The following is a 57,671-nucleotide window of genomic DNA, read 5'->3' on the forward strand; positions in this document are numbered from 1 at the left end:
TATTTGCACGAGCATACATTGGGCGGTCCGCGTCCAGAAAAGAACGTGTGGGATACCCATGGGGATCATCAGGTTTGGTACTCAACCGAACATGAAAATATCAAAAGCCGCATCCCGCAATACGTGGCGGAACAGCTGCAAAAGATGAAGCTCAAACCGCTGCTGCATACCGGGGAACATGGCTATGGTGGTGTGTATGCGATGTTCCCGACCACGTTGGTTGTTACTTCGCCTTACTCATTTTCCTTGTCCATCATGTATCCCATTGCGCCAGGGAAAACTCGGCTTGAGGTGCACAGTTGGATGCCCAAGGGGCGTCTCAAGGCGATGGGCGGGCTGAAATATGTGCCGGGCTATGACAAAACCACGGGAACGGTAAAGTCGTCGCACTGGAAAAAACACCCCTTGGAAACCGGGGATTTCCAAACCGAAGATGTCTATGTCGTGGAAAAAATGCAGCGCGCGCTGATGTCGCCCAGATATTCGGTTGGGCAGTTGGCCAGCGGGGCAGGCGCCGAGTCTCCTTTGACTTATTTTCAACAGCGCGTGCGAAATTTTGTGCCAAAGGCTTAATCTACGCAGCGGCGTTGATATGATGTGCATAACCACCCCGTTCGGCGGGGTGGTTTTAGGCAACACTACGCCCCTAAATAATAAGAGACGCAAGTTGAGGGTGTCTGGTGCGCGCGATGGTGGGGAACACCACCGCGCACTAGAGAGGCGTCAGTGAGAGTGTGGCGCCGCCTCTCGTTGTTTGCAGATCTCGATAATCTCGCGTTTCTGGATTTTTCCAGTTGGCCCCTTGGGGAGGGTGTCCCAGATCTCGATCTCTTTGGGGATTTTGAAATTGGCGATCCGCCCACGACAGAATTCACGCAGTTCTTCTCCGGTCAGGTCTGAACCGTCGCTAAGCGTCACAGTGGCGTGGATCCGATCTCCCCATTTCGGATCAGGCAGGCCAAACACGCTGACCTCGTCCACTGCGTTGTGCTCTGCCAAACAGTTTTCGATCTCGACAGGGAAGATGTTGTATCCGCCTGATTTGATGCGAAATTTCGCACGATCCATCAGATAAATGAACCCTTGGGAATCGCGCGTGGCGATGTCGCCTGTGTACAACCAACCATCGCGCACTGTTTCCGAATACTTGACGTCCTGATTCCAATAACCGGGGATGACATAGGGTGTTTTGATCAACAATTCACCGGCTTCACCATCTGGTAATACGTTGCCCGCGTCATCGACAATTTTGACATCAACGAAATACAGCGGGCGTCCAGCACTGGAAAGACAATCATGGCCCCCGTTCAAAGCGAGATTGTGATCGGTTGCTGTCATCATCATAGACATGCCCATCAATTCAGTCGTGCCGTACATTTGTAAGAACGAACAGCCGAACGCTTGTACGGCGTCGCGAATGGTGGCAGGCGGAATGGGGGCAGATCCATATCCCAACTGACGCATAGATGAGACATTGTACTTTTCGATGAGACCTGAATTGAGCAGGCTATTCAGCATTGTCGGAACCAAGACGCAGATCGAGCATTGCTCTGCTTCGATCATCTGCAAGGCTCGTTCAGCGTCCCACTCTCCAATGATGGCGCATTTGGATCCGTGGAAAATGTTTCGCATTAAATGCATGATCGGAACGCCTGAGGCAGGCATGGCATGCAGGAATACATCGTCAGGGGTGGCGCCTTCGGCCAATGCGATCGCTGCCATCGACTCCATCATCAACTGATGAGGGTAGATGGCCCCTTTGGGCAGCCCGGTTGACCCGGTCGTGTAACAGATCATCAACCGTTCGTGCCGGGTTTGCTTGAACAATGTGTCAGTCGCCCCCTTGGCGATCATTGTTTCATAATCGCGCTCGAGTGAATGACCGGCCCCAATGCCAATTAGCCTGGGCTGGCGATCACTGTGCTGCAACGCACTGGTGGCAATCTCTGCCATTTCCGTCTGTACGAACAATTGATCGATACCGCTGTCATCTATCAGTGCCCCCAGCTCTGGTGGGGCAAGGCGGTAGTTTAACCCAACACGAACGGCCCCGACCTTGGCGCAAGCGCCGATGGTTTCAACCACCTCGATACAGTCTTTGAGGATGACGCCAATTCGGTCGCCTGGCTTAACACCAGAACGGCGCAACTCATGTGCAAGTGCGTCTGTCCGCTCATCCAGTGCACGCCAAGACACTCGACGGCTCATATCTACATAAGCTTCTCGGTCACCGTGGGTGCGGGCATTGCGGTTGATCAATTCACCAAGCGTTAGCATGGGCTTCATTCTCCTCCATCGCGGAACGAATATTAGTGAACGTTCGTTAATATGTCATCTCTTGGATACCCGCCTTTTGTCAATCCTCTTTTTAGGTCGGTCACTTAATCGGCGTCTGGTGGGGCTGGTTCTGACCCGCTGGACCGCTATGGTGACCGAGCACATAATGACAATCCCAGCCCGAGGTCCAAAGTGATCGAAATACGTGATTTGCAATTGCTAAGCGCCTTGGCGCGGCATCGCCATTTTGCCAAGGCCGCCGAAGAATGTGGTATCTCACAACCAGCATTTTCGATGCGCATCCGAAACCTTGAGGATCGTTTGGGCGTCTCTATTGTGCGTCGCGCCAATCGGTTTCAGGGGTTGACCGAAGAGGGCGAGATGATTGTCCGCCGTGCGCGCCGGATCTTGGATGATGCCAAAGCGTTGGAACAAGAGCTGTTGGCGACACGCGGCGAAATCTCAGGGACGTTGATCCTTGGTGTCATCCCAACAGCGCTGGCTTTTACTGGGCGCTTGATAAAGCGATTGCATGCCGCGCATCCCAAAATTGTAACGCGCATTGAGACCTTGTCGGCTTCAAGCATCCAGCAGAAATTAGACGAGGGTACGATTGATGCAGGCGTGACCTATGGAGATAGTATCGGCACTGATTTGCGCATGGTTCAACCACTTTACGAAGAGACCTATGTGTTGTTGGTGCCAGAACATATGACACCCGAAACGGGGCCAATCCCGTGGGCCCGGGTGGCAGACTTTCCGCTGTCTCTCTTGGAACCTCAAATGCAGAATCGCCGCATTTTGGACCGGATTTTTGCTGATCAGGGGCTGCACCCACAGGTGGTCGCAGAAACTAGTGGGTTTACTGCATCCATGGTCATGGCGCGCGAGGGGCTTGCTGCTGCGGTCGTACCGCGTGTTTTAGTGCGTGCGCTTGGTCATTTAGAGGGGACAAAGACCCTGCCATTGGTGGATCCTGTTGTAAGCAAACCGATTTGTTTGGCGACTTTGAACAGAGACCCGGAATTGCCTACAATAGACGCGTTAAGGCGCGTGGTGACGGCTTTGCGGTGATAAGTTGTCGTTATCGTGCAATTGCAAATAGCAATTTGACGATATGCAGCGCTGATGAGACATGGAGCGTCTCAATTCGGAGGGCACGATGGCACCATTGGATACCAAACCTTCAGGCGCAGACAAAGGCGTTTGGAAGTCAGGCAAAGGCAAGGGACGGCGCACGCCAAAAGGGCGTCAGTTTACAGATGAGGCGATGGCCGAGATCCACCGTTTGTTGGGCGATCGTCCCCGACGACGGGATCTGCTGATCGAATTCCTGCATCTCATTCAGGATGAGCACGGTCATCTGAGCGCGGATCACATCGCTGCTCTGGCCGTCGAGATGCGTGTCGGTCAGGCTGAAATCTATGAGGTTGCCACCTTCTATGCCCATTTCGACGTGGTGAAAGAGGAAGAGACCCCTCCACCCGCGTTGACCATCCGGGTTTGCGACTCTCTATCGTGTGAAATGGCCGGAGCCCAACAGCTGAAAGCCGCGTTGGAAGATGGTCTTGATGCCTCGCAGGTTCGTGTCCTGCGCGCCCCTTGCATGGGCCGTTGCGATACTGCACCGGTTCTGGAAATCGGCCATAATCATATCGACCATGCCACGCCAGAAAAGGTGCAGGCTGCCATAGCTGCCGATGACACCCATGCGCATGTGCCCGCGTATGAAGGGTTTGCCGCCTATTGCGACAACGGCGGATACGCCAAGTTGAAAGACTTGCGCGCTGATGGCGATTGGGAACAGGTTCAGGACGATATCCTGTCCTCGGGTCTGCGTGGTCTGGGTGGCGCTGGTTTCCCATCTGGCAAGAAATGGGGCTTTGTTCGTATGAACGAAGGACCGCGTTATCTGGCTGTGAACGGGGACGAAGGCGAACCCGGCACGTTCAAGGATCGCTACTATCTGGAACGCACCCCGCATGTCTTCCTCGAAGGGATGCTGATCGCCGCTTGGGCGGTTGAGGCGGAAACTTGCTTTATCTACATGCGCGACGAGTATCCTGCTGTGCTGGAAATTCTGCGGACCGAGATTGCCGCGCTGGAAACCGCTGGCATCGTAGAATCGGGTTATATTGATCTGCGTCGGGGGGCTGGTGCCTATATCTGCGGTGAAGAATCCGCGATGATCGAATCCATTGAGGGCAAAAAAGGTCTGCCGCGTCACCGTCCGCCCTTTGTGGCGCAGGTGGGTGTCTTCAATCGACCAACCCTCGTTCACAATGTGGAAACTCTCTACTGGGTCTCTAAGATTTGCCGCGAAGGTGGTGAGATCCTGAGCTCTGTTGAAAAGAATGGCCGTAAAGGTCTGCGCAGCTATTCGATTTCGGGGCGCGTTGCGAGCCCGGGTGTGTATTTGCTGGCCGCCGGTTCGACCATTCTTGACGTGATTGATGCGGCTGGGGGCATGGCTGAGGGTCATACCTTTAAGGCGTATCAACCGGGCGGGCCATCGTCGGGCCTTCTCCCCTCTAGCATCGATGATGTCCCGCTCGACTTTGACACTTTGCAGCCCTTGGGCACCTTTATCGGGTCTGCTGCGGTTGTTGTTCTGTCAGATCAGGACACTGCCCGGGATGCGGCGCTGAACATGCTGCGGTTTTTTGAGGACGAAAGCTGCGGCCAGTGTACGCCCTGCCGGACTGGGTGTGAAAAGGCGGTTAAGCTGATGCAGGCCGACAAATGGGATACCGATCTGCTTGAGGATCTGTGTCAGGTGATGGGCGATGCGTCCATCTGTGGTCTGGGGCAGGCGGCGCCAAACCCGATCCGCCTGGTCATGAAACACTTTGCTGACGAAATCTGAGGGAGACAGCCATGCTTGATGCGAGCGAAACCAAAACAGTCACCTTCAGCCTGAATGGCGAAGATGTCACCGTGTCCGAGGGCACGACAATCTGGGAAGCGGCCAATGGCCGTGGCCTGATCATCCCGCACTTGTGCCACAAGCCCCAACCAGGCTATCGCCCCGATGGCAACTGCCGCGCCTGTATGGTCGAGGTTGAAGGCGAGCGCACATTGGTCGCGTCCTGTGTGCGTCCCGCTGCCGAAGGAATGGTGGTCAAATCCGACTCTGAGCGGGCCGAGAAATCGCGCGCTATGGTGATGGAACTGCTGGTGGCCGACCAGCCGGAAGAGGCGCACGACAAATCCGCCCACTTCTGGGATATGGCTGAACTGAGCAACGTCTCTGAGAGCCGGTTTCCTGCCAAAGAAGTCGAACAGATCCCTCTGCTGGATGACAGCCACGTGGCGATGCGCGTCAATCTTGATGCATGCATCAACTGCAACTTGTGTGTTCGTGCTTGTCGCGAAGTACAGGTGAATGATGTGATCGGCATGTCCGGTCGTGGCCACACCGCGCAGGTAACATTTGACTTGGCCGACCCCATGGGGGCTTCGACCTGTGTGGCCTGTGGTGAATGTGTGCAGGCCTGTCCAACCGGCGCGCTGATGCCCGCCACTGTGTTGGATGACCGGCAACAGGGCGACAGCAAGGATTTCGATTCTGAGACAGAAAGCGTCTGCCCATTCTGCGGCGTGGGCTGCAAGGTCAGCCTCAAAGTCAAAGACGGTAAGGTCAAATACGTCGAGGGCATCAATGGCCCCGCCAATGAAGGCCGCTTGTGCGTTAAGGGCCGGTTTGGGTTCGACTATATTCACCACCCACACCGCCTGACCAAACCGCTGATCCGTCGCGACGATGCCCCTGCCAAAGGGCTGAACGTGGATCCTGGTAACATCGGCACCCATTTCCGCGAAGCTTCGTGGGAAGAGGCGATGGATCTGGCCGCGACCAAGTTGAAATCGCTGCGCGCTGGCGATCCGCGCTCGGTCGCTGGCTTTGGGTCTGCCAAATGTACCAATGAAGAGGCGTATCTGTTCCAGAAGTTCATCCGCCAAGGCTTCAAACACAACAACGTCGACCACTGCACCCGTTTGTGCCATGCGTCCTCGGTTGCGGCGCTGATTGAAAACGTTGGCTCGGGTGCGGTAACTGCAACTTTTAACGAGATTGAAAACGCAGATGTGGCGATCATCATCGGGTCCAACCCGATCGAAAACCACCCCGTTGCAGCGACCTATTTCAAGCAGTTCACCAAACGCGGTGGCAAGCTGATCGTGATGGACCCGCGTGGCGTTGGCATGCGCAAATTCGCGACAGAAATGCTGCAATTTCGCCCCGGCGCGGATGTTTCGATGCTGAATGCGATCATGCATGTGATCGTTGAAGAGGAACTGTACGACAGTCAATACATCCACCGCTGGACCGAAAACTGGGAAGCGGAAAAAGAACATTTGCGTGACTTCAGTCCCGAGAAAATGTCCAAAATCTGCGGCATTGAACCGGATCAGCTGCGCCGTGTTGCGCGTCTGTTTGCCGGTGCAAATGCGGGTCTGATTTTCTGGGGCATGGGCGTCAGCCAGCACATCCACGGCACGGATAACTCGCGTTGCCTGATCAGCCTTGCCTTGATGACCGGCAACGTTGGTAAACCTGGTGCGGGTCTGCACCCGCTGCGCGGTCAGAACAACGTGCAAGGCGCATCTGATGCAGGTCTGATTCCGATGTTCTTGCCCGATTATCAGTCGGTTATGGATGACGGAATTCGGGCCAAGTTCAATGACGTCTGGCAATCTGATGATTTCTCAAACGAGAAGGGTCTGACGGTTACCGAGATCATCGACCAAGCCTATGCGGGCAACATCAAGGGGATGTACATTCAGGGCGAAAACCCTGCGATGTCCGACCCGGATGCGGATCATGCGCGTGCTGCCTTGGCCAATCTCGATCTGATGATTGTTCAGGATATCTTCCTGACCGAAACAGCAAACTATGCTGACATTATCCTGCCCGCCTCGGCGCTGTACGAAAAGAATGGTACCGTCAGCAACACCAACCGTCAGGTGCAGCGTGTGCGTCCCGCCGTGACACCTCCGGGTGAGGCGCGCGAGGATTGGAAGATTACGGTCGAGCTGGCGCAGCGCATCGGTCTGAACTGGGATTACACGGATGTGAGCCAGGTCTTTAACGAGATGAAGCAGACGATGAAGTCGTTAGACAACATCACCTGGGATCGTCTGAAGACTGAAACCATCACCTATCCGTCCCTTAGCGAAACCGATCCCGGTCAGGCGATTGTGTTTGGCGATGGCTTCCCCCGTTCTGAGGGGCGCGCCCGGTTCACCCCGGCCAGCGTCATTCCGCCAGACGAAGCACCAGATGCCGAATACCCGATGATCGCCACCACTGGCCGTCAGCTGGAGCACTGGCATACGGGGTCGATGACACGCCGTTCACTGGTTCTGGATGCTGTTGAACCCGAGGCGAACTGCTCGCTAAACCCGCGCACTCTGAAATTGATGGGTGTCGAACCTGGCGATATGGTTCGTCTGACCACGCGGCGCGGTTCGATCGATATCATGGCGCGTGCCGACCGGGCCATTGCCGAAGACATGGTGTTCATCCCGTTCGCCTATGTTGAGGCCGCAGCGAACATTCTGACCAACTCGGCCATTGACCCCTATGGTAAGATCCCCGAGTTCAAATTCTCGGCGATCCGGGTTGATAAGATCACTGACGCTGTCGCAGCAGAATAATCTGAAAAACGGGCGGCCTTTTGGGTCGCCCGTTTCACTTTTGCACCAAACCGTTTGACGAAACGGCGCATATCTGATCCAAGCGCGCGCATCTGCCATGCTGCCTTGAGAACCGGGACATACACACCATGACCACCAACAACCGTATTGCGCTGTCCAGCGATCACGCTGCTATCGAACTCCGTCAGGCCGTTGCCGCACATGTTGCGTCGCTGGGTTGGGAAGTGGTCGATATCGGACCCACGAGCCTAGAAAGCACGCATTACCCCAAACACGGCGCAGCCGCAGCACAGTTGGTGGCCTCGGGCGATTGCCGTCTGGGTATTGTCCTGTGTGGCACCGGGCAGGGGATCATGATGGCCGCCAACAAGATCAAAGGCATTCGTTGCGGTGTATGTTCCGAGACGTTTTCCGCCAAAATGATCCGCCAGCATAACAACGCCAATATGCTGTCCATTGGCGCGCGTGTGGTTGGCGAAGGATTGGCGTTGGAAATCGCCGAGGCCTTTGTCAGCACCGAGTTTGAAGGTGGCCGTCACGCCACCCGCGTTGACATGATCGACGCGCTCGAAAACTGAACTAACACAGAGCAAGACAGCGGCGTGAAACCTGTTAGGCTGTGTGAAAACAGCCTTTTACGGAGTGTTCGATGCCGCGTCGTTTTGTTGATCTTTCTGTTCCGCTTGAGATGGGGATCGTCTCAGATCCGCCGATCATGCTGCCCGAGATCGAATATCTGAGCCACGACCAAACTGCCGAGCAGGTGATGTCGTTCTTTCCGGGGCTGAAACGCGAGGATCTGCCAGGGGGCGAAGGTTGGGCGGTTGAACGCCTGTCGATTGCGACTCACAACGGTACGCATCTGGACGCGCCCTATCACCACCATTCGACGATGAACAACGGTGAGCGTGCGATCACGATTGATGAGGTTCCACTGGAATGGTGCATGAACCCCGGTGTGAAACTGGATTTTCGCCATTTTGAAGATGGGTATGTGGTTACCGCAGCAGATGTCGAGGCCGAACTGGCGCGGATCGGGCATACCTTGCGACCATTGGATATTGTCGTGGTCAACACATCGGCGGGGGTCTGTTACGGACACCCCAATTACTTGATCAAAGGTTGCGGAATGGGGCGCGAGGCGACGCTCTATCTGACGGAACGCGGAGTTCGGGTCACCGGCACAGACGCGTGGAGCTGGGATGCGCCATTTCCATTGACCGCGCAAGCATACGCCGAAACGGGCGATGCCTCGATTATCTGGGAAGGGCACCGGGCGTCGATGGATATTGGCTACTGCCACATGGAAAAGCTCACAAACCTAGAAGATTTACCTGCGACAGGGTTCGAGATTTCCTGCTTCCCCTTCAAAATCAAAGGTGCATCAGCCGGGTTCACTCGCGCGGTCGCGATTTTTGAAGAGGAGTGATGTCACTCGGCCAGATGACGAGACATAAACCGCCCTACGTCGCCTTCGCTGGGACGTTGGCCGGTAAACACCTCGACATAATCGGGAATCCGGGCCAGGCGCTTAAATCGACTTTCCTGAAATTCCATTGATGAATGCCCGGTCTGGGCAAACAAAAGCGCACGGGTGCGCACTTCGGCTTCGGTTTCCGAATACCCAAAGTGGGTAAAAATGCCTTCGATGGCGATGCGACGCTGGGCATCGGCCTGATCCAAACGTTGTTGCAGCGAGGTATCTGTGCGGGCCCAATTGCGGATCGCCAGATCCAGACGGGAATCGAACAGATCGTCGTTCAACCAACAATCAAACAGATTGAATATCGCTTCGCAGATATTCTCGGCATATGCATCTATTCGCGTGATCAGGCCGTCGGTATTCTTGGCCTCCCACCGTTGGACCATGGCATCCAGCAGGGCTTCGCGATCCTTGAAGTGCCAATAAAAGCTGGGGCGCGACAAGCCAACCCGCTTTGCCAAGGGCATGATTTTTACGGCGTCGATACCTGCTTCGCACAAAAGATCGGATGCTGCATCCAGCCAGAGCGTTTCGGAACCACGTAATCGGGAAGGGGGGTGTTGCGTCATTCCAACGATTTAACAGGGCTCTGCGTCAGTCGCAAGAAAGGGGCAGGATGGATGGCGGGATCGCTCTGGTGACTCTGAAACCACGACATACTGCAATTCGACCTAGCGTCATCAACGGGTTGGGCTGGATTTGCGTCAGGGATCGGCCTTTGATTGAACTCGGGATCAGATGGAGGCTCCATGTTTATCAAGCTGCTTATCGCCAATCGGGGTGAAATTGGAATTCGGATCGCCCGAACGGCCGAGGCAATGGGGCTTGAGACAGTTGCGATCTTTGCTCCGGACGATGCCAAATCCTTGCATGTGAAACACGCAGACCAAGCCGTTGAGTTGCCGCAGATGGGCGTCGCGGGATATCTCGATATCGACGCTATCCTGAAAATCGCGCAAGAAACCGGATGCGATGCTATCCATCCCGGATACGGCTTTCTAAGCGAACGCGCCGACTTTGCGCGTGCCTGTGTGTCTGTTGGATTGACTTTTGTTGGACCAACTCCTGAAACACTTGAGACACAAGGGGATAAATGGGCGGCGCGGGCTTTGGCCGCGCAAGCCGGTGTACCAGTCCCTGCCGGGCAAGGGCCTTTGGGCTCGGTTGCTGAGGCTGAGCGGGTATTCCAAGAAATCGATGGGCCAGTTCTGCTAAAAGCACTGCAAGGTGGGGGCGGACGCGGCATGCGCATTGTGCGGGAAATTGATGACATCCCTGCCGCGTTTAGCCAATGTCAGGCCGAAGCTTTGGCTGCCTTTGGATCGGATGAGATTTACGCAGAACAATTGCTGCGCAATGTCCGGCATGTCGAAGTTCAAATACTCGGGGACGGTCAGTCAGTCACACACCTGTGGGAGCGGGATTGCTCGTTGCAACGACGCCACCAAAAAGTCATCGAAATTGCCCCGGCCCCGAACCTGCCTTCGGAAACGCGCGATCGACTTATATCATCGGCTCTCAAGATTGGCCGTGCCAGTCAGTTGCAAGGGCTTGCGACTGTTGAGTTCTTGGTGTCCGCAGATGGGCAGTATGTTTTTATCGAAACCAACCCGCGCATTCAGGTTGAACATACCGTGACCGAAGAGATCACCGGATTTGATCTGGTTGAGCTTCAGTTGCGTCTGGCCGCGGGTGAGACACTGGATCAGATCGACTCTGGCTTATGTGACCCTGCAGAACCGCGTGGGGTCAGCTTGCAAACGCGGGTGATTACCGACCGTCTCACCCCAGAGGGGATCATGCCCACCAGTGGCCAGATCAATGGGTTTCAAATGCCGTTTGGTCAGGGCGTGCGCGTCGAAACGCAGGGCTACGCGGGCTATACCACTCATCCGGGGTTTGATCCGCTATTGGTCAAAGTCGTTGTTCATGCGGCGCGGGGTGGCCTTCCTGCTGTTGTGCGCAAGGCAGAACGCGCTTTGTCCGAAATCGTGGTCACTGGCGTCGACACCAACCTCGATCTGATGCGTGGGCTTTTGCAGCGTCCTGAAATCGCTGTGTGGGATGTGTCGACCCGAACCTTGGACATGCTATTGCCCGACTTATCCGCCCCGGCTGACAGCAGGGCGTTTATTGAAACCGAAACAATCACGCACGCACCATCGATGCGTTCGATCCCAAAGGGACAGTGCTCAGTCGATGCACCAATGCAGGGAATCGTTAGAGAGATAGCCATCAAGGTCGGGGACCAATTTCAAGCAGGGCAAGAGCTTGCGATCATCGAAGCGATGAAAATGCAGCATGCTGTTGTCGCGACCGAGTCTGGTCAGGTCGAAGAGGTTTTTGATGCCGTGGGAGATCTAACCGCACAGGACCGTCCCATTCTGTCTTATTCTCCCAGACATGACAGTGGGACTGACGAAACTAAAGCTGTGATAAAGAACCCTGAATTTATTCGCCCAGACTTAGCCACGCTGCATGATCGTCTAGCGCTTACCTTGGATGCAGAGCGTCCAAAGGCTGTCGCGCGCCGCCAATCACGGGGGCAAGAGACGACGCGAGATAGCGTTTCCGCTTTGTGTGAGGGGGGGACGTTTCATGAATACGGCCAATTGGTTATAGCCGCTCAACGCCGCAAGCTTGGCGTTGAAGCCTTGCGCGAGATAAGCCCCGCAGATGGGATTGTAACTGGGTTGGGAAGTGTAAACGCCAAATCCTTTGGCGAAGCGTGTTCACAAGTCGCGATCTTGGCCTATGATTCAACGGTGATGGCGGGGACCCAAGGCGTGTTCGGACATCGAAAAACGGACCGCTTGTTGGACAAAGCTACTGAATTAAAGCTGGCCACCGTCTTTTTGACCGAAGGGGGCGGAGGGCGGCCCAATGATGATGATTTTGCTGGAACAATGCATTGCGCTCTGGACGTCAAAACCTTTTCTGACTTTGCCAAACTGCGGGGATGGGGGCCTAAGATCACAGTGAATTCGGGGTTTTGCTTTGCAGGCAACGCCGCCCTGTTTGGGGCGGGGGATATCCGCATTGCGACTCGCAACAGTTGGATCGGTCTCGGGGGCCCTGTCATGATCGAAGCCGGTGGCCTTGGAACGCATCATCCGCGAGAGGTTGGGCCGGCGCCCATGCAGGCGGAAATAGGGTTGGTTGATGTGCTGGTCGAGAGTGACGCCGATGCGATCGCAATCACGCGCAAGGTGCTGTCCTATTTTCAAGGCCGCGACAAAGAGTGGAGCGCCGAAGACGCGCGCATTTTGCGTCACCTGATCCCGGAAAATAGGCAACGCGCTTACGATGTCTGTCAGGTGATTACAGCCATGGCAGACAACGGCTCCTTTCTGGAGTTAGGGGAACAACATGCGCCAGGGCTCATCACTGGGTTTATGCGAATCCAAGGGTATCCGATGGCAGTGATGGCGAACAATTCCCTTCATCTCGGGGGCGCGCTAGACGCGCCCGCTTCGGCAAAAGGCGCGCGCTTCTTACGCTTGGCGGGGCGGTTTAACCTACCGGTGGTGTCTTTGTGTGACACGCCCGGATTTATGGTTGGGCCCGAAAGCGAAACCCAAGGGGCTGTTGGCGCTGCCTGTGAATTCATCGAGGCAGGCGCAACGCTGCGCAGCCCGATTTTGTTTGTCTGTTTGCGCAAAGGCTACGGTATTGGGGCGCAAGCCATGGCCGGGGGCAGTTTTGCTAACCCCAGTTTTACAATTTCTTGGCCAACCGGTGAATTCGGGGCCATGGGCCTCGAAGGAGGGGTGCGTTTGGGCTACAAACACGAGCTTGAGGCCCAACCCGATGACGAGGCGCGCGAGGCTTTGTTTAACAAACTGGTAAATCGCGCCTATGCCGAGGGTGGAGCGTTGAACGTAGCATCCTTCAATGAAATCGACGCCGTGATTGATCCTGCGGACACGCGCGACTGGATCGTCAAAGGGGTCGCCCTGCACCAGACACCGTAACGCAGTGCGTTTGCTTGTAATTTTCAGCCGCTGTAGTGCAGGATAAACCCGTTCAAACACAAACAAAGGTGACAGTGATGAGCGAGACGGCCCAGAGCGGACATGATGGTCCTTATGCCGCCCCGATTGAAGTCCGCGGACACGCGGTGAAACCGGAATGGATCGACTATAATGGCCATATGAATGTGGGATATTATGGCGTTGCCTTTGATCTCGCGCTCGAGGAAATGGTTGGCGATCATCTGGGTATTGGCGAAGTCTATGTAAATTCCGCTGGGGCAGGTCCCTACATGATCCAGTCTCATATTCAGTTCCAGCGCGAGCTGTTGGATGGGGATCGGTTCTATTTTCACTTTCGCCTTTTGGATCATGATCACAAGCGGTTGCACTATTTTGGACAGATGTTTGCAGAAAAGGACGATGTTCTTTGTGCGACCCAAGAAGGGATGATCATGAATGTCAGCCAGGCCACGGGACGTGGGGCAGATTACCCGGATTGGGTGGTGGCGCGCCTGGCTCAGATGTTGGCAGATCATAAGGCGTTGGACCCCGCCCCCCAAGTGGCGAATCCAATTGGCATTCGTCGTAAGATTTAAATTACGGCGTGCCGGCACCCTACGCATAAGGGGCGAACAAAAAGAAAGACGCCGACCCGGCGCTGATGCAGGGTCGGCGTTTTGTTATTTTGGACTTCGGTTTGGAGTGGCTTTGGGGTGCAAGTCGGTTGACTACCGAAGGGTGCACCCCAATGCCGGGGTTTAGGCTACGAACCCTGGGTCTTCTTCTTCTTCCCAGTCGTCGTCTTCCTGCTGCTGAGGGTCATCCTCTGGAACCGGTTGGTTCATCAGGCCCATGATGTCATTCAGTGTTGGTTTGCTTCCGCCACTAGACCCTTTTGTTCCACCCCCTTTGGTGCCCCCGCTGGCGTAAACGACGGTGTCTTCATCGTTCCAATCGTCTTTGGGGTCTCCATCATACGCAGGCAGTTCATAGACCTTTCCGGAATTGCCGCCAGTTCCGCCCGAACCCTTGGTTCCACCAGATCCTTTGGTTCCACCAGATCCTTTGGTTCCGCCAGATCCTTTGGTTCCGCCCGAGCCTTTGGTTCCACCAGAGCCTTTGGTTCCGCCCGAGCCTTTGGTTCCGCCCGAGCCTTTGGTTCCACCAGATCCTTTGGTTCCACCAGATCCCTTGGTTCCGCCAGAGCCTTTGGTTCCACCAGAGCCTTTGGTTCCACCAGATCCTTTGGTTCCACCAGATCCTTTGGTTCCGCCAGAGCCTTTGGTTCCGCCAGATCCCTTGGTTCCGCCAGATCCCTTGGTTCCGCCAGATCCTTTGGTTCCACCAGACCCTTTGGTCCCACCAGATCCATTCGCCTCGTCGTATTCGTCAGCTATCGTTTTCTGGTACCATTCATCGAACTTGTCGCCTTCGACGCCACCATTGTGATAAGAGTCTGTGCTGCTCGCTTTGGCATTCAATGCATCATCTTGCGTCAAAAGTTCTGGCGTTGCCCCGCTTGTGTTAACGGCAACTCCCATGCTTTCTAGATCGATGTCATCCAAGGAAAGTGGCCCAGCATTTGACCAGATAGTGAAGTTGATGTGTGGGGTTTCACCATCTGTTGAATCTGGTGACGTTCCAAACTGAAGCGCGCCATCAAATGGTTGATCGGTCATGAACCCATTAGAAAGGGTGGTTACACCATTGGGGTCGGCTTGTTGTCCGGTCACTCCGAATTCGTTTAAGGGCGGATCAAAGACAAGATCTTCGACGGCGGAATCCTGCGCCATATTGAAAAAGAAGCCGTCAATATCAGCGGGTGTTCCGGCCCCTTCAGTCGGTGCAAGCTGAATAAACAGACCACCGTTTTCGATGTCGATTACTTCAACGGTGACCTGAGACTCGCTGCCAACTTCAAAAACCGCCTTGGTCTTATCGTCGCCGCCGCCAGATCCATTGGTGCCGCCTGAACCCTTAGTGCCACCCGAGCCTTTGGTTCCGCCCGAGCCTTTGGTTCCACCCGAGCCTTTGGTTCCACCCGAGCCTTTGGTTCCACCCGAGCCTTTGGTTCCACCCGAGCCTTTGGTTCCACCCGAGCCTTTGGTTCCACCCGAGCCTTTGGTTCCGCCCGAGCCTTTGGTTCCACCCGAGCCTTTGGTTCCACCAGAACCCTTGGTTCCACCCGAACCGTGAGATGTATCATACCATTCCGAAAGGACTTGATCGTACCAGTCGGCTAAATCGGAGCCGTCTACTCCACCGTTATAATAGGAGCCGCCTCCCCAATTCCAATTTCCGTAACCCATAAAATCATTCCCCTCTGCTGGTGCGATGTTCCGCCTGAACCGCAAAACGGCATATGCCCCCACAATGCGCGTAGCTGCAGCAGAACTTTGAATGGGGCTCAAATTATGGGCCGACACGAACTTGGGCAATTTTGTGTCAACTTTCAGGTGGTTTTTATACAATTCGCCCCAATTTTCGGACACAATCTGGTGAAAGTCGGGGGGATTGTTTTGACGTTGTGCAAAAACCGGAAGCGCCTCAGAGCGTTAACTTTAGGAATCAACGCTGCTGCTGTTCTCGTCTTAGCTTTCTAAATTCCTCAAATTCGCCAAATTTGGGCTGTACCACTCGCTTGCATAGTCAGCGTCCCGTGGGCGCAAGAGTAACGAAACAAGAGGTGGTAGTGTGGCCAAGGGTAAAAAAAGCAACCGTATGACACGGATTGTCGACGCAGCTGAAGAGCACTTTGGCCGCCCTGTAATGAAAGTCACGGCTCCGGGGGGCGAAGGACGCTCCAGCTTTCGACTGCATTTTGAAAACATGGATGTCATTGCCACCTTGCGCCCAAATTTTCGACGGACCCATCTCGAGGCGTTTGTTCTGGAACGGTTGCGCACCTATTGTGATGACGTACCGGAATGTCTGGGCGTTGTTGGCGAGGTGATGTTCCAAGCGGATGTAGGTCGCCGCCGCCTGAATCAGGAAATCGTACAACACGATGCCGCAAAACAGATGGACCTTGCGGCAGAAGCTGTTGCAACGATTTTCAGGTTCCAAAGCGCTGCACGTAAGACCGATCTGAATAAAATGATGCCACATTTGGGCGCCAACCAAGGCTGGGTCAACGGTCTGGTTGATGGGATCGAAACCTTGGAGCTCTACGGCTCGGGGGTGCCAAAACAGTTTGACCGGGTTGCGGCCTGTGAACGTCTGACCCAACCCGGCCGACAGTTCGTCAAATGGGACTGCCGCTCAGGCAATGCCGCGATTGGCCGGGATGAAAAGATGCGCTGGTTTGATTTTGAATACTCGGGCATGCGCCACGGTGCCGAGGATTTTGCCTGGCTCATCGGCGATGAAGCATGGCCAATTTCACCTGAAAAGATGGTGGACGTCATTATCGAACAGTTTGACCCTGAGTGTGGATATGAGATCGCGGATTATTTGGACTACCTGTCCGTTTACCTGACCTTCCACAGCACGCAGCGTCTAAAGCTGATCCTGAACGAGGCGCAAAAACGAGGGTGGCTCTCGAAAGAGCGGGTGCGCAAGTATGATGACGCGGGAGTACACCCGGAGTTCGCCGCACAAATTTGCGACGTTGGGCGCTATTTCTCGGCGCAGTCCAAAATTACTGCACCTCTGACACAGGGTTTTGAGGCTGCAAAAAGCAGTTTTCAGGAGATCCTCAAAGAGGGTCGTTCGTTAAAGAGCGCCTGAGGCATGGATGGCGTGGTGGAGTTCCCCGCTGAACGCAACAGAGCAGACCCGGGCGGGTTTCGCGTCGACAGTATCGAAACGTTCGATGGATTGCTTGCGCTTAAATCCGAGTGGCAGCGCCTAGAGCGCTTGGATCCGGAGAACACGGTTTTTCTGTCCTGGGACTGGTTGGCACAAGCCTTTCGCCAAACCGTTGGGCGATGGCGTGTTTTGGCGGTTTACCACAATGCCAGATTGGTTTGCGTGTTGCCTCTGAAATACCGGGTTCATTGGAGTACCACGACCGAAGCGTTTCAATCTGAAATCGAAGCGGGCGGGCGCTTGTTATGGAGCGAATACACGGGTTTTTTGTGCGATCCTGCTGTTGAAACAGACGCCATTCCGATGCTGAGCAGCTATTTGCGGGGCTTGCCTTGGTCCCGATTGAACTTGCGATATGTAGGGTCCGAAGATCGATCTGCGTTGTTCATGGGGGGATTTTCGCAAGCTGAATATTCCAAGCGCTGGGAAGAATATCGGATAAACAAGGGCGCTGTGGACAACCTGTCGTGTCCTCAGATTGCGCTGCCGAGTGATTTCGATACTTACCTGAACCAAGGCCCAAGCAAAAACACCCGTCAAAAAATACGCAGGTTCACACGAAAATACATTGAAAGCGGAGAGCTGACCTTTGCTGCAGCAACCGACGAAACGGTCAAGGAAGACTTGGGTGTTTTACTTCGGTTCTGGATGTTGAAATGGTCGAAAACCAAAGGAGCGGAAGGCGCGCGTTTGGTGGCCTCAAACTATCTGCGGATGCTGAGCACCGCGCATCGGCTGGGATTGCTCTATCTTCCTGTGCTACGCAGGGGCCAGCAACCGATTGCGGCATTGGGGCACATATTAGATCCTAAGATGAAGCGGGTGCATTTTATCGCGGCAGGGCGAGATGAAACAGAGCAGGGCGCATATATCGGTCTGCTGATGCATTCCCAAAGTATCAGATGGGCCATTGACCAAGGGTATGCGGTCTACGACTTCTGCCATGGGGATGAGCCCTACAAATTCAGTTTTGGGTCAAACGCAATCAAGCTCAAGTCGATCCTCATCCGGCGTCGGGAACTGCCCCGTGGTGGCCGGTCACTTGACCCTCTTAATCACCGTGAAGCTTTGGCGCGCGTGCTAGAGTTTGTAGAGGCGGGTAAAAACAAACGCGCCGCACTGGGATGTCGGCAGTTGCTCTCTTTGACCCGCCCAACCGTGCCCCCAAAATAGATCTGCGGGGGCAGAGCACTTTATCTGTGTGCTAGGTTTTGCACGAGGTAGTCAATGAACGCGCGCACTTTGGGCTGTGTAAACCGGCCCTCTGGATAAACCGCGTAGACGGTTTGCGTCTGCGGATACAAATTAGGCATGGCATTTTGTAGCCGACCCTCTGCGATCGCATCCGCGTAAAGGAAGTCAGGTAAAAAGGCGATACCAAGCCCGGCTTCGGCGGCATGAAGACGGGACTGGCCATCGTTCACGGCCAATTCCCCCGAAACGGCGACAGAGCGGGTTGTGTTATCTTCTGTTTCAAAGTGCCAAACATCGCCGCCCGGGCGCAGAGAAGCGCTCAGTAGCTTGTGTTCGGTTAGATCAGCTAAGGTAGCAGGCATACCTGCCTCATCTAAATAGGCTGGGCTGGCGACTAGACGCATCGGGTATTTCAGCAGTTTGCGTGCGCGCAACGTGCTGTCTTGTAAGGCCCCCGTGCGCAACGCAACATCGACTCCCTCAGCGATAAGATCCAAGCTTTTGTCATTGAGCTCCAGATTGACGGCGATATCAGGGAATGTACCGAGAAATCCGGCCATCAAAGGCGATAGCTCGTGAATGCCGAAATCAGTCGCGGCGGAAATGTTCAAGAGACCAGCGGGTTGGGCATGCAACGAGGCAACCAAAGCATCTGCGTCTCCAGCATCATTTAGAATGCGGCTGGCACGATCATAATAGGCTAACCCGATTTCCGTCGGATTGACCCGACGGGTGGTCCGGCTGAGCAGCCGTGCACCCAAGCGCGACTCTAGGGACGAGATGTGCTTGGAAACGGCTGACTTCGAAATACCCATGCGTTTTGCGGCATCGGTAAATCCACCTTCTTCAACAACCTTGGCAAAGGTCTCCATCTCGATCAGTCTGCTCATGTAATCCCCTTCAGTTTTCAAATGCGGTGGGCAGGCAGAGTGGGCTGAGGACTCTGGGCCTTGTGCAAGTGACATGGGGTGACGGAAAATGAGGCGCCTACGAATTAGAGCCAAAATTTTCTGAAAACTGGACAAATTTTGTGTATTTTGAGTTTTGGCACTAACCTAAAGATATAAACGACAACAGTTCCGGGATGCGAATGTCTATTAACCTCAATACTTTGAGTGCCTGTATCAGGGGCGGGTGGTGCAATGTCAGATCGTGATATCACGCCAAAGCATGGGGCGGTCTTTGTACAAGTGCTTGCCAGAGATCTGCTAGAACAGGGGATTTCCGAGCAAAAGGTGTTTGAGGGAACCGGTTTTGGCCCTTGGGTGTTAGAGCAAGATAAGCCTTTCGCTCCTTTTGATGATATCGCCGGCTTTTTTGAACACGCCGCCGATTTAACAGGGGACGACACGCTTGGCTTTATGCGGGGCGCACAACGAGAAATGCGCCGCACTGGGTTGATCAGTTATGTTGGCCTCGCATCTCCGACGGTTTCGGATTTCATTCACAACGTGACGCGCTACCGCCAGGTGTTCAGCGATGCAGTTGAGGTCGATATCGGTCATTTGCAAAGAGATGGAATTTTGCGCTGGCATTTTTCTGTCCCATCTATGGTTCGGCGACGCCAATACGTAGAGTTCGGGGCCTCTGGGTTACTCCATGCGATGCGTCAGGCGGCCAATAGGGATTTCTGCCCAAAGTTGGTGACGCTCCGACATTTGCGAAATACAAATGTAGACGTTTTAGAGCGGTTTTTTGGGTGCGAGGTTCAGTTTGGTGCAATGCACAATGCATATTACTTTCACCAAAAGGATTTGGAACTACCGCTGATGACCGCTGATAATGAACTCTACAGCGTGCTGACGGATTATTGTGAGGCGATCTTGCAAGACAAATCCCGAAACTTGCCACCCATCGTCATCAAAGTAGAACGCGCAATCGCGGATCGACTGGCGAAAGGAGAGGCGCATCAAGAGGCCGTCGCGCTCGCGCTGGGCATGAGTGCGCGAACGCTCGCCCGCAGATTGGCTGACGAAAACACGACATTTTTCAAAACCCTAGAAGAACTACGATCGTCCCTCGCTGTGAGCTATCTGAAAGACAGCAATCTGGTGTTGGCAGAAATTGCGTATTTGCTGGGGTATTCTGCATTGAGCAGCTTTAATGAAGCGTTCAAGCGCTGGACAGGTCAGACACCAGGGCAATTTAGGATCAGTTAGCGGTTTGTATCGTCGTATTGCTCTGCCTGTGCGCCACCGTGGTGTGTAAAACGGTCAGAGATTGTGGCGGCCGTCTGAATTTTGCCACAATTCAATCGATGTCCCCCATTCTTTACGCAAGGTCGTACGGCGTGATTCTACTGAGGAGAACTCGTTGAATTTCGAAACAATTGACGATTTTTCGTGTGATTGGTTCGCGAGCTATGTGAAAAAACCATGTTTTTCTATAGTGTTGGCAAAAGAAACAATCTGTTTACGCGGTATTTCTTAAAATTTTCACAGTGAGTGTTACTTTCCATCATGGCAGAAATACGGCTTAAAATTGTCTGGTTCTTGCCTATATCTCGACTGACAATGGTGTGGGTGTCTGGAGATAGAACTGAAACGTTTGGGTGAGCTGCTGATCCTGAGCAATGATAGTAGTGTGTTTTAGGTGCTGCGCGTCGAAGGGCTGATCGTCACGCATCTCCGTCATGTCTCTTTGGGGGGAATGATGAAATATTTTTTGCACGAGGCTAGTTTGGTCTCAAGTGGTGCGTTTGCGTTGGCCCATTCGGATTCTGCTTTGTCAGCCCCGGAATTAGTTTCATTACCACATGCGGCAAACTTGAACGCTCCGGTAATGAATGCGCGCTCCGCGGCCAAAACATCAAACGGTTGGTATAGTGCAGCTGGAAAGCGGGCCTTTGACTTGGTATTGATCCTGTTGTTCCTGCCTGTCTGGGTGCCTGTTGTCGCGATATGCGCACTTGCCTTGTGGATCGAAGGTGGAACGCCGTTTTATCGTCAGGATCGCTTGGGCAAGGGTGGAAAACGGTTTTCAATCCTGAAATTGCGCACGATGGTTATGGATGCAGATGTGCGTCTTGAGCGTCTCCTCAAAGAAGATACAGACCTTAAGAAAGAATGGGATACCACCCAAAAGCTCAAGGATGATCCCCGCATTACCCCGGTAGGTCGTTTCTTGCGCAAGACATCATTGGATGAACTGCCACAACTGTGGAATGTTATTCTGGGTGAGATGAGCCTAGTCGGCCCGCGACCTATGATGCCTGAACAGTTGTCTATCTACGGCCCTCCAGCGGCTTATTTCGCGATGCACCCAGGGATTACAGGCGTGTGGCAGGTGTCCGCTCGCAACGAAGATCATTTCTGTCTTCGGGCCAAAATGGATGAAACTTATGCCGAAACCGTTAGCTTCTCCGGGGATGTTACATTGCTGTATCGGACCATGGGTGTTGTGCTGCGTCAGACCGGATATTGAGCCTTAACTGGCCGAGATCGTAAAACTTAATTATTACTGAGTGGCTTAGGAGCCGGCATATGGCTTATCATGACCCGAACCTCGTAACAGATGTTGCACCGGTCAATTCGACCGAACAACGGAAAGACATTGAAGAGATGAGCGATCAGTCGCCGCGTCCCTTTCGCCGCAAAGCGGCCCTGTTGGCCGAGGCCGACCTGACACTCGACCCAGAGACAGACTCGGGTTCGGTTTCCGAACAGATTCCCGAGATAGACGAAATTCGGCCACTGTTGCCGATGACCTTGCCAGAACCATGGGAACGCCTGCGCCGTGTTCCATTTGGTGTGCGCAAACATCTGCTTGCGCGGGCTCCTTTGGTCAATTTCTTTCGGGCAGACCCGGCTGCCAAGGCGTTTGATGTATTGCGAACACGGCTTTTACAGACCCTTAAGGCGCAAGGTTGGTCTCGTGTGGCAATCGCAGCACCGACAAGCGGCTGTGGAACAACCTTTACTGCTGTAAACTTGGCGCTCAGTCTGGCTCGGGTGCCTGAAACCAGAACGGTTCTGATGGACATGAATATGCGTCGTCCTGGCGTTGCCGCCGCAATGGATATCGACAGTGGTGGTCAGATGCGTCGCTATCTGAAGGGCGATGTTGAAATGGTTGATCATTTGGTGCGTTGTAGTGATGGCATGGCCGTCGGCTTGAGCGAAGGTTACGTTACCGACGCTGCCGAATTGCTGCATGCGCAATTCAGTCACGAGGTTCTGGATGATTTGACTGACAGTCTTGAACCAGATGTTGTGCTGTATGATATGCCCCCGGTGTTAGAACACGATGATCTCGTTGCGTTTACGTCGCAGGTCGACGGCATCTTATTGGTTGCGGATGGAACACAAACAACTGCCGCGCAGATCCGCGCCTGTGAAGAGGTGCTGGGGTCAGATACGCCACTGTTGGGCGTGATCTTGAACCGTGGACGTGGCAGTGGTTTGGAAAACTACGCCTTCTGACACGGGGTTGTGACGCAGATCCGCCTTAGTTTTGCCGACAAGCAGTGGTAATGTCCTGTTGAGCGGCCCTGAAATAGGGCTATTTGAGCAATAAGCAGGGCATAAAGCCCGACGTGTTGGAACGAAGCACATGGGTTCAATTTTTTCTCTGGATGACTTTCTGGATATGACGCGCCGCCGCGCGCTCCTCATATTTGTGGTTATCGTTTTGGGGACCCTTGTATCGTTGGGTTTAGCGCTCAGCCAAACGCACGAATATGAATCCGCCGAGGTTCTTCAGATCGTGCAACCCAAAATCGCCGATGATTTTGCTAAATCTACCGTTGATGGATCTTCGGCGCGTCGCCTTCAGATGATCCAGCAACGTTTAATGGCCCGCGATATGGTTCTTGAAATCGCAGACCGGTTGGGGGTGTTCGCTGACCAGCCAGATAAACGGGATTCCGAAAAGGTCGCTATTATTCGGCAGGCCGTGAATATCGAGGGGGTAGCCGCCGCGCGCGATGGGTATACAGATGATGGTACAATCTCTGTTTTGACAATTACAGCACGGATGCCAACACCGGAACTTGCTCAAAGGCTGGCTCACGAATTTGGAACCCGCACGATTGAGCTTAGCAAGCAGAGCAGGCGTGAGAAAGCCAATGAAACGCTTGCCTTTTTTCAGGCTCAGGAACAAACACTTGCGGCTGAGATCAGCGCGCTGGAAGATGAAATCACGAAATATCGGAACGACAACAATTTATCGCTCCCGGGAAGCGTTGCTTTTCGGCGTGAGGAAATCGCGACGATCAACTCTGGCCTTCTCGAAATCGCCCGAGAGCGCATCGAAGTTGAACGTGGGATGGAGCTTGTCGAAAAGAACGAGCGTCGCGCAACAGCAGACCGCTTGCGCGGGGATTTCCAAGAGAAACTGGCAACGCTGGACGCGCAATCAGAGTTGTTGTTGGCAAAAAAACGTGAACTGGAACAGTTGATTGAATCCAGCCCCGGAATTGAACGGCGATTGGCAAGTTATGATCGGCGCTTAACCCAACTCCGTGATGAGATGGAACGCATTGCGGGGCGTCGTACGGATGCTGAGCTTGGTCTCCGTCTTGAAGATGATCGTCAGGCCGAGCGGCTAACTGTAATCGAAGAGGCCGCGCAACCAGACTTTCCTGTAACCGAGAGCCGTAAGAAGAAAGCAGTTGTTGGCGCAGGGTTGAGCGTTTTCGTGGCCTTTGCCTTGGCTATTTTCTTGGATATCCGAAATCCGGTGTTGCGGTCTTCGGCGCAGGTTGAACGGGAACTTGGGTTTAAACCTGTCGTAACGGTGCCCTATTTGGACACGAGCGCACGTAAGAAATCGGTCTGGGGCCGTATCGGGCAGTTCTTTTCGCGAAAACCCCAAGGGCCTGCGCCTACGGACTGATCGTTACAATTGTGAGATTAGACTGGTCTTGTCCCAGTGTAATGACATTACGGATGCCGCAAATAAAGCGAGTGTGATGACGGCGACCAGATCGTGAAATGGTCCCCATGCATGGTGTTTGCGCGCAAGCCAAACCTGAACAGGATAAACCAAGAACGGCACAACTCCGATGGCCAGAATGGCTCCGATTAAGCCAAACTGGGTAATTCCAATCAGGATTGCCGAGATTTGCAGGCTTGCACGGATCAAGTTCAGTATGAAAAAAGACCGGCCGTCTCCCGCGGCCAGAGCGGCCTGATCATATGTCATTCCAATGACTTGTGGAATAAGTGCGAGCGAAACAAGGGTAACAATCGGGCCAGATAGAAGATACCGATCATCATACATAAATGCGACAAGAGCAGGTCCAACAAAGGCCATGACCAAAAGCAGCCCGGCAATAAGGGATGTCATTCCAACTCGCATGATTTGGTGTTTGCGTTGATTTTCGCGATTCATGAACGCGGGCTTGTCTCGATAGATGGGGATCGCGATGCGTTGGTTGATCGCAAATCCTAACATGCTTGGAAAGCTGCCAAGGAAAAACCCAATGTTATAAAGCCCCAACATTTCAAGCGACAAGAACCGACCAAGGATCGCCCGGTCACCTTGACTGATGAGAAATGCCAGACCGGTGCTGAGAAAAATCCATTTCCCAAAATGGGCCAATTCGGCGGCAGCCGCTGTCTCCCAACGAAATTTATTGCGCGCTCCGGGTAGGAAAAAATGGGTCAGAACAAGTTTTGCGACTTCTTGCAGGACGCTGCCAAGCACCAGTGACATAATCGATTGCGTCATTACGGCCATTACAATCATAAAGACCAGGCCCAAAACTTGACTGATCAGATCCAGAACCGTTAGGCGACCGATCAAGAGATGCCTGTTTGCGGTTTCTATCCGCGTTGGATTGAATCCCGAAACCAACAAGGCCACAGCGGCGATGGGCAAGTAGGTATTCAGGTCTGGCTCCGAATAAAACTGAGCAACGGGCCCTGTCACAAGGCAGGCGACCCCAAACAGAAGTGTTCCGCGTATGACCTGAATCGTCCAAGCCGTATTCAGGAAATCCGGGTCATCCCCGCGTTTACTTTGGGCGATAGAGGGGGAAATGCCGACATCAGAAAACAACATCAAGCCAACTGTTACGACGCTGACCAATGCCATCAAGCCAAAGGCTTCGGGAAAAAGCAGGCGGGTAAGGATCAGGTTGGATGCCAACCTGAGGGCCTGACTGCCGCCATATCCGATAAGAACCCAAGAGGTGCTGCGCAGGACACGTGCAAATAAACTAGAGCCACTAAAGGCTGCAGCCGGTCGGGTCATGTCTGTTTCCGTTCATCATACCCAAAGGGTAGGGCCAAGCCGTGTTAACCTATGCTCTCGTCCCAAACGCGTCAATCAAAGCCAAAGGCGACATTTCAAACAGCTGCTTCTTTTCAGGTGAGGCTCAACACGATAGGTATATTGAAAATCCGTTTCACGGGGATGTTGATGTGAAAATTGCTTATGTATTGAATACTTACCCTCAACCTTCGCACAGCTTCATCCGACGTGAGGTGTTGGCGCTAGAGCGTCAAGGCTTTGAGATTTCCCGGTTTGCCATGCGCAGATCTGCGGCGGAATTGGTGGACCGACAAGATCAGGCCGAGGCGGAAAAAACAGACTATATTCTGGACCGGGGTGCGCTGGGATTGGTTTTTGGATTGGTGCGATCTGCATTGCGTCGCCCCGGGGCCTTTTGGCAAGGCGCAAAGACGGCCTTTCGCTGCGGTCGGGCGTCACCAACGGGTGTGTTGCGTCACGTGATTTACCTGGCCGAAGCGGTCGATGTGGTCCAACGGGCAAAATCCGCTGAGATAGAGCATCTGCATGCCCATTTTGGCACCAATGCCGCGACGGTTGCGATGCTCGCGCATGTTTTGGGTGGGCCAGAGTATTCATTTACGATTCACGGACCGGAAGAATTTGATGCCCCTGCGGCTTTGTCTTTGGGTTCAAAATTGGATAGGGCCAAGTTTGCGGTCGGCGTCAGTCAGTTCGGCCGGAGCCAGCTCAGCCGATGGGCAAAATTTGAATCTTGGAAACACCTGCAAGTGGTTCACTGTGGGATTGAACCACATGCGTTTGCCGTGACCCAACCGATGTCAGAAAGCACCCTGCATTTGGTTTCGATTGGTCGGTTCGTCGAGCAGAAAGGGCAAATGGTCCTGATTCATGCGTTGGCGAGGTTGCGCAATACCCATCCTCATATCCATCTCACATTGGTTGGAGATGGCGAAATGCGCGCAGATTTGGAACAGGCTATTGCCACGCTTGATCTAAGTAAAATGGTGACGCTGACAGGATGGCTGGATGAGGCAGGCGTACGCGCAGCTTTGGGGGCTGCACATGTTCTGGTCATGCCCAGCTTTGCCGAAGGTTTGCCCATGGTCGTGATGGAGGCGATGGCCGCCGCACGGCCTGTCATTGCGACCTACATAGCGGGAACCCCGGAATTAGTGGTGGATGGTGAAACAGGCTGGCTCGTCCCCGCAGGAGATGCGCAGGCTTTGGCGATTGCGATCGAACGGGCTGAACACACCCCGCGGTCTGAGCTGGATCAGATGGGGCAAAAGGGGCGTCTGCGTGTGTTAGAGCGTCATGATATAGATCGCGAAGCGACGAAACTGGCGACGTATTTCCGCACCAATATCAATGATCGCTTACCGCCCTCGAGCCCAGTTTGATTTATCCCTGAACAAGGGTGTTTTGACCGCGAGGCTGACCGTTACATACATGCCGAACCCGATTGGATCGCATATCAGCCTCCGGAACTTTCCGCTTAATGGGACGCCCGGTGTATCATCGTTTTGCATCAGTTCTGGGAACTTGCGCTTGATTTCGTCCACACCTGCGTTTTGGCGCCGGCGCACTTTGACCAGATTGGCAAAGCCTTCGACCATTGGCCAGGTGTATCCCGCTGCAACACGTATCCGTTCCGTTGGCGCAAAGCTGAGGCGTGCAAAGGTGTCATCGGAAATGATATCGGGCCAGTCGTTCCAGCGCGCGCGCCCTTTTGCATTCACCGCGAACAACCCAAAACCGGGGACGCCAGTGGTAACAAAAGGAAGGGTGGCCCAGCACCGGGCGTAAGCCCGTGTGATCCAGCTCGACGCGCGACTGACACGCGGAGATCCACTTGCATAAAGTGACACATCAGCAGAAAGCGCTTTGACGATCTGCGGCAAGAGATCGGGATCAAGTTGAACATCCGCGTCGAGATAGGCGCGGATTGTTCCGGTCGCTGTCGCATCGCCTGCCTGCAGTGCACCCAGCTTTCCCCCTTGTTTGAGATCCAGCACTTTCCACGTCCAGCCCAAGTGTTCTGCAGCATCCCGAAAGCCGTTCGCCAACACGACCGTGGTATCGGTGCATCCGTTGGCAACGATCACGACGTCGGTTTGCCACCCTGCGGGCAGCGGGGCAGAGGCCAGCAAAGCCCGCGCGCAGTCTTGGATATATTCCGCCTCGTTATGGGCGGGCAGGATCACGCTGAGAGTTTGGTTCATTTAAAGCTGTCCACCACATCCCACCGGGGGTTCTGGTCGCTCAGGAAGCGCAGATGCCCCCAACTGCCCCATTTGTTGGCGGGGTAAACATCTGCATAGGCGTTGAACAGTTTGCCACCGATCGCGTGCCAACCTTGGATCAGCTCTTTGTAGAGCTCGCCCATTTCCGGGGTGTAATTGAGATGAGTGAGAAAGGCGGTCAGTTCGTCGTCATCAACGGGTGGTCCGACGCCGACCACGTGGCTGCCCCCTTCGTACATAATTAGGTCCAAATTGTACTGTTCGGCGATTTGGGCGTGATAGGGCAGGCGTTCGGTTAGGTTGTGGGCCAGCGTATCGACATTCTCACCGCTTGTTGCGCCATCACGCAATTCCGCCCAGGCTTGGATAGTGGCCAGATCAAAACGATGCTCTGCGACATATTCCTCGTGTGCCGATCCGGACAAGCCTTTGGCATCTGCCTGTTGTTGCGCTGCCACCAAACTGTCGTTGAGCCATCGTTTGACCATGGGTTGGCGGGCCTCTGCTCCCAAAAGGGCGCTGAAATATCCAGTGACGGCATAGGCATCAAAATAGGTCGCGGGGGCTTTGTTTTCGGCGCTTTCATCCTGCCAGTGTGGTGCCCTTAGAATCTGATCTTCCAACCCGAGCCAACCAGTTTGCGTCGAAATCACTTTGACCAAGCGGTCACCGGCCTGATCGCCATAAACCTCTGACCATATTTCGGCCATTTCCATAGCACGCACTGCGTAATACGAAACCCAGAGGTTGTCTTGTTTCCATCGTGCTTGGGCTTGTTCCTCGGCCCAGGCAGCCTGCTGAAATTGCCAGTTCCACACTTCGTTTGAAAGTTCGACATAGGCTTTTTGCTCGATCCAGAGCGTGTCGCGCACATAGGTCGCGAATTCCCGAATGTAGGTGTCACCCGCCAGATGGGGCATGTTGAACCAGCCGTCGGCCCCCGTGCGGTTCAACAGCTCAACCATGATTTCCATGGGAACGCCATGACGGCCATAGGTATAATCATCTGGCTTCGGGCGGTCTTTCCAAGCCGATTGTGTTGAATCGTTGGTTTCCATCCAATCCATGAAGCGAAAGGCGGAAAACCCCTGCATTCGATCCAACCACAGCGGATTAAATATCGCTCCCGCATCGTAGGCCGCAACATGGTCCAGCTTGACCACTGAAATATTGCGAACGTAATCCCCGCCCAAATGCGTGCGTTGAATACGCAAATCCACGCCGCCAAGTCCGGGTTCATAGTCAAACTCGACTGCGTTCTTACCGTACCTTACATTTGTGCCGCGACCAGAAACCTCGATGACGCCTTTGCCCTCGTAGCGTAGGCGATAGCGACCGGCTAATGACACAGCTTTGGGCGAGATATCCGTGAGGATCAGCGTGCCGATTGACCCGAGTTCTGGCGGGATTGCGACCGGCCAACCGTGGGCATCCAGATAATCTGCTGCTGCCAGATCATCGTGGTTTGCACCGCCCCATTCGCCGGCTCTATGTCCAATCCAGGGGCGGGCGGTTTTGAACACGTCCAAAAATGGTTGCTGCACGGACCAGTCGCTGACTGCCGCCAACCCAATTGCCATAGGAACCTTGGCGTCGGGGTCCAGAGGCGGCGCAAAGCTTTCGGCTAGAGTTTGTGGCGACGCAGACTCTTGTGGCGCTTGTTGCTTTTCCTGATCGGGCTCTTCGACGTCTTCAGGTGGTGGTGCGGGGGTCTCTTCCACTGCGCGAGCCACCTGAACCGGATGAGCGGCATAATAGTCTGAGACGGCCTCCCAAGCTATGTCCTGCAGGCGTTGCGCTTGCAGCGGGTTGAGGGCTTTGAATGGCTGGCCCCAAGGGTCTCTCAGACGTCGTTTTATCCCTTTGGGGGGTTCCCCTGTGACGGCCGCATATTGGACCATCGTCAGGAAATAGAACCCAAAATCGTTGGGGTGTATGTCATCAAAAAAGAACTGATCGATCCGAGTGAACCCCGGCACGGTCCCATTGGCGATTTCATCGGTCAATCTGGCGATGGCTTGACCCGCTGGCAACAGGCGCATCGGTTCGCCCGGTTTTGATCGGTTGGCATTGACGCCATCGACCACAGATTGCCAGAGCGCTAGATCTTGATCCAAACGATCGCGCCAAGGGATGTCCGCAGCGGCGTCAAATTCAGTAGACAGCCCGCTGCCCGAGCGTAAATCGTGCCATGTTTCCTGCAGGAAAACGCGTGCATCAGGGTTGGATTGCACGGCCAAATCGTAATACCGCGTCGCGACCCCAATGGTGTCACTGTATTCGATATGGTTGGCAAGCGGGATGGCCTCGGTCAGGATAACGGCGTTGTATCCGCCTGTCGCCAAAGCCTCTCTGGCGTTCATGCCTTGGGCTGTTGCACCATTGTCCCAATTATATCCAAGCGGCGAGCCGTTGATGATCTGCATTCCCACAGTGATGCCCCGGTTGCCGAGTGCGCTGGCAAACATGTCTGGGTTGGTTGGACCAAATAGGCTGTGACCGATGAAAAACACACCCGTTAAGGTGGAAAGCCAGCTCATTGAGGAATCCCCGTCTTTGGATAGGAGGTGACCGTGGACCAGACCGTCTCTTGCATCAAGTGTGCAGTGTTGGCCGGGACAGCATTTGCGCTTGTACCATCGGCCCGCAACAGTTCATAGGGCAACCCAACAGGAGAGCGTTGATAAAGCACAGCATAATGCGTCAGAGCGACAAGGTAATTGCCAGTGTCGCTAAGATGAATTGGATCGATCTCGCCTGTTTCTGTGCGCGAAAACAGGTCCTCTCGGGTGGAAAGACCGGGAATGCCGCCCCTTGCATCCACCTGTTCGATCAAACGCGCCATGACTTGGCCAGCAGGGATCACATAGATGGGGCGATTTGGGGCGTTTTTCAGATCAGGGAGCAGAACTTTTTTTTCCCACAGGGCGCTTAGGTCCGCGTTGACCCGTGGCAACCAACCCTGAGGGTCATCCAGACGGGGCCATGTTTCATAAAGAAAAACTTGGGTATCCGCAGAAGACTGGCGGGCCAGTTCGGCCCATTTCGAGAGGTATTTCGCGCTCTTGTGGTATCGGATTGCAGCGCGCAGATCGACCATTTCGGTCAGGACCACCGCGTCGTATTCGCCAGATCCGATGGCTTCGGTCGCGGGGCGAAAATGAGGATGTGCATTTTCCGTCTCAAAACCTGCAATTGGAACATCGGGATACCAATGTTCACGTAAAGAGGTGCCCCAGCCCAACTGGCTATCATAGCGGTGATCCGACCCCGCCAACTGCGCGAGCATGGCTGGGATGTCACGGCCCACAAGGCTGTGGCCCAAATGATAAACTTTGAGAGGACCTTGTGGCATCGCCGCTGGGGTGGCGTATGCGATTGTGACATTCTGTGGCTCAAGGTTGCCTTTGGGCAAAGCCCACCAAATCGCCATACCCAATAGGAAGAGGACCGGTAACATCAGTACAATTGCACGCATTCCTGATCCTTTCGGCGGTTCCTCTTCGTTGGGTGATCCGGTTACCGTCGCCTAGTTGTTACACCAATTCCATTACCGTCGTCACAATCAGGCCATGGCCAATCGCATACCGCCCAGAGATCGTGTCACCGCTTGCAAAGGGTGCCACATCTTGGCGAAAATGGGCAACAAAGCTTTGATTTTCAAGGTCCACGGCAATTTCAAGCGTATCAAAGTCGAACAGAGTTTGACTTAGCCGATACTGCGCTTTGTAGACACATTCTTTGATACTAAAGATCAATTTAGCGCTTTGACCTGGATTTTCCTGTTCGGCCAGCCATTGGCGTTCGGTCTCGGTGCAGATGGTGGGGAGCAAATCATCATCAAGCGGTTGATCAGGTTCCAGATCAAGCCCAAGCAGGCGTACCTCTCCTTCCCAACCGACGGCGGCAAGACAGGCCGTGTCTGTATGTGTGATGGAACCAACCAGCATTGGGGGCCAGATGGGCGCGCGATCTTCGCCCATAGGAATTGCGATGGCTGGGGCGCCCAACTCTTTGAGCGCCAACCGGGCGGCGGCGCGGCCAGCACTAAATGCACGCAGGCGCTTGTCGACGGCGTTTTTCAAGGCCTCGGTTTCTTCGGGGTAAGCGTCATAGCGACCCGTTGGGTTGGCCGAGGCTAAGGCAACTTTGCCTCGCAGCAGTGGGCTTGCTAACATCAATGCGGCAGTATGATCCAGATCGCTCATTAGGTGCGTTCCCGTCGGTTGGCGCGCATAGCTTTGCGCTTGGACATGGTTTCAGTTCGGGCGGGTTCGTTAACTTGGGGTGCTATAATGGCAGGCGCATCCGCAGAAAGATGCCCGGCCAACCCCCCAAGGGTTGGAAAGCGGAAGATGTCGGTGATTGACAGGGACGGGATGTTCAGCGTTTCACGAATTTCACGGTGGGCTTGAACAGCCAACAGTGAGTGTCCGCCAAGGGTGAAGAAGTTGTCGTCTTTCCGAATATCCCCGACGCCCAGAATACGCGCCCATATGGTTGCGATCTGCCCTTCGATCCCGTCGCTCTGGACAGGCGTCTCATCCCGAGGGGCCTGTTGGGCAGCGGGTTCTGGCAGGGCCTTTCGGTCGATTTTCTTGTTTGGAGTCAAAGGGAAGGCTGGGAGAGTCATGATGTGGCTGGGGATCATCACCTCGGGCAAGTGTGCCGTGAGGTGGTCCCGCAAGGCCGCGTCAGGCACCGGCCCAGAGGTCGTGATGTATCCAGCCAGGCGTGTGTCACCCGGGGTTTTTTCGTTTGCAACGACGACAGCCCCGCTGACGCCCGCAAAGGCCGCCAAAGCACTCTCGATTTCACCAAGTTCTATCCGCTGGCCACGAATTTTGACCTGATGATCGGAACGGCCGAGGAATTCAATTTGACCATCGGTGCGCCACCGCGCGAGATCGCCCGTCCGGTACATCAACGGTGCCGCAGCGACTGTTAAGCCAGCCTCTGCTGCAAAGGGATCGTGGACAAACCGCTCTTCGGTCAGATTGGAGCGCTGCCAATATCCACGTGTGACACCTTCGCCGCCGATCAGCAATTCACCGGGAACGCCGATGGGACAAGGTTGCCCTGCTGCATCCAGAACATAGACCGCTGTGTTCGCAATCGGGCTGCCGATGGAAACGGTTCCTGATGCGCCAGCAGGTACGGCAGTCGACGTGGACCAAATGGTCGTTTCCGTCGGCCCATACATGTTCAAAACCGAAGCGCTGGTGCATTCCCGCAGGTCTTCGACCAGTTCGCCGGGCAGGGCTTCGCCGCCCAGCAACAATTGTTTAACGCGCCCAAGTGCCAAGCGCGCTTCGTCGTTCATTGCTATCATGCGGGCCATTGAGGGGGTGCATTGCATATGCGTCACATCATGGCGCAGGATCTGCGCCGCGAGCGAGAAGTCATCTTCGGCAACGGTTGAAGGCGCATTGGCGCGCTTCAGAACTTCGGCAAGGGGTGTCAAACCCTCAAGCACGACATCGGGGTCGATGCCATAATCAATCAAGCATGCAATTTCATCGACACCAATCCGTTTGAGGGATTCAGCGCGGGCCAGACCATCCTCGACCGTTCCAAACAGACCTGAGTCTTCAAAATACCGTTCAAACGCAAAATCTAGGATCGCTTCGAGTTCATCGTCGCTAAGGACGCCCAGGTCCATTTCAAAGGCATTGGACACGCCCTGCGGTTTTTTGAAGGCGGGAAAGGCCCAGGCGTATTGTTTGATAAGACCGGCTGCAGCGCGCAGATAGTCCTTCATTGGTTCGCGTGCGATGCGCGCCGCTTCTTCCCGCGTTTCGGCAAGATATGTATGCAGCATCAGTGTGACTTTGAATTTCGCCGGATCATGGCCTGCGGCGCGCAAGGCCGCGTGATAAATCCTGATCTTTTCGGCGACTTCATCAATGCTCTGACCCAAGAGGTGTGTCAGGACGTTGGCGCCGATGGTTCCGGCCTCTTTCCAGGTTTCGGGGTTGCCAGCGGTCGTAACCCAAACGGGCAATTCATTCGAAACGGGGCGCGGTTGTGTGACAACTTCGTACATCGTGCCATCCGCCTTGGGAAAGGCGACCGCCTCGCCACGCCACAGCTTGCGCAGGGTTTCGATGGTTTCAAACATCGCTGGTTTGTTGCGCGGGGGGGTGTTTTCGGGGCGAAGAACAAAATCATCAGGCTGCCAGCCAGAGGCAATCCCAAGGGCGGCCCGACCGCCCGTCAGGTTGTCAATGATAGCCCAATCTTCGGCAATTCGTGCCGGGTGGTGCAAAGGCGCGACACAGCTGCCAGCACGAACAGACAGGTTTTCTGTCACGGCGGCGACAGCAGCGCCCGTCACCGCAGGGTTGGGGTAGGGGCCGCCAAAGGCGTGAAAGTGGCGTTCAGGCGTCCAGACGGCGTTGAAGCCGTTGGCGTCGGCGAACTTGGCTCCTTCGAGCAGGAGTTTGTATTTCTTGGGGCCAGGGCCATCGTCATTGCCCCAATACATCAGGTTGAAATCGAGCGGACGGTCGCTGACGGCGATGGGGCCTTGGGACACTACGGCGCGATTTTCATCGCTGCTCAGCACCACTTTGAAACCGCGTGCCAGAGTCCAGAACAGTTCGAGGACCGAAATGTCAAAGGATAGGCTGGTGACAGCCAGCCATACACCGCCCTTTTGATGATCGATCCGATCATCCATGCCAGCAAAGAAATTGGCCACGTTTCGGTGTTCGACCATGACGCCTTTGGGCGTTCCGGTCGAACCCGAGGTATAGATCAGATACGCCAGATCATCCGCACTGGCGCCGCCATCAACGTTTGGCGCGCTTAGATCCGGGGTCACTGTGTCGATGCATAGGACATCCGCCGACGACGCGGGCACTGAATCCTGCAGCGTGCTTTGGGTTAGAATGACTGCTGCCCGACTGTCGGTTACGAAGTGGGCAATACGATCTGACGGATAGGCCGGATCCAGAGGCACATAAGCTCCGCCTGCCTTGAGGATCGCCAGCGCGCCGACTATCAGGTCAACAGATCGCTGTACATACAGCCCAACATTGGCGCCGGGGCCAACACCCATTGCGCGCAATTTCTCAGCAACGGTATTTGCGCGGGCGTTCAAGGCTGCATAGGTGAGCTGCTCGGATTCAAAAACAAGCGCGGTCTCATCTGGGCTTAGTGAAACTTGTGATTCAAATGCCTGATGAATTGTCTGCGTACGGTTGTAATCGCGCGCGGTTCTGTTCCAGTCGGTTAGCGTTTGAGAGCGTTCTGATGCGGGCAGAATGGCGAGTTTTTGTACCGTTTCCCCATCCGGTGCCTGTGTCACCGCATACATCGCGCTTTCTAAGCGGCGGGCAAGGATCTCAATCGCAACTGCATCGAGATGTCCGGTATGCGCGTGCAGTGTGGCATGTCCCGGTGACAGGCAAACTGTGACGTCTGTTCCGTCAATAGGTTCGGCACCGTTAAGAGACAGTCCAAACGCAGGCTGCGTGACCGATCCAATTTCTGGGTCGCGCGATGGCAGATCCATCGCAAACCCACCCAATGCGTCCGCCTTGGCGATGTGGTGCAATGTGCGGTCGGTTAGAGCGGCCAAGGGTTCTGAGCTGCGGATTTGTAGGGGGACCCACGGGCTGAAATGTTTTGACTTTGCAGCATCCTGGAGGGTTGCATTGGAGACAGCGATATCGCCGTACTCCTCACCGCTGCTGCGCAATGCAAAGGCAAGCACAGCCGTAAGCGCCTGTTCACCAGACAACCCATGGGGAACGGAGATCCGCTGCGCTGACCATGATCCATCTTGTTTGAGTGTGGCCAAAGGCAAGGGCAGCGACGCCATCGCCGTCAATGCCTTGCGCCAATAGGGCTCGCCCTTGAGCGAACGCGCGGCTTGCTGCGCAATCTGTTCGGCCTGATCCTGCGAAAGGGGGGCCAAGCGTGTCCCAACGGGCGCGAGCGCTGCAAAATCAATTGTGTCACCGCTCAGGGTGGTAAGCCCCTCTAGCAACAGATCGTTGGATCCGGTAGCGACCCGCAGTCCGGAGGGGTCATTGCTGACTACGGTTCCGGGAAGATATCCAGAGGCCGAGGCCATAATCTGTGCCTGCGCCACGCGCACGGGTTGCCCGGAGATAAGGATTTTAGAGGTGGTCAGTGGATTCCAATAGGCGCCGAAATCCAACCCGCGAACGTGGGCGGACAGGACCTCTGCGGTTTGGGTGTAGCTGAGATGCCCACCCGCCTCGGGACGATCCGAAAATGCGAAATAGCTGCGCTGGCTTAAATCCTGCGGGCTGCGATTCAGATCCGTTTCAAGTTGATCAACAACGGACGGAAAGCTGTCCATCGCTGCGGCATAACATTTGGAGTTCAACGATAGGGCGGTTTCGTCTTCGGCAATGTCGAACAGGGATTGTGACAGAATATCGCCTTCGTCGATCCCGCCTTCGATCATATGCCAAGTAATGCCGTGTTGCTTTTCACCATTGAAGATTGCCCATGCTGGCGTGTTGAGGCCAGCATATTTGGGCAAAGGCCCGTCGTGAAAGTTGATCGCGCCTTTTTTGGGCAGCGCCAAAACTTTTTCCGGAATGATCGCAAGGTTTGCGATCGAAAGCAGCCAGTCCACATCACCCGTTTTAAATTGCTCAGCCAGGTCATTCATTTGGCTGACAAGTGGCAAGCCTTTGGTCTTGGCCCAGTTCTGAATTTCAGCATTCTGCGTCTGGACTGCGCGCACTGAATGGCCGCGCTCTAGCAGCATTTCGGTGCATCCGATCAATAGGGATTCATTGCCGATGACAACACAAGAAAAAGTCATGTCTGGTCCTCCGAAATTGGGACAGAAATAGTCGGACTGCGAGCGGCAGTCTTACGAAAGGGCGCGCGTAACAAATGGGTGGTGAGGTCAGTCAAAAACCAATCCGGGTCGACCTGAGGTAGGGTTTGGATCAGGCGGCGGAACCGCCAGATGAGACCGCCAGCGATCAAGGCGAGCGTGCTGGCTACAAAGTATCCGGACCCTTTGGATTTAGTATAATAATGCTGCCGGGAATCGAACCAGTAGCCGGGCGTCCGTGACCAAGTTTTCATGCCAGTGCTGGCCGATCCGATGTGAACGACGCAGCTTTCAGGTAAGTAGTGCGTGTTCCACCCAGCTTCGGCTGCGCGCCGACACAGGTCGGTTTCTTCAAAGTACAAAAAGAATGTTTCATCAAAGCCGCCGGTTTGATCAATCACCTCTCGGCGGACCATCAGGCTAGCACCTGCGGTCCAATCAACTTTGGTGTCAGTTTCTGGGATAGGCAGCCGAACGACAGCGTTTTTCATCCATCGTGTGATCACGCCGGTGTGGGCCGCTGCTTCGAAATCCCCGCCCATGGATGGAAATCGAAAGGCCGTCGGATGGGGGGTGTCATCTGTGCCGCGAATGGCGCTTCCGACCAACCCGACCTTTGGATTTTCGATCAAGTAATCCCGTAACTTGGCAATCGCATCGGGGTCTGGCCATGCATCCGAATTGAGCAAGTAGTAGAAATCGGGCACGGACCCGTCCGAGAGACGCGCCTGCATGCCGAAATTCATGCCAGCCCCAAAGCCACCATTGTGGCCGCTGTCCAGCACCCGAACCCGATTGTTTTGGGTCCACCCGTTTTGCTCTGCCGCATGGGACAGCATCACAAATGAGTCATCCTCAGATCCATTGTCGATGACAACGATTTCCCCATCCAACCCTTCCATTTCACGCAGGGCTGCTGCGCACGACTTGAGCGTCAGCTCGGGCGTTTTGAAATTGAGGATTATGGTGAGAATTTTGGCCTTGCTCTCGCTCATCATTCGGCGACCTTTGAATACGCGCGAGGAACGGTTTCAGCCTCGTCGATGAACCCCTTTAGGTGCTCGGCCAGAACGGCAACATTTGGGACAAGTACCATGCTGTCGTGATCGCCGGGAACCTCAACCACACGTGTTTTTGGCGCCCATTGGGTCCACTCATTGTCTTCAAACACATACTCGCGTTGCTGGCTGACCCAACGCCCGCCCGAAACTTTCCAGTGCTTGTCCAGCGGTGGGCGGAACAGAACCAACGGACCCGACCAAGGGCGCAGCGAATAGACGCTAATGGCTTGATAAAAGGCGGACTCAATCTTTGTATTGTTGAAGGAGGTGATCGCAGTTTGCGGGCGCTCGCTTTGGCGTTTTTGCAATTCCCACGCGATCCGGTTCCCAGCCCATTCCGTCAAGAAGGCAGGGCCCTTCTTGCGCAATTCACTCATTTTTATCAGCGCCTTGTCTCGCTTCGACAACGTCGGGCGGACTGGAAGAGGGGTGTCGAGCATCGCGAGCAGAGCGACCTCTTCTCCAGCCTCTTCCAGTTGGTGGACCATTTCATAGGCAGTGAGACCGCCACCAGAAAATCCACCCAGCAGATACGGCCCGTGGGGCTGAACCTGCCGAAGTTCAGCAATATAGTCTGCGGCGGCTTCGACCAGCGTATCGTGGGCCTTGTCCTGTCCGATAAGGCCACGCGCCTGAAGCCCATAAACAGACCGTTCACGCCCCAACATCAGGGCCAAATGGCGCAGGTTCAACACATTGCCGAACATGCCAGCCACAATGAAAAACGGGGTGGCTTGGCTGTCTTTCGCAATGTGCAGCGGTACGACGTGTTTGAAGTCTGTTTTTGCTTCGGGTGCCTTGTCTTCGTTTGCGGCATCTTCGCGGTGGCCGATGCGTTCGGCAATACGGGCCACATTGGGGGCCTCGAACAGAAGCGAGATTGGGAACTCAACGTCAAAGGTGCGATTGATCTGCGCAAAGAGCCGCACGGCAATCAAGGAATGTCCGCCCAGATCAAAAAAGCTGTCTTCGACGCCGACCTGTGTGACCCCTAACAAGGTCTCAAAGAAGCCCGCGAGCGTTTTTTCGGTGTCGTTACGCGGAGCGACGTAATTCGTGTCCAGATCCGGGCGTTCAAAGCTTTGGGCGTCGCCTGCGGAGGGTGCCGAAATGCGGTCTGCCTGCTTGATCAAGTCCGAAAGGTCCATGGAACTCACGTAAACCTGCGACAGACCGGTGTTGAGCGCACGACGTAGGGCTTCGGGGCCTTCTTCGCGGCGGATGCCTTGGCTGATGTTATGATGCAGGCGCTGTTCCTCGGGCGACAACGGCGCGTCACTGCTGTGCGCTTCCAATCCCAAGGCCACTGCGTCTGCGTCTGGTGCCGCGGCAGGGCTCAGGTCGATGGTGCCAGTGGTGGCTTGCATCTGAAAACCTTCGATCTCGACGCAGATTTGGCCATTTGGATCGCTCAAGGTCACGTCAAACGAGACAAACCCATCGACCGCTGCGCTCCCTTCCGACAGGCGGACCCAACTGCGGATTTCGCGCGGCAGCGGGGAAAAGACTTGGATGGCGCGATATGACACGGGAACCCAGAGTGACGTGCCATCATAGCCGGGCGCGAGCGAGATGGCCCATCCTGTTGCAAGGTCCATCAGGCCGGGATGCAGTTGATACCCCTCAGCCAAATCACTGTGATAGGCATCTGGTAGAACCAGTCGGGCAAGCCCCTCGTTCGCTCCCAGGGCAAAGCTGCGCAACACATGCCACCGCGGGCCAAACGCCAGATGCCGTTCTTGGGGCGACTGCAGATACCCGTCGACCGGGCTTGTTTCCGTAGTGGGGCATGTGGCTGTGATCGCAGCCAAATCCAAAGGCTCCGATTGTTTTGGCTGCAATATTTCAACTTCTGCCTGCGCGTTAAGCTCGTAACCATCCCGACAGGCACTGTGCACGCTAAAGGCATAGCCTGTTGGGGTTGTTTCCAACCGCACGACGATCTCACGCTTGGCGCGATCCACGGCCAATGGTCTAAAGAAATACAAGTCACGAATAGCATAGGGCAGATCAACACCATGTGCCTTTAGGGCCTGTGCTGCGAATTCTACATATCCGGTTCCGGGCAGCAGGGCATCGCCGTTTGTGGTGCGGTGCTCATCCAGAACCCAGTGATCATCGGCGCTGAGATGGGAGACAAACAAGCGATTTCCCGAAGGGTCGAAACCGGCCTCATCCAAAAGCGGCAGGGGGCTGACAACACGTTCGGTCGGTGGATTTCCGTCGAGGCGGGTATCTTTCGCTTCGGCGGCCATGCCAACGTCAGACCAGACCCCCCAATTGACGGCAATCACACGGGTCGCGCCTGATTTCCGGCTGTTTGCCCATGCATTTAGGTATTCGTTCGCCGCAACATAATCGACCTGACCAGCAGGGTGTGTCGCGGTAGAGGAGGATGCGAAAAGCACCATTAGTTCCAGCATACCGTCCGGGAAAATCTCATCCAAAACGCGCAGCCCGGAAATCTTGGGCGCTAGAACTTGCTGAAGCTCAGCTTCGGTTTTGGTCAGGATTGGACCGTCGTGGATGTGACCTGCACCATGGATGACACCATTCAATGCGCCAAAGGTTTCTTCGGCCGTGTGCAGCGCTGCGCGCATTTGTTCGCTGTTGCAGACATCGGCGCTGATCGCGAGCACGGCACCTGAGTTTGAGGCCTCCAGATCTTGCAGAGCTTTGATGCGGCTCACAGTCCGATCTACCGGGCTGTGGCTGGCAAGATAGCGGGCCCATTGGTCACGGGGTGGTAAAGGGTCACGCGACAAAAGCACGACATTGGCGTGATGGCGTGTCATGAGATCACTGGCCAAGGTCAGCCCGATCCCGCCAAAACCCCCGGTGATGAGGTAGGTTCCACCATCTTTGAAGACCGGGTCTTCCTCAGACAACAGGGTCGGCTTGTAACTTTGCCCGTACCGCTTTTCACCCCGCCAAGCCGCGTCAGAGGTTGATGGCTCGGCAAGCAGTTCCTCGAGAATACGTGAGGTCGTAGTATCGGTTTGTGCAGGTGTTCCAGATCTTAGGTTTGCAAAAAAGCCGGTAGGGGGCGTCTCAGGAAGCTCAATGTCCACACGTGCACAGGTCACACCGGGCATTTCGTGTGGGATAACACCTAATGGCCCTGCGATGGTCGCTTTTTCGGGGTAAGGCAGCGCTTCTGAAAACACTTGTGCTGCACCGGTGGTGAACGTGATGATGTGAACGTTTTCAGGCATTTCCACGCTGCCTATGGCTTGCGCCAAGGCCGTCAGCGAGAGAAACCCACATTCCATGTTACGATCATAAAAGCTGTGACCGGGGCGGAAGATTTCCTGATCTGTAACCAGCCAAAAATGCCCGATCCGGTTGGGAAGATCGCCCGCATTGGCTAATTCTTGCAGAAGTTGGTCATAACTGCGGCGGCCTTGCTCGGGCGCGATTTGATACTGGGTATCGCCTAATTTCGCAAAGGTATCCCCAGCACTGACGCGAATGACCCGATGGCCAACCGTGCTCAGACGTTCGCAGGCGGGTCCAGCGATATGAGCATCATCCTCAAATATCAGCCAGGTCATTGGCGCGATTTCTGACAGTTCTTGATCTACGTCGATATCGCATTCAGCCAGACGCGGCCGCCATGCGGTCCGGTATCCCCATTGGGTCTGATCGTCTTTGCGGGCCAGTGCGCTGTCGGCTTCGATGGCGATTTGCTTGCCCGGTTCGATAAAATAGCGGCTGCGCTGAAACGCATAGGTTGGCAGGGGCAGGCGATGGCGCTTGGCCTCGCCCCAGATTTGCGGCCAATCCGCCGCAACACCACAGGCCCACAGCCGCCCGAAGACAGAAAAGAAATAGGCATCATCTGAGATCGCCTGATCTGGATGGCGCAATGCGCTCAGGACTTGCGCGGGGTTCACGCCGTCGGACATTTGCGCAAGGGAGCTGAGCGCCTTGCCGGGGCCAACCTCTAGGAACACCCGGTTGGGGGCTTGCAGGGTTTTGATGCAATCCGCAAACATCACAGTATTGCGCAGCTGGCCAACCCAATATTCTGGATCGGTGGCTTGCGCGTCGCTCAGCGCTGTACCGGTTCGGTTGGACATCACAGGGATGGTGGGCGCATCCAGAGCAATCTTTTTCAAGAAAGCCCGGTATTCTGCCAGTATAGGGTCCAACATGCGCGAATGGGCGGCAATGTCGATTGGAATGCGTTGATGATCAACATCTTGCGCGCTGAGGGTTTCTGCAAGCCGATCGAGCGCTGCTTGTGGCCCTGACACGGCAGTCAGGCGCGGGGCGTTCACGCTGGCGATGTCTATGTCATCGTCAATCAACGCCTGTACGTCCTCTAATGGCAGCGAAATTGACAACATCCCACCGGCGGGAACCGTGTCAAACAATCGCCCCCGAAGCAGAATGAGATCGATGCAATCTTCGAAACGCATCACACCTGCCAAACAGGCGGCGGTGTTTTCCCCCATGGAATGGCCAACCATTGCGGTCGGATGCACACCCCAGCTGAACCATAGCTGCGCAAGGGCATATTCTACGATCATGATCAGCGGGAGCTGAACCGACGGCTGGGTCAGTTTGGCGTTGGCCTGTGTTTCATCGCCTTCGGGCAACCAAATGGATCGGATGTCATAATCCAGCTGCTTTTGCAGATGTTCTAAGCCGCGGTCCATCCACTCCGCAAAAACCGGTTCGGTCTCATAGAGATCGCGTGCCATGCCCGCGTATTGCGCGCCGCCGCCGGGAAACATGAATACGGTTTCAGGGGATGCACCCAGAGCTTCGTGTGTGAACACTTGACGTGGGTCGGACGCTTCTAGCATTTCAGCCGCTTCCAAAGCGGTCTCAGCTACAAGAATACGCCGTTTTTCAAAGGCGCGGCGTCCCTCTTTCAGGGTGTAGGAAACATCTGCCAGATCAACATCAGGATTGGAGCGTAGATAGGTGGCTAACGATTGGGCGTTTGCGTCCAATGCAGCCTTGGACCGCCCCGAAATGCACAATATGTGAAAGGGGAAATCACTTTCTTCAGAGGGGCCGCGATCCGTCGCCTCTTGCAAAATTGCATGGGCATTGGTTCCGCCGACGCCGAGTGCGTTGATTGCTGCACGACGCGGCCCCTTGTGGGATGTCCATTCCCGCAAGGTGTCGTTGACTCGAAACGGGCTGGTTTCGAAATCAATGGCGGGGTTTGGCGCTTCGTACCCCAGGGACGGGGGGATCTCGCCGTGGTGCAGGCCAAGTGCTGTTTTGACCAACCCGGCAACGCCAGCAGCCGTATCGAGATGGCCGATATTGGTTTTGACAGACCCAACCCGGCAATAACCAACGTCTTGGGTGCTTTCGCGATACGCCTCACTTAGGGCCGAAATCTCGATCGGGTCACCAAGATATGTGCCGGTTCCGTGGCATTCGACGTAGTCAATCGTGTCGGGTTCGACTTTGGCAGCGCTTAGGGCTTGTTTGATTGCGATGGCTTGACCATCGACGCTGGGCGCAAGGTAGCCAGCTTTGGCCGCACCATCATTATTGATGGCAGACCCTTTGATGATGGCCCAGATATGGTCGCCATCCGCGACCGCATCTTTTGCGCGCCGCAGTGCAACAACACCGGCACCTGATCCGAAAACGGTGCCTTGCGCACGGTGGTCAAATGCATGGCAATGCCCGTCAGGCGATAGGATTTCATTCTCTTTGTAGAGATACCCACGCCCCTGCGGCAGCTCGATGGTGACACCACCGGCCAATGCCATATCGCATTCGCCATTCCGTAGGGCCTGGCTTGCATAGTGAACCGCTACCAAAGAAGTTGAGCAGGCGGTCTGCAGATTGATCGAAGGGCCTTTTAGATCAAAAACATGACTCACGCGGGTCGACAGGAAATCTTTGTCGTTGCCGGTGTGACGCAGCAGGAACATGCCCACATCGTCAACCAATCCGGGGTTCGAGCAGATGTTGAAATAGAAATAGCTGCCCATTCCGCAGCCGCCATAAACACCAATTGATCCGTCGATGCTTTCCGGAGGATGGCCTGCGTGTTCCATCGCTTCCCAAGCGGTTTCAAGGAATTTGCGGTGTTGTGGGTCAAGGATCGCGGCCTCTTTTGGGCTAAACCCAAAGAAATCAGCATCAAAAGTATCGTAGCCATCCAGTTTGGCCGTAGCGCGCACGTAATTTGGATTTGCCAAAAGGTCCGGGCGTTCTCCGGCGGCCAGCAGGGCCTCGTCGTCCACAACGGTTATGGATTCAGTTCCGGATCGCAGATTTTCCCAGAATGCAGCAGCAGAGGCTGCCCCGGGGACGCTTACAGACATGCCAACGATTGCGATGTCGTCGTTTAGATACTCGTGTTTACTCGTTGTCATAGGGCGACCAAACGATCCAGTCTGTGATTGCATCAGCCCGTTCCCCCAGAATTATTACGGCACAGGGGTAAAGGATGAAGCGTTTACAATTTTAAAGGCTCACGTCACCTTGATCTTAAGGTCTTGAAAAGCTGCACCGCAACGGTCCCGTTTTCAAATCCACAAATCTTGCCAGCGTGAACAAACACAACCATTGCCTAACTTTGTGACCAGAGTAGGGACAATCTGTGTTCAATCCAGCCTGAGCCAAAGATTCTCAAGGATGTCACATCACATTGCGGGATGACGCATCCGTCTTTGACCGTCCGATGACAGGGCCTTTGCCAAACAGAGGCGGTTTTTCCGCTTTTCGTTTCGTTGCCTTGCTTTTCTCAACGTAACCTAGCACCGCTCCTGCACATAACCACGTAAAGGGCGTCAACGTGGCGTTCAAGAGCATGTCCATCATAGTCGCGGCCAAGATAATCGTGATTGTCGCCACATAAGGAGATATCTCTGATTTCTTCATTGTGCGCATTTTTAAGTACAGATGCGCGATGGGCGCGGAGAGAAGGCCCATTTGAGCAATGTAACCAACCCATCCAAAGCTCCCAAAGACGATGATCCAATTGCCATCAGGAATGGTCAGGATCTCTCCTGTCTCTGGATCCAGCTGTAGGTTTCGACCCCAACCGCCCCACCCAAACAATGGTTTTTCGTGTGCCCGGTCCAGCAGCAGCTCTTCGTTGTTGAACCGGAATTCTAGGGATTGCGCGCGTTCAGAGCTGAGGCTGTTGGCAAAATCTAAAATGGCTTCGAGCGGGATAAGGCCCGCGTTTCGCAACATGGGGTAAAAGATTGCAATCAAGGCCATAAACGCGGCGATGCGCACCTTTGTTCGCTGTGTTGCAAACAAGATTAGCGGTGTCAGAATAATCCCATAGGCAATCGACGCAAAGCTTTTACAGGCCAGAAGTACAAAGAACATATAGACCGTCGCGAGAGACCAAAGCCGCCCTGCTTCGCCCTTTTCATGGCGCGCCAAGGTCGCAACTGACAAAAGCACGGTAAACATGAACAACGCCAACCAGAGCCCATGGGGCAGGAATACAATTGGACGAAAGCCGCTCTCGCGGATCATCTGATTGAAATCGTGTTGGAAAAATCCATAGACAAAAATGTTGAGGAGTGGGCTGATCAGGGTCTCAATCCATGCGGGAATGGAATAGATCAACCCACCTATCGCGAGCGCAATAATGATCTCGCGCAGTCCAACCGCCGTAGCGAGAAACTGGCGAGCAAGAAAAAAGGGAATTAATACAATGAATTGACCGATGAGGACTGACAGAATATCGCGCACGCCCAGACCCGGAACAGAAAATGTTACAAACGTAATTGGATCGCTGTTGGCTAACACCTCAAAGACCAACGGATCGCGGTTGGTCAGGATGGTGGGTACAGTTCCAACCAAAAAAGCGATAAGCAGAAGGCGCACGGATTTGAGCTGTGGCCAGAAATTCAGAGACTTATGGGCAACAAAAATACAGGCGAGACAGGCACTGACACTGGATATGGAATCCTTGTTCATTGAGGGGATCAATGGGAGGTCGAATTCGGCGACGGGCGGCAGGATCAAGTATCCGCCCAGCAGGCTCCAGATGATAGCCCGTTCCAGAGACAGCTTTTGAAACAGCTTGATACAAACCAGCGGCCATATCATCAGCATCAGATAAGCGAGTGCATTGGGCATGTGGGATCTGGATTGCTCTTAGCTGTGGGGTTGGTGCAGTGTATCAATTTTGTGCGAATTTGTCAGGTTTTAGCGTGAGAATGCGGCGAACAGATGGCAGGAATAGTACGCTTTACCCACCATTTGCTGGCCCTGAGCTGTAGAGCAGGGTAGGCAGTTGACACCAACACAGGAGAGTGACGTGCAGTTCGCATTCGGGGATCAGGCAGTTAAGGTCAACATACCGACCCGCGTTGCCTTGTTCGAGGAAATCAAACGCCGGTTTTCGGAACGGCAAGGGTTTGCCTTAGCAACGGTCAATTTGGATCACCTTGTCAAATTGTCCGAGGATGCCGCGTTTGCGCAGGTCTACGCAGCGCAGGACCTGATCGTTGCAGATGGACGCCCGATCGTGGCGTTGTCACGGATGGCACAGCGCCCTGTTGATTTGATGCCAGGGTCAGATCTTGTGCGCCCTTTGTGTACCCTCGCGGCAGAAAGCGGTGCGCGCGTTGCTTTGGTCGGCAGTTCTGATCAGGCGTTGGCAGATGCCAAGGCGGTCCTTGAGGCGGATACACCGGGGCTTGAGATCGTTTATTGTTGTGCGCCGGCCTATGGGTTTGACCCAAGCGGAGACATAGCAGAGGAAATCTTGCTTGCGTTAAACGATGCGGGTGTACAGCTGTGCTTTTTGGCGCTGGGCGCTCCTAAACAAGAAAACCTGGCTTTGCGTGGGCGAACGTTGGCTCCACAGGTTGGCTTTGCCTCAGTTGGCGCTGGGCTGGACTTTTTGGGGAGGCACCAGGTGCGTGCCCCTTTGTGGGTGCGCAAGATTGCGCTTGAATGGCTATGGCGTGCTTGCAGCAACCCGGTTCGTCTGTTTCCGCGCTATGCCAAATGCGCGTTGATTTTTCCGGGGCAGATGGTGCGCGCGTTCAAAATGCGCAATGTCGCGCAGGATTAGAAGCCGAATAGATTTGCCTCAGATATAGCCTCACGGATGAACCCTGCGCGATCTGCTACGGGGGTCCAGTTGAGCTGTGATTTGGCTTTCTGATTGTCAAATGGGCTGAGATGCGCCCGTGACTGCCAATCTGCCAGTGAAGGACGTGTGAGACCCCTACGCCCAAGAACGCGGGTTTTGAGGAGGTGTTTGAACCTGTCAGCGGCGTACATCATACGAAGATTGCCCCGACCCACACGGATACGGGCCCCAAGGGCATCGTGGATGGCATCGAAATAAGCTGATGCGCTGAACTGAGGTTCACCGATCAGGTTATAGCTTTCGCCTTCTAGGTCAGGACTGTTTGCCATCTGTATCAAGGCGCGGGTGGTGTCATTAATCAACACAAACGGCAGTGTGTTTTTCCCATTACCCCAAATGCGAACAGCCCCGGCGCCGTGCCAACGGCCAATTCCCCAATGTTGAAGCGGTCCGCCTTTGCCCACGACGATGCCGGGACGGGCAATCACCAAAGGCAACCCTTGGTCGCGATGCATGGCTAATAACTGGCGCTCGCATTCTGCCTTGGATCGCGCATAAAGGTTTCGGTCTCGCATATCCTCTGGAAAACCGGTTTGTTCGGTGATCGTCGTTGATGGGTCAGACATATCATAGGAGGCGATGGTGCCCGTGTAGATCAGCCGTTTCACACCTGCAGTTAAACTGGCGTTTGCAATGCCGGTCGAAATCGCCACATCGTTATTCAGACAATCGGCCCAGCTGGTGTCGACGGAGCGGGCTAGATTATAAACAACATCAATCCCCTGCATCGCGTCCACCAAACCGTCGGTGTCACGCAGGGACAGCCCCACAGTTTCCACTTGGTCTGAAAGATCATCGAACGGACCGTGTCTGCCACGACTGATGACACGCACGTCTGACCCATCCTCCACCAGTGCACGTGTTAACGCGCGGCCAATGAAGCCAGTACCACCAATGACCATCGCTCTTGGACGTGGTTTGCGGGTCTGAATATGAGGGGCAGGAGCGGCAAATGTGGTCTGTTCAAGGGTTCTCTCCAGAACGCTCATCACTTGTACAGCTTGTGCGCCTGAGAATCTGGGGTCAGCAGGTTTGTTCTGAAGAAGCGGGTCATAGACCCCCCTCAGCATTCCAAGAAAGCTGAGCCCATAGGGGGATTTTTTGTTGAGTGAGAGAAGTTGCCGTGCAGCATTCACGCCTCCATCCTGAATATGTTGCCAGCCAAGTGACATTTGGCGTCGCAACGGATTCAGCACCAGATCAGAGGTGTTTTCCCCATCAATCAGCAATGTGTCCGAAGCAAAGTCCAACCGTCCCCGGGCGGTTGACCCATGCAGGGTCACGGAACGGTCATCCACCGTTTCCACCAGCGACAGAATGAAGGTCACATCAACATGCCCGGCTCGTGCAAGGATGCGCCAGCTTTGGGGATGGGTTTCCCCGCCGGGCAGGTCAACGGGCTTGCCCAGATTGACGTGCTCGATCGTGATGGCCCCGAACAGGTCGGTTGCAAATGCCACCAAATGTGGCGCCAGCTCCAGCAGCAAATTCTGTGGTTCGCGTAGTAGCCACAATGAATAGGGCCCGGACCGTAATGGAGGCATTGGAAAACTCCACCGAAACTCGGCGGCTGAAATTCGGCCTAAAGCCCCGCGGACAACTTGTTTCTTAAACGCCGCGTAGGATGGCAACCCAAGGAAGTTGTGCCCCGCGTGAAAGCGCCGGCCTGCCAGTTGTGCTGCATCTTCGATGTCTTGCGTTTGCTTTGCGCTTAGGGCGACAGGTTTTTCCACGAGAACATGTAGCCCGGCCTGAAGGCATTGAATGGCCAGATCCCGGTGTAAATCAGGCGGGGTCAGGATGTGTACGGCATCACAAACCTGCGCTTCGATTAGGTCTTCGAGCGTGGAAAACACGCGCGCGCCGTGGTTTTGTGCCAAGGTTTCTGCTTGGTCCACCGATGGGTCGCAAACCGCTGTTAGTTCGATGTTAGGGGTCGCAGCAATGGCATCAGCATGCCAGCTGGCGATATAGCCTGCACCGATCAGACCAATACGAAGAGAAGAAGCAGACATGTGATTGGCCTCACTGGTACTCAATAATTTCAGGGGGACGATTGCGGAACTTGCGCAAGGCGTAGGTTGCCATTCCGATCACGTTGGGAAACTTAGAAATCAACAGGAACCATGCCTGTTGCAGAGAGTTTGCCCAAGGCAAGCCTTCGGATCGGATGCCTCGTACACCGCGGGCATATGACAGGGCATAAAGAAGCAGAACCAGACCGAGCAAGACAGTGGAAAAAGCCGCCCCGATCACAGCTAAAACAGGCAAGAACAGGCCAAACACCAACACTCGTTTGCGTTCAGTGGAAAAATATCCGGCATGCATGTCGCCAACCTGAGCGAACCCATGACCCGCCCGAACGGCACGGCGCCACCACTGGCCGAAATTCGTCATCGCCGCATCATGCCGAGTCATCTGCAAAGGGAGCCGTTCTAAGGCCCATCCGCTGGCGGCGAGGCGCAGGCAGAATTCGTCGTCCTCAGCCGCAATGACTGTCGGGTCGAAACCGTTGACCTGGTCAAAGGCTTCGGCGCGCACCATCATATCACCACCACAGGCCACAATCGGGCCAGCGGGACGATGCCATTCCACGTCGCACATCGCATTGTACACGCTCGCGTCGGGGTACATTTCAGACCGCCACCCTGTCACAACGGCAAGAGTTGGGTCCGCGCGCAGTTTTCGTTCTGCCGCTGCAAGCCATCCGGGCACAATCTGACAATCGCCGTCTATGAATTGGACAAAAGTGGACGGGTTGTGGCGTTGAGCAGCCTGATACCCGGCATTGCGCGCTCGCGCTGCACTAAAAGGTTGGCTCATATCCAATTCAACGATGATCGCGCCTGCGGCCTGCGCCGCTGAAACGCTCTTGTCGGTCGATCCGGAATCCACATAGACCAGACATTGCGCCTGTCCTTTTGCTGCGGCGAGGGCTTGCACCAGTCGGTCGCCTTCATTGCGCCCGATAAGAACCAGATTGATGCTCATGATGCTTGCGCGGCCGTTAGCTCATTCTGAAAACACTGCTCTAACCGATCACAAGCCTTGTCCCAGCTGTGTGATTGGGCTGTGCGCAGAGACGCATCTGACATCTTTCGCCATTCGGGCGCGCTCAGAGACAGGACTTTGTGGGCGGCCTCTGCTAGCCCAGCGGCGTCACCGACGTCTGCAAGAAAGCCGGTGGTGCCTTCGACGATCAAGTCTTCGGCGGCACCAACCCGTGTCGAGGCCAACGGGCAGCGGCAGGCCATGGCTTCAAGCAGGGGCAAAAAGAACCCTTCGGAAGTGCTGGCACACAGAAACACGTCGCAAGCGGCATAGATGTCGCGGATACGGGACTGTGCGGGGCGGTGATGAAAAATGGCGCCTTCAGGCAAGGGCATTTTCTGCGTTGGTGGATTGGCCCCAAAAGCGGCCACATCTAAATCTGGCATCTTTTGTTTTAAGATTTTTACGGTCTCAAATACGGTATCGGACCCTTTGATTGGCCAAGGGCTATACATAAACCCAAGTGTCGGGCGCTGAGCCTTCTCTCGCTCAGGGGCGTGAAACTGTTCCAAATCAATTCCGTTGGGAACCAAAATGGCATCCTCGCGCCCGGTTTCCTCGTAAAGAGCCGAAGCCAGCCAGTTTGAAATCACAAGTGGCTTAAGCGGCAGGTGGTAGGCCCCTCTCGCGATCTGCCAAGGCAGGAACCCGTGAACTTCGTGCCCTTGGATCAGGCGGAACTTTCGGCCTTTTTCCGGCGGTGCGGCATTTACAGCAAATGCGGTTTCCCACCATGTTGCAACCAGAATGTCTGCGTCGGGCAGATCATGTGCTTCGATCTGGTAATCTGATCTGTTCGTTTCGCGGATCGGCAGGGGAAGGGTGTCGAAATGGCCGGGTTCAGTTCTGACCGGGCTAAAATCGCCTTTGGTCGCGGCTTGCAGGCGCTCTTTCCGGCCCCGGCTTTCCGGTCCCGGAGTTACGATTGTGACTTGGTGCCCACGCTCATGCAGCATCCGCGCATATGTCGCGATAACTCGCAAGCCACCAGACAGGTTTGAACGAGGGCTGAGAAAGGTAATCCGCAAAGGGCAGGCTCCGGGTCGCAGAACTGGGAACAGGGGGGCTATTTCCCCCATGTTTAGCATGCGATCTAACTTGATACAAAAAACATTGTTCGGTCTTAAATAAGGATCGCGGGGTGTGCTTTTTTAAGGCGGGTTAGAGGTCAAACAATGGCGGTTTTCGGCCTTTTTGCACTTATCAAGGGTGCGAGGTTGGGATGTGTTTTTATGCTTAGGGCAGGGGATTGAACGGACGTGGTGCGCGGCCCTTGTTGCCGAGGGATTACGGATACGCGAAGATGGCGCCAAATTGAAAGGCCCGGCGCGTCATATGCGCGTCCTTCTGGAGACGTTATCGTCCAACTGCGTAGGCTTGCATTAAACGCGGAGTGGCGGCAGCCCGTAGCAGCCCATCGGCGGATCTGCTGGCGGCGGTCAAACGGCCTACTGTCCAAGGCGCTGCGATCTCTAACTGATGCCCTTTTCTCTGCAGCGCTGCCAAAGTGTCTTTGCCTAACGCAGGTTCCACCATCAGGTGACCGGGGCGCGCATTTCGGGGATAGAATGATTCCTGAAAATGCCCGGTGTGAAACAGGGGCGCATCAATCGCCTTTTGCAGATTGGTTTGACCGTGCACCAGTCGCAAAAGGTATATGAGCTGCCACTGATCCTGTTGATCCCCACCCGGCGTACCAAAGGCGATGTCAGTCCCATCCGGGCTGCGCGCAAAAGAGGGGGACAGGGTGGTGCGGGGGCGTCTGCCCGGCGCGAGCGATGTTGGCAATCCCGGATCCAGCCAGAACATTTGCGCGCGAGAATTGAGCGGCATGCCCAGACCCGGCACCACTGGTGAGGATTGCAGCCAGCCACCGGAAGGGGTGGCAGACACCATATTGCCCCAGCGGTCGATCACATCCAAATGCACCGTATCGCCCTTTTTCTGGGAAAGGTGCGCCATGGTCGGCTCTCCGGCCCCATGGGCCGAACCGCTTTCGTATGTGTGTGACGCGCGCGCAATGGCTGCTTCGGCCCAATGCTCATACCCGGGGATGGTGCCGGGGCGGTGGTCGAATGAGGCGGTATCGCCAATCAACCCGCGCCGACTGTCAGCGTAGGTAGATGAGAGCAACGTCTCTGTTGGTAAGGCAACATGCGCAGGATCGCCGTAAAAGGCCTCGCGATCTGCAAAGCACAGTTTCATCGCCTCGGTGACCAGATGCACAAATTCTGCCCCACAAAGGTCCAGCGTGCTGAAGTCAAAACCCGATAACAGGTTGAGGGATTGCAGCAAGGTTGGCCCTTGGGTCCACATGCCCGCCTTCCAAACCGTCCATCCCTGATATTGCGTGCTGAGCGGGGCTTCGTAACTAGCTTGCCAAGTGGCCATATCCTGGCCCGTTAAGACACCTTTGCGCAGTTGACCGGCTGCATCCATTACGCAAGCGCTTTGCAGGTATGCGTCGATCTGTTCGGCGATAAACCCTTGGTAAAACACGTGGCGTGCGGCTTGGATCTGTTCGCCGCGATCAGGCACACACTCAACCTCTTGCAACAATCGGGTCCATGTGTCGGCCAATTGAGGATTGCAAAACAGGGCACCAGCTTTTGGCGCGGCACCACCCGGCAGCCAAGTGTCAAACGACGTTGGCCATTCCGTTTCAAAGAATTCAGACAGTTCGGCGATGGTATCCGCCACTCTTGGCAGAACGGGGTGCCCCTTGGCTGCATAATGAATGGCGGGTTCAAGGATTTCGCGTAAGGGCAGGCTGCCGTGATCACGCAACATCAACATCCAGGCGTCAAACGTACCGGGGATGACCGTTGCCAACAATCCGGACCCAGGGATGCGATCCAAACCTTGATCCCTGTAGTGTTCGATCGTTGCATTGGCCGGGGCTGTGCCTTGGCCACACACGACAGTCGGGGCTGCGTCGCCTGCGGGCTTCATCAAGAGGGGCATATCGCCAAGTGGGCCATTCAGATGGGGCTCGACCACATGTAGGGTAAATCCCATGGCAGCGGCGGCATCAAACGCATTCCCACCCCGTTCTAGTATCCGCATGCCAACCGCCGACGCGATCCAATGGGTGGACGTGGCGACACCGTATGTCCCAACAATTTCGGGGCGTGTTGTAAAGGTCATCGGCATCTCCAGACAGGTGGGCTGATCGTGCACGCCTGTCTGGGCAGGTCAAGATTGCTTAATAGTCCCGTTCAAAGAACAACCCGATCGAGGTGTCCCCTTCGTTGTCTACGGTACCTTTCGCAGTCCAGCTGTCCGTCAGATCGAGATTGAGGTTCACCTCGGTGTCACCTTGGGTATTGACGGTGAAATCAGTATAGACCCCATCGGCGAGGTATTTACCCGCACCGAATTGGGGGGTCCCGTCGCTGTCGGCGCTGATGTCGACGGAATCGACGCCTGTCGAGTCCCGTATGCCTTTGGTGCTATCGCCCCCTGCACCGCTGAGCTGGGCCAACGAGGCGGCCATCTGGGCCACAACGATTGGAGACAATTGCGAGAACCGGTTCCCAAACAGCAACATTGCCAAGGCTTCTTCGGTAGGGCGTTCGGGATCAGAGTAAATCTTGATTTCAGGCGCATTCAGGGGGCCGGAAATCTCCATGGTCGAGAGGCCTTCTTCGGTGCTGGTCGAAGAGGCGAATTCGACATAGGGCGTCAAATTTCCCTGAAGCGTGACGATCCCTTTGGTCAGTTTCAAGCGGCGTCCCAGAATATCGAGGTTCCCGCGCACCAACTCGATCTGTCCAGAGGGGGAAATCGCGCTGGTTGTTCCACCGATATGCAGATTGCCTCCGAGTTCGGCGTTCAAACCCCGACCACGTACGAAAACTTTGTTGGGCGCCTGTAGGCTGATATCGAGCGCAATTTTAGAATCTGCCTTGGCCGTCTCAGTTTTGATCAGGTTCGCGCGTTTACGTGTTGTTCGCACTGCCCCTGATTCGCGGATGTGGCTGATTTCAGGGATCGGAGCCGATCCAACCGAACCGCCCGCCGCTGCAAGGTTGATGTTGGTTTCGCCAAAAATCACCTGTCCAGCGATAGAACTGTTACCGGCCAACGGGCCAGACATGACGATTTGTCCATTTGCTGAGCTGTCAAACAAGACATTGTCGGTCAGGATCAAATTGTTCAGACCGACTGCAATGCGACCTTGAAATGGGGGGGACAGCTCGACAGGTCCGCTGACTTGGAATGTGCCCCCGGCACGCAATCCTGCGGTGATCGCAAGATTTGCAGAGCTATCGCTGATTGAAACGGTCCCACCGATGTCGGTCAGGGTTTGCCGGGCACTTGGAATGGCCATCGTTGTGCCGGATGTTGTGATCGTGCCGCTCAAGGCGTCCAGTCCGGGTTTGCCTCTTAGCGCCAGATCAAACTGTGCTGCACCGTCGACTTTATTTGGCGAAACAAAGAGGTTGGCAATGCCAAGGCTCAGACTGCCCTTGGCGGTAATATCCGCTTCGCCTGCAGCTTCGTCAAACGTGCCTGCCACTGTCGTTTGAACCCCAGAGGGGCCTTTGGCATCCGCATCTATTGTCCAAACGCCTTGATCGCGTTTCGCAGATCCTTTGGCGTTGAGCGCCCCTGCGAGTTCCGGCAGGATGCGTTCCAATTTGGCAAACTCAGCATCAAAATCCAGATCGGCGTTCCCGTCGGTTTCGACCGTTCCATTCAGCTTTGCGTACGAACTTTGTGGCCCGGTTAGCTTAACATCCCCAAGGAACCCGGTCGCCGTTCGAGACACATCCCCTGCAAGTTTAAGAGGGCCCGAGAGGTTTGGAACGACCCGATTTAAATCATCCAAAGTGGCTTGAAAGCCCAGCTTGCCACCTTGATCCAGCAATGTACCCTTGGCGGTTGCCTTAACGGCTGCCGCAGCCAGATCAAAATTCCTGATGTCCAACCCTTCAGAAGAGTTGGACGCATCCAGCAAAAGGGTCGTTTTACCGGCGATCAGATTGTCCAACTCGGCAATGCCGCTGCGCAAATCCTGTCCGCTGAGGTCCAGATCGATATCAAATACCTTAGTGTCCGGTGTTGCGTTGCCGGTCACAGATGCCGTCACAGCGCCCGCCAAGTCCTGACCCGCCAGCCCCGAAAAGAGCGACAGATCGGGTGCCGAGGCTTTTAATGTCCCGTCCAAAGACAAGGCTCCGCCCAGACCTTTGACCTTGGCCCCGCCTTCTGCAGACACGGCGGCACTGTCCAGCGCAAATCGTCGAACATTAAGCCCCTGATCGTCACGGACTGCATCAAGTGCGATTTTGGTTTGCCCGGCGATCAGCGGATCAATATCCGCCATTCCAGTGCCTAGGTTTTGCCCATCCACATCGAGCTTGAAATCAAAGCTTCCCGTAAGCGGCGCACCTTTGCCGGTGACCGTTGCCCCAACTTTCCCGGACAAATCCTGCCCAGCAATTTTCGAAAACCGAGAAAGATCTGCAGCTGTGACTTGTGCGTTTCCGTCAACTTCCAATCCGCTTTCAAGACCGCTGATTTTGGCATCCGCAGTTGCGGAATAGTCGGTTCCCTCCAGCTCAAATTCGCTGAGCTGTAGGTTGCCATCCCCGGTCAGGTCAAACAGCCCATCCAGCGAGATTCGGTGCCCGATTGCCTGGGCCAAGGCGGGATCGGTGAAGTTCAGGCCAACAAGGGCTGCAAACATATCACCCTTCAGTTCCAGTGTTTCGCCTTGATTCAACGTGCCGCTTGCATTGATACGGGCGGTGTCGAGCAGCATATCAGGTGTCTCAACGCCGCTGGCAGTGACGCTCAGATCAAACTGGTTGCCGTTGGCGCGATCCATCAGCGTCGAAAATTGCGCGGCTTTCAACGTCGTGCGCGGCCCTGACAAGGGCAAGACAATGCGATCTTCGGATGGGGGTGTTATGCGTCCTTGCAGCGCGACCTTGTCCAGTTCACCAGCGGTAATTGCCATTTCCCCTTTGACAGCCAAAGCATCAGAGGTGATCCGCAGCTCAGAAATCTCAAGATGCCCATCGGGGTCATTGCGGCCCTCTAGGCCCAACTGAGTGTCCGTGCCGAAAAACGTATCAAACTCTTCTTCGAAAAAGGGGGTAAGATCGCCCCCTAGATCCGCAGAAAAGGCAATGCTTGTTTGGCCCTCGTCCCCATCCGGGGTCGGTACACCACGCAATCGAACCTGACCGCTGATCCGTTCAGCATCTCCGCTGGACAGACCAATGTCGGCGGTAAAGTCCCGCACAGGTCCTGCGCCTTTGGCGGTCAGCAACAACGGAGGTTGATCGGGGATTTTCAAGGCGGTCGAAATCAATCCGCCCACATCTTCGATCACTTGTAGATCGAGCCCAATTTCCTGGGTCTCGTTGGCGAATTCTGCCGCCAGTTTGATAACGTCACCGGGGCGATCCAGCCGTGTTATGCCCAGATCCGTGTCCAGCGCCCCATCTGCAAAAACCAAAGAACCTGCAACCTTCAGTTCGGCAGGAAGGCCGATCAGAGGTTCCCCCAACCCCAACCTGTCCACCCGGATTTCGCCGAGCGTAATCGCCACTGGCAATTCAGGCAGCTGAAAGGGAGTTGTTTCTGGTGAGGGGAGGTCTGCCGGGGCTGTACTGGGCAAGGGCGCCCGCGCGATCAGGATCTCTTCGGCGGTGAGCGCGTTTACTGAAAAGCTCCCGGTGAGCAGGGCCAACCGGTTCCAGTCGAGCGTGGCATTGTTTATGGTTAGCCAAACACCGTCGTCGTCAGACACAGCGATTTGTTCAATGGTAGCTTTGGCGCTTAGCGCCCCAACCAATCCAGTAACCTTGATGCTGCGCCCATCCCCGGACAGAGTGTCCTCGAGAAAATCGACCAGCATTCCGCCGGATTCCTCTTCTTGGGCTGTCACCATCAGTGGGGTCGAAATGAGACATGTGGTAATCAGGAGAGAGTGTATAATTCGTGCCATCAGAACGCCTGCCCAATCCCAATATAGAACTGTAATCCTTCGCCAGTGCTACCGCTTACCGGATAGGCAAGGTCAAGCCGGAGGGCCCCCAAACCACCCACATCGTATCGGACACCTAAGCCAGCACCCGAATGGCTGTTTGATCCAGATGCAACGAATGAATCCGTCCCGACGGTTCCCACGTCATAAAACCCGACCAGCGTGATTTTCTCGGTCACCTTGCCGCGTACTTCGGCGGTGAGCCCCAAGAACGACCGCCCGCCTGAAACCTTGGACCCAACGGGGATGCCCAGACTTTCATAGGGTTGTCCGCGAACGGTGCCTGCGCCGCCCGAGAAAAAGAGAAGGTCAGGTGACACTTCGTTGAGCGCTGGCCCAATCACGGACCCAAGCTGTAATCGGCCTGCTAGGACAAGTCGCCCTTCGGTCCCGATGTCCCAATAACCACGACCATCCAAAATCAATTGCCCACCGGATTTGGTTTTCGACAGTCCGACAAACGGGGTCAAACGGGCATCCACATAGAAGCCACGGGTTGCACTGACTTTGTTGTCACGTTCATCCAAACGGACTCGGAACGGTAAGGTTAGATACCGAAATGTCCGATTTGAGCCAAAAGCATCATCGGAATTGGCGTAACTGAATGCAAAAGAGGCCTCGGCATAGAGCTTGGGAGAGAAGGTGCGTCTTGCGCCGATCCCGACCAAACCGCGCGTAACGTTATAGTGCGTGCGATTGCGGCGTTCGATCTCGGCCAAGTAAAATGTGTTGTCATCGGGGCCCAGCGTATCAGGGCGATCCAGACGCATCCCGATGC

Annotated in this window: 35 protein-coding genes (2 of these 35 cut by a window edge); 16 read left to right on the forward strand and 19 right to left on the reverse strand. The window is 55.0% G+C overall.

What is annotated here, in order from left to right; translation table 11 throughout:
• Positions 1 to 573, forward strand: partial view of an aromatic ring-hydroxylating oxygenase subunit alpha gene (locus tag ABWV33_RS00250; RefSeq protein ID WP_353328493.1) — the 3' portion only. It extends 618 nt beyond the left edge of the window; 573 of the gene's 1,191 nt are visible here — the last part of the coding sequence; its start codon lies off the left edge, out of view; its stop codon occupies positions 571 to 573.
• A 150-nt stretch (positions 574 to 723) separates the two neighbouring features.
• Here the strand turns inward: ABWV33_RS00250 and ABWV33_RS00255 are convergent, their stop codons facing one another.
• Positions 724 to 2,277: a class I adenylate-forming enzyme family protein gene (locus ABWV33_RS00255; RefSeq protein WP_353328495.1), complete on the reverse strand. Its 1,554-nt coding sequence runs from the start codon at positions 2,275 to 2,277 to the stop codon at positions 724 to 726.
• Between the two features lie 192 nt (positions 2,278 to 2,469).
• Between ABWV33_RS00255 and ABWV33_RS00260 the strand changes: the two genes are divergently transcribed.
• From ABWV33_RS00260 to ABWV33_RS00280, 5 genes are all read left to right on the forward strand, one after another.
• Positions 2,470 to 3,351 (forward strand): LysR family transcriptional regulator, encoded by an 882-nt coding sequence (locus tag ABWV33_RS00260; RefSeq protein ID WP_353328497.1) that lies wholly within the window; start codon positions 2,470 to 2,472, stop codon positions 3,349 to 3,351.
• An 88-nt stretch (positions 3,352 to 3,439) separates the two neighbouring features.
• Positions 3,440 to 5,143, forward strand: a complete 1,704-nt coding sequence (locus tag ABWV33_RS00265) for an NAD(P)H-dependent oxidoreductase subunit E (protein ID WP_353328498.1) — start codon at positions 3,440 to 3,442, stop codon at positions 5,141 to 5,143.
• Between the two features lie 11 nt (positions 5,144 to 5,154).
• Positions 5,155 to 7,938 (forward strand): formate dehydrogenase subunit alpha, encoded by a 2,784-nt coding sequence (fdhF, locus tag ABWV33_RS00270; RefSeq protein WP_353328500.1) that lies wholly within the window; start codon positions 5,155 to 5,157, stop codon positions 7,936 to 7,938.
• A gap of 128 nt (positions 7,939 to 8,066) precedes the next feature.
• Complete coding sequence (gene rpiB / locus ABWV33_RS00275) at positions 8,067 to 8,516, forward strand: ribose 5-phosphate isomerase B (protein WP_353328502.1); 450 nt, start codon at positions 8,067 to 8,069, stop codon at positions 8,514 to 8,516.
• A gap of 71 nt (positions 8,517 to 8,587) precedes the next feature.
• The gene (locus ABWV33_RS00280; RefSeq protein ID WP_353328504.1) at positions 8,588 to 9,367 is read left to right on the forward strand and encodes a cyclase family protein; all 780 of its coding nucleotides are present in this window, start codon (positions 8,588 to 8,590) and stop codon (positions 9,365 to 9,367) included.
• A 2-nt stretch (positions 9,368 to 9,369) separates the two neighbouring features.
• Here the strand turns inward: ABWV33_RS00280 and ABWV33_RS00285 are convergent, their stop codons facing one another.
• Positions 9,370 to 9,990 carry a TetR/AcrR family transcriptional regulator gene (locus ABWV33_RS00285; protein ID WP_353328506.1) on the reverse strand — a complete coding sequence of 207 codons (621 nt, stop codon included), beginning with the start codon at positions 9,988 to 9,990 and terminating at the stop codon, positions 9,370 to 9,372.
• Between the two features lie 180 nt (positions 9,991 to 10,170).
• Between ABWV33_RS00285 and ABWV33_RS00290 the strand changes: the two genes are divergently transcribed.
• Both ABWV33_RS00290 and ABWV33_RS00295 read left to right on the forward strand, forming a co-directional pair.
• The gene (locus ABWV33_RS00290; protein WP_353328508.1) at positions 10,171 to 13,395 is read left to right on the forward strand and encodes an acetyl-CoA carboxylase family protein; all 3,225 of its coding nucleotides are present in this window, start codon (positions 10,171 to 10,173) and stop codon (positions 13,393 to 13,395) included.
• Positions 13,396 to 13,472: 77 nt separating this feature from the next.
• Entirely contained in the window at positions 13,473 to 13,991 is a 519-nt protein-coding gene (locus ABWV33_RS00295) for a thioesterase family protein (protein ID WP_164620259.1), read from the forward strand.
• A 162-nt stretch (positions 13,992 to 14,153) separates the two neighbouring features.
• On the opposite strand, the gene ABWV33_RS00300 is transcribed toward ABWV33_RS00295, so the two are convergent.
• Positions 14,154 to 15,704: a hypothetical protein gene (locus ABWV33_RS00300; protein ID WP_353328510.1), complete on the reverse strand. Its 1,551-nt coding sequence runs from the start codon at positions 15,702 to 15,704 to the stop codon at positions 14,154 to 14,156.
• 412 nt (positions 15,705 to 16,116) lie between these two features.
• Here ABWV33_RS00300 and ABWV33_RS00305 point away from each other — a divergent pair, with 412 nt between their 5' ends.
• Positions 16,117 to 17,124: a hypothetical protein gene (locus ABWV33_RS00305; RefSeq protein ID WP_353328512.1), complete on the forward strand. Its 1,008-nt coding sequence runs from the start codon at positions 16,117 to 16,119 to the stop codon at positions 17,122 to 17,124.
• A gap of 3 nt (positions 17,125 to 17,127) precedes the next feature.
• On the forward strand, positions 17,128 to 18,378 hold the full coding sequence (locus ABWV33_RS00310; protein WP_353328514.1) for a GNAT family N-acetyltransferase: 1,251 nt from the start codon (positions 17,128 to 17,130) through the stop codon (positions 18,376 to 18,378).
• Between the two features lie 20 nt (positions 18,379 to 18,398).
• Here the strand turns inward: ABWV33_RS00310 and ABWV33_RS00315 are convergent, their stop codons facing one another.
• On the reverse strand, positions 18,399 to 19,289 hold the full coding sequence (locus ABWV33_RS00315) for a LysR family transcriptional regulator (RefSeq protein ID WP_353328516.1): 891 nt from the start codon (positions 19,287 to 19,289) through the stop codon (positions 18,399 to 18,401).
• A 252-nt stretch (positions 19,290 to 19,541) separates the two neighbouring features.
• Between ABWV33_RS00315 and ABWV33_RS00320 the strand changes: the two genes are divergently transcribed.
• The 4 genes from ABWV33_RS00320 (at position 19,542) to ABWV33_RS00335 (ending at position 24,234) form a co-directional block, all read left to right on the forward strand.
• Entirely contained in the window at positions 19,542 to 20,558 is a 1,017-nt protein-coding gene (locus ABWV33_RS00320; protein ID WP_353328518.1) for an AraC family transcriptional regulator, read from the forward strand.
• A 493-nt stretch (positions 20,559 to 21,051) separates the two neighbouring features.
• Positions 21,052 to 21,822, forward strand: a complete 771-nt coding sequence (locus ABWV33_RS00325; protein ID WP_353328519.1) for a sugar transferase — start codon at positions 21,052 to 21,054, stop codon at positions 21,820 to 21,822.
• A gap of 59 nt (positions 21,823 to 21,881) precedes the next feature.
• Positions 21,882 to 22,820, forward strand: coding sequence for a CpsD/CapB family tyrosine-protein kinase (locus ABWV33_RS00330; protein WP_353328521.1), 939 nt, complete (start codon positions 21,882 to 21,884; stop codon positions 22,818 to 22,820).
• A 130-nt stretch (positions 22,821 to 22,950) separates the two neighbouring features.
• Positions 22,951 to 24,234 carry a GumC domain-containing protein gene (locus ABWV33_RS00335; protein WP_353328523.1) on the forward strand — a complete coding sequence of 428 codons (1,284 nt, stop codon included), beginning with the start codon at positions 22,951 to 22,953 and terminating at the stop codon, positions 24,232 to 24,234.
• Between the two features lie 3 nt (positions 24,235 to 24,237).
• Here the strand turns inward: ABWV33_RS00335 and ABWV33_RS00340 are convergent, their stop codons facing one another.
• Complete coding sequence (locus ABWV33_RS00340) at positions 24,238 to 25,596, reverse strand: oligosaccharide flippase family protein (RefSeq protein WP_113821876.1); 1,359 nt, start codon at positions 25,594 to 25,596, stop codon at positions 24,238 to 24,240.
• Between the two features lie 170 nt (positions 25,597 to 25,766).
• Between ABWV33_RS00340 and ABWV33_RS00345 the strand changes: the two genes are divergently transcribed.
• Positions 25,767 to 26,999 carry a glycosyltransferase gene (locus ABWV33_RS00345; protein WP_353328525.1) on the forward strand — a complete coding sequence of 411 codons (1,233 nt, stop codon included), beginning with the start codon at positions 25,767 to 25,769 and terminating at the stop codon, positions 26,997 to 26,999.
• Here the strand turns inward: ABWV33_RS00345 and ABWV33_RS00350 are convergent.
• From ABWV33_RS00350 to ABWV33_RS00385, 8 genes are all read right to left on the reverse strand, one after another.
• The gene (locus ABWV33_RS00350) at positions 26,976 to 27,821 is read right to left on the reverse strand and encodes a glycosyltransferase family 2 protein (protein WP_353328527.1); all 846 of its coding nucleotides are present in this window, start codon (positions 27,819 to 27,821) and stop codon (positions 26,976 to 26,978) included. The genes ABWV33_RS00345 and ABWV33_RS00350 overlap by 24 nt on opposite strands.
• Positions 27,818 to 30,382 (reverse strand): hypothetical protein, encoded by a 2,565-nt coding sequence (locus ABWV33_RS00355; RefSeq protein ID WP_353328528.1) that lies wholly within the window; start codon positions 30,380 to 30,382, stop codon positions 27,818 to 27,820. The genes ABWV33_RS00350 and ABWV33_RS00355 overlap by 4 nt, the downstream gene beginning before the upstream one ends.
• Positions 30,379 to 31,320 carry a hypothetical protein gene (locus ABWV33_RS00360; RefSeq protein WP_353328530.1) on the reverse strand — a complete coding sequence of 314 codons (942 nt, stop codon included), beginning with the start codon at positions 31,318 to 31,320 and terminating at the stop codon, positions 30,379 to 30,381. Before ABWV33_RS00360 ends, ABWV33_RS00355 begins: the two co-directional genes overlap by 4 nt.
• A gap of 58 nt (positions 31,321 to 31,378) precedes the next feature.
• Complete coding sequence (locus ABWV33_RS00365) at positions 31,379 to 32,050, reverse strand: 4'-phosphopantetheinyl transferase family protein (protein WP_353328532.1); 672 nt, start codon at positions 32,048 to 32,050, stop codon at positions 31,379 to 31,381.
• A complete protein-coding gene (locus ABWV33_RS00370; protein ID WP_353328533.1) occupies positions 32,050 to 36,651 on the reverse strand; it encodes a MupA/Atu3671 family FMN-dependent luciferase-like monooxygenase in 4,602 nt (1,533 codons plus the stop codon). The genes ABWV33_RS00365 and ABWV33_RS00370 overlap by 1 nt, the downstream gene beginning before the upstream one ends.
• A complete protein-coding gene (locus ABWV33_RS00375; RefSeq protein WP_353328535.1) occupies positions 36,648 to 37,664 on the reverse strand; it encodes a glycosyltransferase family 2 protein in 1,017 nt (338 codons plus the stop codon). Before ABWV33_RS00375 ends, ABWV33_RS00370 begins: the two co-directional genes overlap by 4 nt.
• Positions 37,664 to 44,086: a type I polyketide synthase gene (locus ABWV33_RS00380; protein WP_502930894.1), complete on the reverse strand. Its 6,423-nt coding sequence runs from the start codon at positions 44,084 to 44,086 to the stop codon at positions 37,664 to 37,666. Before ABWV33_RS00380 ends, ABWV33_RS00375 begins: the two co-directional genes overlap by 1 nt.
• Positions 44,087 to 44,351: 265 nt before the next feature.
• Complete coding sequence (locus ABWV33_RS00385; RefSeq protein ID WP_353328539.1) at positions 44,352 to 45,815, reverse strand: hypothetical protein; 1,464 nt, start codon at positions 45,813 to 45,815, stop codon at positions 44,352 to 44,354.
• A 181-nt stretch (positions 45,816 to 45,996) separates the two neighbouring features.
• Between ABWV33_RS00385 and ABWV33_RS00390 the strand changes: the two genes are divergently transcribed.
• Entirely contained in the window at positions 45,997 to 46,758 is a 762-nt protein-coding gene (locus ABWV33_RS00390) for a WecB/TagA/CpsF family glycosyltransferase (RefSeq protein ID WP_353328540.1), read from the forward strand.
• On the opposite strand, the gene ABWV33_RS00395 is transcribed toward ABWV33_RS00390, so the two are convergent.
• The 6 genes from ABWV33_RS00395 to ABWV33_RS00420 all read right to left on the reverse strand — a co-directional run.
• Positions 46,755 to 48,854, reverse strand: coding sequence for an NAD-dependent epimerase/dehydratase family protein (locus tag ABWV33_RS00395; protein WP_353328542.1), 2,100 nt, complete (start codon positions 48,852 to 48,854; stop codon positions 46,755 to 46,757). The genes ABWV33_RS00390 and ABWV33_RS00395 overlap by 4 nt on opposite strands.
• A 10-nt stretch (positions 48,855 to 48,864) precedes the next feature.
• Positions 48,865 to 49,830, reverse strand: coding sequence for a glycosyltransferase family 2 protein (locus tag ABWV33_RS00400; protein ID WP_353328543.1), 966 nt, complete (start codon positions 49,828 to 49,830; stop codon positions 48,865 to 48,867).
• A complete protein-coding gene (locus ABWV33_RS00405; RefSeq protein WP_353328545.1) occupies positions 49,827 to 50,969 on the reverse strand; it encodes a glycosyltransferase family 4 protein in 1,143 nt (380 codons plus the stop codon). Before ABWV33_RS00405 ends, ABWV33_RS00400 begins: the two co-directional genes overlap by 4 nt.
• Before the next feature lie 277 nt (positions 50,970 to 51,246).
• Positions 51,247 to 53,037, reverse strand: coding sequence for a gamma-glutamyltransferase family protein (locus tag ABWV33_RS00410; protein WP_353328546.1), 1,791 nt, complete (start codon positions 53,035 to 53,037; stop codon positions 51,247 to 51,249).
• Between the two features lie 58 nt (positions 53,038 to 53,095).
• On the reverse strand, positions 53,096 to 56,854 hold the full coding sequence (locus tag ABWV33_RS00415) for a translocation/assembly module TamB domain-containing protein (RefSeq protein WP_353328548.1): 3,759 nt from the start codon (positions 56,852 to 56,854) through the stop codon (positions 53,096 to 53,098).
• A protein-coding gene (locus ABWV33_RS00420) for an autotransporter assembly complex protein TamA (protein WP_121999439.1) crosses the window boundary here: on the reverse strand, positions 56,854 to 57,671 show its 3' end. It continues 988 nt past the right edge of the window; the window shows 818 of its 1,806 coding nt (coding positions 989-1,806); its start codon lies beyond the right edge, outside the window — the gene reads right to left on this strand; its stop codon occupies positions 56,854 to 56,856. The genes ABWV33_RS00415 and ABWV33_RS00420 overlap by 1 nt, the downstream gene beginning before the upstream one ends.

Origin of the sequence: Phaeobacter sp. NW0010-22 (assembly GCF_040365955.1) — a bacterium.
In the GTDB taxonomy this organism is placed as follows: domain Bacteria; phylum Pseudomonadota; class Alphaproteobacteria; order Rhodobacterales; family Rhodobacteraceae; genus OMPR01.

What these genes read in the sequence shown, in the direction of transcription:
- ABWV33_RS00255 (WP_353328495.1), bottom strand. Translation starts at nt 2,277, where the DNA reads ATGCTAACGCTTGGTGAATTGATCAACCGCAATGCCCGCACCCACGGT.
- ABWV33_RS00265 (WP_353328498.1), top strand. Translation starts at nt 3,440, where the DNA reads ATGGCACCATTGGATACCAAACCTTCAGGCGCAGACAAAGGCGTTTGG.
- fdhF (WP_353328500.1), top strand. Translation starts at nt 5,155, where the DNA reads ATGCTTGATGCGAGCGAAACCAAAACAGTCACCTTCAGCCTGAATGGC.
- rpiB (WP_353328502.1), top strand. Translation starts at nt 8,067, where the DNA reads ATGACCACCAACAACCGTATTGCGCTGTCCAGCGATCACGCTGCTATC.
- ABWV33_RS00280 (WP_353328504.1), top strand. Translation starts at nt 8,588, where the DNA reads ATGCCGCGTCGTTTTGTTGATCTTTCTGTTCCGCTTGAGATGGGGATC.
- ABWV33_RS00285 (WP_353328506.1), bottom strand. Translation starts at nt 9,990, where the DNA reads ATGACGCAACACCCCCCTTCCCGATTACGTGGTTCCGAAACGCTCTGG.
- ABWV33_RS00290 (WP_353328508.1), top strand. Translation starts at nt 10,171, where the DNA reads ATGTTTATCAAGCTGCTTATCGCCAATCGGGGTGAAATTGGAATTCGG.
- ABWV33_RS00295 (WP_164620259.1), top strand. Translation starts at nt 13,473, where the DNA reads ATGAGCGAGACGGCCCAGAGCGGACATGATGGTCCTTATGCCGCCCCG.
- ABWV33_RS00300 (WP_353328510.1), bottom strand. Translation starts at nt 15,704, where the DNA reads ATGGGTTACGGAAATTGGAATTGGGGAGGCGGCTCCTATTATAACGGT.
- ABWV33_RS00305 (WP_353328512.1), top strand. Translation starts at nt 16,117, where the DNA reads ATGACACGGATTGTCGACGCAGCTGAAGAGCACTTTGGCCGCCCTGTA.
- ABWV33_RS00310 (WP_353328514.1), top strand. Translation starts at nt 17,128, where the DNA reads ATGGATGGCGTGGTGGAGTTCCCCGCTGAACGCAACAGAGCAGACCCG.
- ABWV33_RS00315 (WP_353328516.1), bottom strand. Translation starts at nt 19,289, where the DNA reads ATGAGCAGACTGATCGAGATGGAGACCTTTGCCAAGGTTGTTGAAGAA.
- ABWV33_RS00320 (WP_353328518.1), top strand. Translation starts at nt 19,542, where the DNA reads ATGTCAGATCGTGATATCACGCCAAAGCATGGGGCGGTCTTTGTACAA.
- ABWV33_RS00325 (WP_353328519.1), top strand. Translation starts at nt 21,052, where the DNA reads ATGAAATATTTTTTGCACGAGGCTAGTTTGGTCTCAAGTGGTGCGTTT.
- ABWV33_RS00330 (WP_353328521.1), top strand. Translation starts at nt 21,882, where the DNA reads ATGGCTTATCATGACCCGAACCTCGTAACAGATGTTGCACCGGTCAAT.
- ABWV33_RS00335 (WP_353328523.1), top strand. Translation starts at nt 22,951, where the DNA reads ATGGGTTCAATTTTTTCTCTGGATGACTTTCTGGATATGACGCGCCGC.
- ABWV33_RS00340 (WP_113821876.1), bottom strand. Translation starts at nt 25,596, where the DNA reads ATGACCCGACCGGCTGCAGCCTTTAGTGGCTCTAGTTTATTTGCACGT.
- ABWV33_RS00350 (WP_353328527.1), bottom strand. Translation starts at nt 27,821, where the DNA reads ATGAACCAAACTCTCAGCGTGATCCTGCCCGCCCATAACGAGGCGGAA.
- ABWV33_RS00355 (WP_353328528.1), bottom strand. Translation starts at nt 30,382, where the DNA reads ATGAGCTGGCTTTCCACCTTAACGGGTGTGTTTTTCATCGGTCACAGC.
- ABWV33_RS00360 (WP_353328530.1), bottom strand. Translation starts at nt 31,320, where the DNA reads ATGCGTGCAATTGTACTGATGTTACCGGTCCTCTTCCTATTGGGTATG.
- ABWV33_RS00365 (WP_353328532.1), bottom strand. Translation starts at nt 32,050, where the DNA reads ATGAGCGATCTGGATCATACTGCCGCATTGATGTTAGCAAGCCCACTG.
- ABWV33_RS00370 (WP_353328533.1), bottom strand. Translation starts at nt 36,651, where the DNA reads ATGACTTTTTCTTGTGTTGTCATCGGCAATGAATCCCTATTGATCGGA.
- ABWV33_RS00375 (WP_353328535.1), bottom strand. Translation starts at nt 37,664, where the DNA reads ATGAGCGAGAGCAAGGCCAAAATTCTCACCATAATCCTCAATTTCAAA.
- ABWV33_RS00380 (WP_502930894.1), bottom strand. Translation starts at nt 44,086, where the DNA reads ATGACAACGAGTAAACACGAGTATCTAAACGACGACATCGCAATCGTT.
- ABWV33_RS00385 (WP_353328539.1), bottom strand. Translation starts at nt 45,815, where the DNA reads ATGCCCAATGCACTCGCTTATCTGATGCTGATGATATGGCCGCTGGTT.
- ABWV33_RS00395 (WP_353328542.1), bottom strand. Translation starts at nt 48,854, where the DNA reads ATGTCTGCTTCTTCTCTTCGTATTGGTCTGATCGGTGCAGGCTATATC.
- ABWV33_RS00400 (WP_353328543.1), bottom strand. Translation starts at nt 49,830, where the DNA reads ATGAGCATCAATCTGGTTCTTATCGGGCGCAATGAAGGCGACCGACTG.
- ABWV33_RS00405 (WP_353328545.1), bottom strand. Translation starts at nt 50,969, where the DNA reads ATGGGGGAAATAGCCCCCCTGTTCCCAGTTCTGCGACCCGGAGCCTGC.
- ABWV33_RS00410 (WP_353328546.1), bottom strand. Translation starts at nt 53,037, where the DNA reads ATGACCTTTACAACACGCCCCGAAATTGTTGGGACATACGGTGTCGCC.
- ABWV33_RS00415 (WP_353328548.1), bottom strand. Translation starts at nt 56,854, where the DNA reads ATGGCACGAATTATACACTCTCTCCTGATTACCACATGTCTCATTTCG.